The 57671-nt window shown below is 62.7% G+C and carries 50 protein-coding genes and 1 riboswitch (2 of these 51 only partly in view); of the genes, 23 read left to right on the plus strand and 27 right to left on the minus strand.

Annotated elements, in window-relative coordinates:
• The 4 genes from KY495_RS04285 to KY495_RS04300 all read right to left on the minus strand — a co-directional run.
• Positions 1 to 2885 carry the 5' portion of an SIR2 family protein gene (locus KY495_RS04285; protein WP_219882517.1) on the minus strand. It extends 91 nt beyond the left edge of the window, so only the first 2885 of its 2976 coding nucleotides appear in the window; it begins with the start codon at positions 2883 to 2885; its stop codon lies beyond the left edge, outside the window.
• On the minus strand, positions 2875 to 5211 hold the full coding sequence (locus KY495_RS04290; RefSeq protein WP_219882518.1) for a CHAT domain-containing protein: 2337 nt from the start codon (positions 5209 to 5211) through the stop codon (positions 2875 to 2877). The genes KY495_RS04285 and KY495_RS04290 overlap by 11 nt, the downstream gene beginning before the upstream one ends.
• Before the next feature lie 43 nt (positions 5212 to 5254).
• A complete protein-coding gene (locus tag KY495_RS04295; RefSeq protein WP_219882519.1) occupies positions 5255 to 6145 on the minus strand; it encodes a hypothetical protein in 891 nt (296 codons plus the stop codon).
• Positions 6146 to 6397: 252 nt separating this feature from the next.
• On the minus strand, positions 6398 to 8854 hold the full coding sequence (locus KY495_RS04300) for an ATP-binding protein (protein ID WP_219882520.1): 2457 nt from the start codon (positions 8852 to 8854) through the stop codon (positions 6398 to 6400).
• A 278-nt stretch (positions 8855 to 9132) separates the two neighbouring features.
• Between KY495_RS04300 and KY495_RS04305 the strand changes: the two genes are divergently transcribed.
• On the plus strand, positions 9133 to 9339 hold the full coding sequence (locus KY495_RS04305) for a hypothetical protein (RefSeq protein WP_219882521.1): 207 nt from the start codon (positions 9133 to 9135) through the stop codon (positions 9337 to 9339).
• Positions 9340 to 9362: 23 nt separating this feature from the next.
• Here KY495_RS04305 and glcF read toward each other — a convergent pair whose 3' ends face one another.
• The 3 genes from glcF to KY495_RS04320 are packed head-to-tail and all read right to left on the minus strand — an operon-like array spanning position 9363 to position 13114.
• Positions 9363 to 10580, minus strand: a complete 1218-nt coding sequence (gene glcF / locus KY495_RS04310) for a glycolate oxidase subunit GlcF (RefSeq protein WP_219882522.1) — start codon at positions 10578 to 10580, stop codon at positions 9363 to 9365.
• The gene (gene glcE / locus KY495_RS04315) at positions 10570 to 11631 is read right to left on the minus strand and encodes a glycolate oxidase subunit GlcE (RefSeq protein WP_219882523.1); all 1062 of its coding nucleotides are present in this window, start codon (positions 11629 to 11631) and stop codon (positions 10570 to 10572) included. Before glcE ends, glcF begins: the two co-directional genes overlap by 11 nt.
• Before the next feature lies 1 nt (position 11632).
• On the minus strand, positions 11633 to 13114 hold the full coding sequence (locus KY495_RS04320; RefSeq protein ID WP_219882524.1) for an FAD-linked oxidase C-terminal domain-containing protein: 1482 nt from the start codon (positions 13112 to 13114) through the stop codon (positions 11633 to 11635).
• A 71-nt stretch (positions 13115 to 13185) separates the two neighbouring features.
• On the opposite strand from KY495_RS04320, the gene KY495_RS04325 reads away from it, so the two are divergent.
• The 6 genes from KY495_RS04325 (at position 13186) to KY495_RS04350 (ending at position 18992) form a co-directional block, all read left to right on the plus strand.
• The gene (locus tag KY495_RS04325; RefSeq protein WP_219882525.1) at positions 13186 to 13740 is read left to right on the plus strand and encodes a cob(I)yrinic acid a,c-diamide adenosyltransferase; all 555 of its coding nucleotides are present in this window, start codon (positions 13186 to 13188) and stop codon (positions 13738 to 13740) included.
• Between the two features lie 4 nt (positions 13741 to 13744).
• Positions 13745 to 14104 (plus strand): DUF5329 domain-containing protein, encoded by a 360-nt coding sequence (locus KY495_RS04330; protein ID WP_219882526.1) that lies wholly within the window; start codon positions 13745 to 13747, stop codon positions 14102 to 14104.
• Positions 14105 to 14232: 128 nt separating this feature from the next.
• Entirely contained in the window at positions 14233 to 14607 is a 375-nt protein-coding gene (locus KY495_RS04335; RefSeq protein WP_219882527.1) for a hypothetical protein, read from the plus strand.
• A complete protein-coding gene (locus KY495_RS04340) occupies positions 14604 to 15608 on the plus strand; it encodes an amidohydrolase family protein (RefSeq protein ID WP_219882528.1) in 1005 nt (334 codons plus the stop codon). The genes KY495_RS04335 and KY495_RS04340 overlap by 4 nt, the downstream gene beginning before the upstream one ends.
• Positions 15605 to 16858 carry an amidohydrolase family protein gene (locus KY495_RS04345; protein ID WP_219882529.1) on the plus strand — a complete coding sequence of 418 codons (1254 nt, stop codon included), beginning with the start codon at positions 15605 to 15607 and terminating at the stop codon, positions 16856 to 16858. Before KY495_RS04340 ends, KY495_RS04345 begins: the two co-directional genes overlap by 4 nt.
• Positions 16859 to 16922: 64 nt before the next feature.
• Positions 16923 to 18992 (plus strand): S9 family peptidase, encoded by a 2070-nt coding sequence (locus tag KY495_RS04350; RefSeq protein WP_219882530.1) that lies wholly within the window; start codon positions 16923 to 16925, stop codon positions 18990 to 18992.
• An 89-nt stretch (positions 18993 to 19081) separates the two neighbouring features.
• Here KY495_RS04350 and KY495_RS04355 read toward each other — a convergent pair whose 3' ends face one another.
• From KY495_RS04355 to KY495_RS04370, 4 genes are all read right to left on the minus strand, one after another.
• On the minus strand, positions 19082 to 19528 hold the full coding sequence (locus KY495_RS04355) for a nuclear transport factor 2 family protein (protein WP_219882531.1): 447 nt from the start codon (positions 19526 to 19528) through the stop codon (positions 19082 to 19084).
• Between the two features lie 222 nt (positions 19529 to 19750).
• Complete coding sequence (gene dxs / locus KY495_RS04360) at positions 19751 to 21619, minus strand: 1-deoxy-D-xylulose-5-phosphate synthase (protein WP_219882532.1); 1869 nt, start codon at positions 21617 to 21619, stop codon at positions 19751 to 19753.
• Entirely contained in the window at positions 21620 to 22522 is a 903-nt protein-coding gene (locus tag KY495_RS04365; protein WP_219882533.1) for a polyprenyl synthetase family protein, read from the minus strand.
• Positions 22519 to 22770: an exodeoxyribonuclease VII small subunit gene (locus tag KY495_RS04370; protein WP_307728241.1), complete on the minus strand. Its 252-nt coding sequence runs from the start codon at positions 22768 to 22770 to the stop codon at positions 22519 to 22521. The genes KY495_RS04365 and KY495_RS04370 overlap by 4 nt, the downstream gene beginning before the upstream one ends.
• A gap of 336 nt (positions 22771 to 23106) precedes the next feature.
• Here KY495_RS04370 and KY495_RS04375 point away from each other — a divergent pair, with 336 nt between their 5' ends.
• Genes KY495_RS04375 through KY495_RS04385 form a run of 3 tightly spaced genes read left to right on the plus strand, consistent with a single transcriptional unit; the run spans position 23107 to position 26027 of the window.
• Positions 23107 to 24207 (plus strand): aromatic ring-hydroxylating dioxygenase subunit alpha, encoded by a 1101-nt coding sequence (locus KY495_RS04375; protein WP_219882534.1) that lies wholly within the window; start codon positions 23107 to 23109, stop codon positions 24205 to 24207.
• 31 nt (positions 24208 to 24238) lie between these two features.
• Positions 24239 to 25162, plus strand: coding sequence for a DMT family transporter (locus tag KY495_RS04380; protein ID WP_219882535.1), 924 nt, complete (start codon positions 24239 to 24241; stop codon positions 25160 to 25162).
• 13 nt (positions 25163 to 25175) lie between these two features.
• Positions 25176 to 26027 carry a sulfurtransferase gene (locus KY495_RS04385; protein ID WP_219882536.1) on the plus strand — a complete coding sequence of 284 codons (852 nt, stop codon included), beginning with the start codon at positions 25176 to 25178 and terminating at the stop codon, positions 26025 to 26027.
• A 16-nt stretch (positions 26028 to 26043) separates the two neighbouring features.
• On the opposite strand, the gene KY495_RS04390 is transcribed toward KY495_RS04385, so the two are convergent.
• Positions 26044 to 26454: a VOC family protein gene (locus KY495_RS04390; protein ID WP_219882537.1), complete on the minus strand. Its 411-nt coding sequence runs from the start codon at positions 26452 to 26454 to the stop codon at positions 26044 to 26046.
• A gap of 147 nt (positions 26455 to 26601) precedes the next feature.
• On the opposite strand from KY495_RS04390, the gene KY495_RS04395 reads away from it, so the two are divergent.
• The 4 genes from KY495_RS04395 to KY495_RS04410 all read left to right on the plus strand — a co-directional run bounded on the left by KY495_RS04395 (position 26602) and on the right by KY495_RS04410 (position 29231).
• Positions 26602 to 27033 (plus strand): Fur family transcriptional regulator, encoded by a 432-nt coding sequence (locus tag KY495_RS04395; RefSeq protein ID WP_219882538.1) that lies wholly within the window; start codon positions 26602 to 26604, stop codon positions 27031 to 27033.
• A gap of 84 nt (positions 27034 to 27117) precedes the next feature.
• Positions 27118 to 27810, plus strand: a complete 693-nt coding sequence (locus tag KY495_RS04400) for a sulfite exporter TauE/SafE family protein (RefSeq protein WP_219882539.1) — start codon at positions 27118 to 27120, stop codon at positions 27808 to 27810.
• Between the two features lie 302 nt (positions 27811 to 28112).
• Positions 28113 to 28655, plus strand: a complete 543-nt coding sequence (locus tag KY495_RS04405) for a DVUA0089 family protein (protein ID WP_219884088.1) — start codon at positions 28113 to 28115, stop codon at positions 28653 to 28655.
• 195 nt (positions 28656 to 28850) lie between these two features.
• Positions 28851 to 29231 (plus strand): hypothetical protein, encoded by a 381-nt coding sequence (locus KY495_RS04410; RefSeq protein ID WP_219882540.1) that lies wholly within the window; start codon positions 28851 to 28853, stop codon positions 29229 to 29231.
• Positions 29232 to 29262: 31 nt separating this feature from the next.
• Here the strand turns inward: KY495_RS04410 and KY495_RS04415 are convergent, their stop codons facing one another.
• From KY495_RS04415 to polA, 3 genes are all read right to left on the minus strand, one after another.
• Positions 29263 to 30081 (minus strand): ZIP family metal transporter, encoded by an 819-nt coding sequence (locus KY495_RS04415; protein WP_219882541.1) that lies wholly within the window; start codon positions 30079 to 30081, stop codon positions 29263 to 29265.
• Positions 30082 to 30184: 103 nt separating this feature from the next.
• On the minus strand, positions 30185 to 31402 hold the full coding sequence (locus KY495_RS04420; protein WP_219882542.1) for a DUF4382 domain-containing protein: 1218 nt from the start codon (positions 31400 to 31402) through the stop codon (positions 30185 to 30187).
• A gap of 145 nt (positions 31403 to 31547) precedes the next feature.
• Entirely contained in the window at positions 31548 to 34298 is a 2751-nt protein-coding gene (gene polA / locus KY495_RS04425; RefSeq protein ID WP_219882543.1) for a DNA polymerase I, read from the minus strand.
• A gap of 201 nt (positions 34299 to 34499) precedes the next feature.
• Here polA and KY495_RS04430 point away from each other — a divergent pair, with 201 nt between their 5' ends.
• The 4 genes from KY495_RS04430 to KY495_RS04445 all read left to right on the plus strand — a co-directional run bounded on the left by KY495_RS04430 (position 34500) and on the right by KY495_RS04445 (position 37510).
• The gene (locus KY495_RS04430; protein ID WP_219882544.1) at positions 34500 to 34931 is read left to right on the plus strand and encodes a hypothetical protein; all 432 of its coding nucleotides are present in this window, start codon (positions 34500 to 34502) and stop codon (positions 34929 to 34931) included.
• Between the two features lie 68 nt (positions 34932 to 34999).
• Entirely contained in the window at positions 35000 to 35959 is a 960-nt protein-coding gene (locus KY495_RS04435; protein ID WP_219882545.1) for a homoserine kinase, read from the plus strand.
• Positions 35956 to 36750 (plus strand): BPSS1780 family membrane protein, encoded by a 795-nt coding sequence (locus KY495_RS04440; protein ID WP_219882546.1) that lies wholly within the window; start codon positions 35956 to 35958, stop codon positions 36748 to 36750. Before KY495_RS04435 ends, KY495_RS04440 begins: the two co-directional genes overlap by 4 nt.
• A gap of 172 nt (positions 36751 to 36922) precedes the next feature.
• Complete coding sequence (locus KY495_RS04445) at positions 36923 to 37510, plus strand: histidine phosphatase family protein (protein ID WP_219882547.1); 588 nt, start codon at positions 36923 to 36925, stop codon at positions 37508 to 37510.
• Positions 37511 to 37531: 21 nt separating this feature from the next.
• Here KY495_RS04445 and KY495_RS04450 read toward each other — a convergent pair whose 3' ends face one another.
• The 4 genes from KY495_RS04450 to KY495_RS04465 all read right to left on the minus strand — a co-directional run bounded on the left by KY495_RS04450 (position 37532) and on the right by KY495_RS04465 (position 42264).
• Entirely contained in the window at positions 37532 to 37957 is a 426-nt protein-coding gene (locus tag KY495_RS04450; RefSeq protein ID WP_219882548.1) for a DUF4019 domain-containing protein, read from the minus strand.
• A 148-nt stretch (positions 37958 to 38105) separates the two neighbouring features.
• The gene (locus KY495_RS04455) at positions 38106 to 38606 is read right to left on the minus strand and encodes a hypothetical protein (RefSeq protein ID WP_219882549.1); all 501 of its coding nucleotides are present in this window, start codon (positions 38604 to 38606) and stop codon (positions 38106 to 38108) included.
• A 61-nt stretch (positions 38607 to 38667) separates the two neighbouring features.
• Complete coding sequence (locus KY495_RS04460; RefSeq protein WP_219882550.1) at positions 38668 to 40980, minus strand: UvrD-helicase domain-containing protein; 2313 nt, start codon at positions 40978 to 40980, stop codon at positions 38668 to 38670.
• 177 nt (positions 40981 to 41157) lie between these two features.
• Entirely contained in the window at positions 41158 to 42264 is a 1107-nt protein-coding gene (locus KY495_RS04465; RefSeq protein WP_219882551.1) for an S-(hydroxymethyl)glutathione dehydrogenase/class III alcohol dehydrogenase, read from the minus strand.
• Between the two features lie 321 nt (positions 42265 to 42585).
• Between KY495_RS04465 and KY495_RS04470 the strand changes: the two genes are divergently transcribed.
• Positions 42586 to 42960 carry a response regulator gene (locus KY495_RS04470; protein WP_219882552.1) on the plus strand — a complete coding sequence of 125 codons (375 nt, stop codon included), beginning with the start codon at positions 42586 to 42588 and terminating at the stop codon, positions 42958 to 42960.
• A 17-nt stretch (positions 42961 to 42977) separates the two neighbouring features.
• Here KY495_RS04470 and KY495_RS04475 read toward each other — a convergent pair whose 3' ends face one another.
• The 8 genes from KY495_RS04475 to thiC all read right to left on the minus strand — a co-directional run bounded on the left by KY495_RS04475 (position 42978) and on the right by thiC (position 49191).
• Positions 42978 to 43373 carry a response regulator gene (locus tag KY495_RS04475; RefSeq protein ID WP_219882553.1) on the minus strand — a complete coding sequence of 132 codons (396 nt, stop codon included), beginning with the start codon at positions 43371 to 43373 and terminating at the stop codon, positions 42978 to 42980.
• A gap of 1 nt (position 43374) precedes the next feature.
• The gene (locus tag KY495_RS04480; protein ID WP_219882554.1) at positions 43375 to 43926 is read right to left on the minus strand and encodes a hypothetical protein; all 552 of its coding nucleotides are present in this window, start codon (positions 43924 to 43926) and stop codon (positions 43375 to 43377) included.
• Between the two features lie 273 nt (positions 43927 to 44199).
• Positions 44200 to 44844: an ANTAR domain-containing response regulator gene (locus KY495_RS04485; RefSeq protein WP_219882555.1), complete on the minus strand. Its 645-nt coding sequence runs from the start codon at positions 44842 to 44844 to the stop codon at positions 44200 to 44202.
• A 44-nt stretch (positions 44845 to 44888) separates the two neighbouring features.
• Positions 44889 to 45524: a thiamine phosphate synthase gene (gene thiE / locus KY495_RS04490; protein WP_219882556.1), complete on the minus strand. Its 636-nt coding sequence runs from the start codon at positions 45522 to 45524 to the stop codon at positions 44889 to 44891.
• A 3-nt stretch (positions 45525 to 45527) separates the two neighbouring features.
• A complete protein-coding gene (locus tag KY495_RS04495; RefSeq protein WP_219882557.1) occupies positions 45528 to 46274 on the minus strand; it encodes a bifunctional hydroxymethylpyrimidine kinase/phosphomethylpyrimidine kinase in 747 nt (248 codons plus the stop codon).
• The gene (locus KY495_RS04500; protein ID WP_219882558.1) at positions 46271 to 47053 is read right to left on the minus strand and encodes a thiazole synthase; all 783 of its coding nucleotides are present in this window, start codon (positions 47051 to 47053) and stop codon (positions 46271 to 46273) included. The genes KY495_RS04495 and KY495_RS04500 overlap by 4 nt, the downstream gene beginning before the upstream one ends.
• Positions 47054 to 47074: 21 nt before the next feature.
• Positions 47075 to 47278 (minus strand): sulfur carrier protein ThiS, encoded by a 204-nt coding sequence (gene thiS, locus KY495_RS04505; protein WP_219882559.1) that lies wholly within the window; start codon positions 47276 to 47278, stop codon positions 47075 to 47077.
• The gene (thiC, locus tag KY495_RS04510) at positions 47278 to 49191 is read right to left on the minus strand and encodes a phosphomethylpyrimidine synthase ThiC (RefSeq protein WP_219882560.1); all 1914 of its coding nucleotides are present in this window, start codon (positions 49189 to 49191) and stop codon (positions 47278 to 47280) included. Before thiC ends, thiS begins: the two co-directional genes overlap by 1 nt.
• Before the next feature lie 62 nt (positions 49192 to 49253).
• A riboswitch (TPP riboswitch) is annotated at positions 49254 to 49359 on the minus strand.
• Positions 49360 to 49630: 271 nt separating this feature from the next.
• Between thiC and KY495_RS04515 the strand changes: the two genes are divergently transcribed.
• The 4 genes from KY495_RS04515 to KY495_RS04530 form a co-directional block, all read left to right on the plus strand.
• Positions 49631 to 51193, plus strand: coding sequence for a S8 family serine peptidase (locus KY495_RS04515; RefSeq protein ID WP_219882561.1), 1563 nt, complete (start codon positions 49631 to 49633; stop codon positions 51191 to 51193).
• 343 nt (positions 51194 to 51536) lie between these two features.
• Positions 51537 to 53108: a S8 family serine peptidase gene (locus KY495_RS04520; protein ID WP_219882562.1), complete on the plus strand. Its 1572-nt coding sequence runs from the start codon at positions 51537 to 51539 to the stop codon at positions 53106 to 53108.
• 364 nt (positions 53109 to 53472) lie between these two features.
• Positions 53473 to 55047: a S8 family serine peptidase gene (locus tag KY495_RS04525; protein WP_219882563.1), complete on the plus strand. Its 1575-nt coding sequence runs from the start codon at positions 53473 to 53475 to the stop codon at positions 55045 to 55047.
• 116 nt (positions 55048 to 55163) lie between these two features.
• Positions 55164 to 57671 carry the 5' portion of a valine--tRNA ligase gene (locus KY495_RS04530; protein ID WP_219882564.1) on the plus strand. The gene runs 291 nt beyond the window's last position, so the window shows 2508 of its 2799 coding nt (coding positions 1-2508); the start codon lies at positions 55164 to 55166; the stop codon falls past the right edge of the window.

Here is a 57671-nt window from a genome sequence, read left to right on the forward strand (position 1 = left end):
TCCCTGTGGATGGTCCGTAAATGGCGGACCGCTTCCTGCGTGGCCTCCCCGCGCGCCGCAATCAGCGCCAGTCCGTATTCGCCGTACAGGCGCCCTGTGGCGACCGGGGCATTTTCTGCCAGCATGCGGAATAGACGCTCAGCTTCGGCATATTCTCCAAGTTCCAGCAGGGCAAAGCCCATGCGTGGCGCGGTCTGATAACTATTTCCTTCGCCGCCATAACGCTGCATCAGGCTCTCGGCATCCTGGTAATGCTTCCTCGCGCATTGCGCGTTATGCTGCATCATCTGGACATCGCCTGCCATCATCTCAACGCGCATGCTGATCCAGTACTTGGTGTCGACTTTCAGGGCATGTTCACGTGCTGCTCTCAGGCTTTCCATTGCCTCTACCAGGCTATGCGAATCGCCACATTTGAGGCGGGCTGTCCATGCATGGGCCAGCGCGCGCAGATCGTGCGCCGGCTCCGAACCAAGCAGGCGAAGTCCCGTTGCAATTTCCCCTTGTGCTTCCTTGTACAGGCCCTCTTCGAGATAAGTCCAGGCAAGCGCATCGATACGCAGCGTGGCCACCATCAATGGATCTTTATGCTCGAGTTCGGCAAGTGCGTGACCGAGGAATTCGAGCCGCTCCGCATTGAGAAAGCGGCTGTCCATGTAGTGCGCGAGCAGGACGACGAACTGCGCCACGTTACCGTTTTCAACAGCGCGTCTCATGACATGGTTGATAATTGGCCAGTACGGGTCTACCTTGGCCATTTCGGGGCGCACCAGGGTGTTCCAATAACGATCCGTAATTTCCGGCCTGCACAAGACGTTCTCATCGCCGAGGAAGCCGAGCAAGTGATCGGCAAGCCGGCCCTCGGCGGCATCCAGGTTGCCAATCCGGGCGACGCGTCTCCTCATGCAGTCGCGTGGTATCCGCTGCATATCGAATGTGTCGTTCGCCACATCCCGTTCCAGCAGGCCGAACAAACCGGCCATCGTTGCCCCTTGACGAAAAGCTGTATCGTCCAGCCCGGCGGCCTTACGCAACAGCCTGGACGGCACAGCCACCATTGCAGGGAATGCGAGCATGGCGCTCAGGATTGCGCGCGCATCATCGTCGAGGTGTTCCCATGCACGCTCCGCGTAAAAGGCAAACAGTCGTTCAATGTCTTTCATGGCGGTGGGTTGTAGCTCAGGGTTCGATGCGATGCTGGCCGCCTCGGCGTCACCGGTGCCATTAATCAGCCCGACGGCCATCCGGATCGCCTGTGGGTTCCCCCGCGTTTCGCTGGCCAACACCGGCGCGAGGTGGTCAATCCCATCCGGTATCTGGCGGCGCAGCATCATGCCGCTGGCGCATTCGCGCACCATTTCAACCGCGTCTTTCTGGTTTAACCGTTCCACCTCGACCACGAACCCGGTCACCGCTGCATCGCGCGAAGTCACCACCACCCTGCTCTTGGGATTGGCATAGGGCCCGGCATTTTCCAGCCATGCCTTCACTTCCGTGGCATCCGGGTTCAGGTCTTCCAGCACGACGATGACCTTGTGTTCCTGCAGCAGCTGGTTGACCCGGATGCGCTTGTGCTTCAGCCTGCGCTGCGCCGAACCGTGCTCGGCATTGCGCACGACACGGCCCCGTTCGGCCTCACGTCGCTCACCCGTTTCAAGGGGAGGGATGTCGTGTGCATCGGTAATGGCAAACGCATCAAGAGCGATAGCGATGCTGTCGAGTATGCGTTCAAGTACATGATGGTCCGCGCCTTGCTGATCGTCGCAGGCTACCCAGATCACTTGCTCGAACGCGTCCGAGATGGAGATCACACCGGTAGCCTGCATGTAGTCCGAAATGGCTTCTGTGACCAACATGGTCTTGCCGACACCAGCCTCGCCTTTCACTACCAGCACGCGAAAATCCGACTGCAGGCCTGCTTCAATGCGCCTGCGCGCATTGGCGTGAAAAGTCGTGTGAGGAAACTGGGGAACCGGGAAGCGGCAGCGCATTGCATCCATCGCAGGTGGTCCGGACGTTTTGCGCCTGTCGTAACGGATCAAGGCTTTCCTGAAGCAACGCAGCCAATGTTCAATCGCCTCCTCAGCCTCGCTGCTGCCGGGGGCAGCATCGATTGCAATAACATTGACACCGCGTGCGCGTAACGCCTGAACGGCGAGGGGCTTTGGCCGCAACTGTACGCTGTACAGCAAGGGCCGGACTGATCCAGACTGCGCTGCCACTTTACCGAGGATCATGCCAAAGTTCGGGTCGCTGAAGCTGTAGCCGAGGAAAAGTACCGTGTGAGTCTGTAGCTCAACTTTGAGTAGATCGGCCACCGCCGGGTTGCGGCTGAAGTAACTGTAATAATCGCGCGCACTGATGACGAGCGAATCTGCATCCTCGAGGTCACCATGCAGCTTGACGATGGACAGTGTCGATGTATCGGACAGGCCGATGTGCGACGCGTTGACGATCACGTTTCGATTAATCTGGCGCTTGCGCGCAGCCTGTTCCAATAGATTGTCGAAATTGGTCGTATAGATCCGCTGCACCGGCAAGCTGACAATCAGTTCGTGGGTCTGGGTCAGCTGAAACCGGACATCGCCCAGCTTGTCCTTCAAATACTGAATCAGCACGCCTCGGCTGTGTTTGGTCTCGTATAGCTCAGCGATATCCAGATAGCTGGCACCCGCGCCCACTTCATTGCGCAAATCATTGCGCAGTGGATCCATGAGCTTGGCCCAAGAGGGCAAACGCGCTCCCAGAGAAATACCAGCGCCAACAAATACGGTGCCATTGCCGTGAGCAAATCGTTCAATCAGCACTGGATCAATCGGGATGCTGGCAGACTCGCTTTCGGGTGCGCACCCGGGTTTCAAGCCGGGGTTGGCGTCATCTTTCATGGTCCTCTTTCAAAGGGTGCGAAGGACGACCCATGTTGAAACGCTCGATGGTCGACAGTTGTTCCAGCCACGCCGCGTCGCCGGGCTGTGCTCCCTGAGTCGACGCGGCGCGCATATTTAACTGCGTTCTCAAGCCGTCTACCGCACGGAGCGGAGCCAGACCATCAGGAGCACGCAGCGAGCGTTGATACCATTTAATCGCCCTGTCCCCCTGGCCCGCTGCTGCATAGGCAACGGCGAATGCGTCCGCGACCGCTCCCATGTCGCCCCACAGGCCGGAAAACTCCGCTTCCAGATAATCGAGTCGGGGTAGCGCCCACCCTGAGCCAGCATCGCCACACTCGAGCTCGATGGCAAGGGTTTCCAATACGATCAGCAGGGACGCCGGCGACGCAATGGCGCCGAATTCGTCCTCCGGCGGCACGACCGGCGACTTGGCACTTGGCATGCATACCCGTCGCCAGCGCCAGTCGGGGTCACCATAGCATTGATAAGCAGCCCAGGTATTCGATTGCGGATTGGCCTCCCACGCCGCAGTGCGCGCAGCACCCACGGCTTCGATAAACCGCGCTCCGTTAAGGAGGGCAACATAAAACGCGACCGCGAAGTCCTTGGCCGCGCGATCTTCGACTGCCCAGCCAGCCGCCACCACGCAGCGCACGCCGATCCTGATCAGCGCGTCGGCCAGATTGGCGGCAAACTGGGGCCGGTCGTTGAGCCCAAGCACCGATGCGGTGTCGCGCCCGGCCAGGTGGCAGCAGTTGACAAAAACGAGCTCCGGAATGCTGCGCATCGCGCTGACCTCGTTTGCCCCCAGAAATGTATTCGCGCTTGACAACACCACGCCGCCGTTCGCGCCAAATTCGCCGTGACCTGCGATATGAACGATACGATAGGGCTCCTTGAGCAGCGCGATCAGAATTGACTGCGCGTCATTTTGGTTCGCCAACAACGTCACCTGGCGTCGCGACAGGCCGCTGCCAGCCTCCAGCAAGCGTTCGGCAACCGCCATGGCCTCTTCCTTTGCCCCCTCGATTGACCGATAGCGCTCGGACGCACATTTTGGATTGCCAATGATGAGGACATTATCTTCCGTACCCGCATTGCGCTGGGACGCGCGAAAATCCTTGAGCTGTAATTTGCGAACCAGTTTGCAACGAATCGCCCAAGGCCGCTTGTCGCTTGCACTGCGCTCCGGATGGGTGTCGAGCAGCTCCCATGGAATGCCGGCAGTATTGGCGTCGAGCTCCATTACCATTTCGCTGGACCCACTCAAGAACGGCTCCATTTCAACAGGGATCAGAAGGTTGAACAGCGTTCGTCCGATATTTTCCTCAATCTCGGGATTGTTCGACGCTGCCGCAAATTCGCGCAGCAAAGTCGCCTGGGCGCGATGCGCATGGACTTCGGCGCGCGCACGCCTGGTATCGAGCTTATAGGTAATGCCGGGATTTGCTCCGCCCGGCTCCGCATACTGCAACGCGCTGATGAAGTCGTAGCTTGTTCCGCGGTAGCTCGAGTCCAGGGAACGGCGCAATGCACCGCGGCCACTCCGTATCCTCCCGTTCAGCCTCAACAGTTTCCGGTCAGCCTGTTCCTGCATTCTCAACGCATGCCACGCGTCCGTCGCGCGCTCGAGAAAAAGTTCAAGCAGGGTCAGCCTGGAAAGGCGGGGCCAGCCTTCCAGCTGGGCAATCTTGGCATTGGCTTCATGCGCTGCCTGGATCAGCGCCTGCGCTGAGCATCCCGGGGACATGCCGCTCCCGCCACTACCTGCCAGGGTGGCCGCCATTGAAAAGCCAGCAGGCATGGCAATGCCTCGTTCGCACAGGCGCTGCGCGAACGCAAGTATGGCGAGGCGGACGGTATAGACGAGGTCGGCCTGGCGCAGCTCGCCCTCGTCGCCAAGGCCGGCGACAATGACGGCCGCCGGCTGCGCGACCGGCGAAGCGGTGTCGGCCAAAGCGGTCAAGTCCCCGAAAACATGGTGTGCGCCAATCATCGACGGGTACAGGCCAGCGCCCATCGACCGGCTCATGGCGCCACCCATCAGCCCATCGAGTTGGGCTTCCGCTCCGGTCAGGATCGTCGACCGATAGTGACCGACCAGCAAGGCGCAGTGTACGAAGCGCAGGTCTGCATTCATGACGATCACGTCGAGCGGGTCCATACCGCTTGCGTGATTCGCTCCCGCCTGGCCATCGCCGTCGGGAACGTCTTCGCCGGCAGCGCTGGCAACAGCCTGCCCTCCCAGCCCGCCGGGAGCATCCAGTTCAGCCGCAGCTGACCGCGGCACGTCCAGCGTCATCGCATCCACGTGGGTCATCGCGCGTGCCCTTCCTGGCTGAGTTAGCAATCCAGACGCAACGCTAGTGGGCGATCAACGCGCGATAGATGCGCTCTGCCACGACAGCGTCGCTCAGGTAGCCGGTGATTCCATGGCGGTTTGAGGTGTCATTGTCCACGTCGGTCTTGTTCTCGATCGCGGGAACAACTTCGAAATTGCGTGAATCCAATGGAAACAGTGCGACGACGTCACGCTCGTCCATGGCGTTAAACCAGGTATCGACGCACAGCGGATAGACAAGCGGCTTGACGCGCGCTTTGACGACCGCCACGGCCAAGGGCGACCCGAGGGTGATGAACTCCGGCACGCGAACGCCGGGCGCCGGTTCCCCCTTGGCCAGCACGTTATAGGCGACGACCGTGCCCAGGGAGTGACTGACAACGACAGTTTCAGTGCCAGCCTTAAATGCGCTTCGGACGCCATCGTCCATGACCTTGCGGACGGTCGCATGATGAAGGTATTGATAGACGTCGCGGGTGGCGACGGCGACGCTCACGCCACTTGCACCGGGAATTTTTCGATCAATGATCCCGAGAATGGCCTGCACCCAGCCCCAATTCTGGACCCCGCGCGTCTGCCCGGCCCGCAGGGCTTGTTCCACCTCCGCCTCACCGATCCCGGACCGTGCCTGTACCTCGCCAAGCCAGGCTTGGAGAAATTCACCCTCGGAAGGTGGCAGTGGCCGTTCGCCCCGGACGACGACTTTGGCTGCCTCTTCCGGAGATAGTCCGTCCGACATCTGGTCAAGTGTATCGCCGTAGTAGGGGAAGCGAATTTGATCATCGCTGATCGGTCGTCGCAATCCGGACTTTGCCAGGCCCCGCTCCCACGCCCCAATCCACTCCGACTTCAGCGCTGTTGAATCTTTGCCCTGCTGTGAGCGGCCGTGAACGAAAACCAGCTGTCGATTCATTTTCACCTCCGAAGAGTTAAATAATGAGACGGACGGAAAGCGCCCGCAGCGGGAAAGATCCTGAACACAGTCTGCCACATGCTAGGATTTTTACAACAAAAAATTTCGCATGGAGGTCCGGGTTGTCGCGAATTGGGATGTCTCGTGGCGCAGAGCAAGTTTCTGGTGCGCGCTGGCGTGCGGGGAGTCTGCCGAACTGGCAGCAGCCATCGGTAACGTAGCGGCAAGGTAGATTGGCTATGGATTGACCGATCAGCCTTCCACCGGCGCAGCCGCCTTCACGCCGTTGAGGATGGCCGAGAGTTCATCCAGGTCCACTGGTTTGACCAGGTGATGATCGAACCCGGCCTCGCGGGTGCGCTGGCGGTCGGTTTCCTGGCCGTAGCCAGTGACCGCGATCAGTACTGCTGACGCCGTGCGGGGCTGCGCCCGCAGTTGCCGTGCCAGTTCGTTGCCATCCATCTGGGGCAGGCCGATATCGAGCAGGAACACATCCGGAACGGCGCCTGCCTGCTCCCCCAGCGCGCCGTGCGCATCATGCGATATGACGACATCGTGGCCCAGCGCCCTCAGCATCAGGCCCAGCATGTCAGCCGCATCGACATTGTCGTCCACCACCGCGATCCGTAATGCCTGCGCGGCGAGCGGCAAGGTCGGTGCTTGCGATTCGCTCCCTGCCGCACGCGGTACGTCGATGCGTGGCAGGCAAACAGAAAAACTGCTGCCTTTGCCGATGCCCTCACTGCTGCAGGTCACCGTGCCGCCATGCAACGCCATCAGGTTTTTCACAAGCGCCAGGCCCAGGCCCAGGCCGCCGCCGGAGCGGTCTGAACTGCGCTCGGCCTGGGCAAACAAGTCAAAGGCATGCGCGGCCAGGTCAGAAGCCATCCCGATCCCGTTATCGGTCACCTGGATCATCACGTGGGTTTCCCGCACGTCCGTACGAAGCAGAATGTTGCCGCCTTCCAACGTATATTTGGCGGCATTGTTCAGGATATTTGTCAGCACCTGCACCAGCCGCTTCTTATCGCCCAGGACCATGGTGGTCTGTGGCGGCAACTGCAAGGTCAGGTGATGATGCCTGGCCTGGATCAGCGGCGTAACCTGTTCCACCGCGTCGACCACGATGTCCCTGATGTCGAGCGCGCCTTTTTCCAGCTCCACCAGGCCCCTGGTCACCCGCGATACATCGAGCAGATCGTCGATCAGGTGCGTCATGTGTCCCACCTGGCGGCTGATGATGTGGCTCGTGCGGCGCACTCCCGCATCATCCAGTTGACCGATCTGCAGCAGCCGGGCGGCGGCGCCGATTGGCGCCAGCGGATTTCTCAGTTCATGTGCCAGCATGGCCAGGAACTCATCTTTGCGGCGGTCCGCATCTTTCAGCTTTTGGTCGGCAATCTTGCGCTCGGTGATATCGCGGAAAAAAATGGCCAGCTCGTCGCCGCCTGCCGGATAGGCGCGCATTTCGATCCAGGTCGGGGCGCCGGTGTCCGATGGCCGGCAAGACTCCCACGTCTCCGGTTCACGCGTGTGCATGATGCGCCGGTAGCGGTGCTCGTCCTCGGTGCCAAGCATTTCCGGCCAGATGTCCCATAGACGCTTGCCGGCAACCTCCGCGCCCACGCGCCCTGAAATGCGCAATCCTTCTTCGTTCATTTCCAGCAATGTCCAGTTCCGCGCAAACAGGGCAAAGCCCTCGGTCATGCCGTCAAAGACGGAGCGGCTGCGATCGCGCTCGGTGCGCATCTTGGCCTGCGCCCGCACGCTTTCCACGGCGGCCCAGGTCCGGTCCACCATGTCCTGCGCCATGGCCAGTTCCAGCCCGGACCACTGATGAGCCTGCGAACGGTGCACATTCAGTGTCGCCCTCAACCGCCCTTGCTTAATGACAGGAATGGCGACGAACGACCTGACGCCCTTGGCGAGATAGGCACTGGCGCTCTCTGCGCTTTTTTCGTCCAGCGTGACGTCATTGATGGCGAGCGTGCGCCCTGCCTCTACCTCGGCAATAATCAAGGCGCCGAAATCGCTCAACCGCAGGCGCTGCCCCGTCATTGACGGCAATGTTCCGGCCGTCCAGTCCGGTTGCACCATGGCAAACCCGGGCCCGGCCACTTCGCAGTAGAACACGCGCTCGGCACCCAGCTCGGTGCCGAGCAGCTCGCTCGCAGCGGCAATGACGCTGTCGGGATCGGCCAGCGGCCGGATCCGGTCGGCCAGCGCCAGCTGGAAGCGCTGGCGGGCGGCCAGCAGATGGAGTGCTTCCTCGGCCTGGCGCCGGTCATGGATATCGACCGACGCGCCGAACCACTGGACGATCGCACCCGTGTCAGGGTCGCGGTAGGGTTCTGCGCGCACGATGAACCAGCGATATTGCCCGGCAGCGGAACGGATCCGATGTTCGACCTCGAACGAGGTGCCGGAGCGCCGGGCGGCATTGAAGCGCTCCATGGTGATGGCCACGTCATCCGGATGCACCGCGGCAGCTGCAGTCTCCGCTGCCGTGGCAGGATTGAATTGGATGCCCGTGTACTGGCGCCACTGCCGATTGAAAAATTCCGTGCGCCCCTGCGAATCGGTGATCCACACGATCTGCGGAACGGAATCGGCCATCAATCGGAACCGCCGCTCGCCCTGGTACACGGATTGGCCGATGGTGGTCGTGCGGAACTGCTTAGCCAGGTGCTGGAGATGCCGGTATTTCATTATTGGAGCTGACGATATGTATTTGGCACCGATAGTACGGCATTGGGGCAATCCATGCGCACGCAACCAAACCAATCAATGGTCTTTGTCGAGAAATAAAGTGAGCCGCTTGTGCACTCGGCATGTATTCACGTCTTGAATATGGCGTATTCGTGGCGAATGGCAAGTCATTCAGATTATGAATGCCGAGTATCAGAACATGAAATTGGCGTTATATGTTACCGAGATCCATAATGTGCATATACCAAATCACATTCAACATCACAAGAGGGATCGATATGAACATCGCCAAGAACATGGAAGTCGTCTTCATCGCAGCACTGGCCTTTGCCGGTTTCACCACCTTCGCCACGGCTGACGTCACGCCGGCGCCAAAGGCACAAGCCGCAGTGGCAGCACCGTCGGTAGCAGAAGCGAGCATCGCCACCGTCGTCGTGTCGACCAAGCGCCTGACCGCTGAAGAGAAGGCCCGCCTTGGATCGTAACCCTGCAATGGTTTCGCAGGCAGTCAGGCAAGTGCCTGGTCGAGCAGTTCGATCCAGTGCGACACGGGTGTATCAGTACCCGATTGAAGGTGATTGACGCAGCCAACATTGGCCGACACAATCACCTCCGGATTGGTAGCTAGCAGGTTTTCCAGCTTCCGGTCCCGCAGTTCCGTAGCAAGCGCGGGATGCAGCATCGAATAGGTGCCCGCAGAACCGCAGCACAGATGGCTGTCGGCGCAAAGATGTACGTCAATGCCGGCAGCGCGCAGTACCCCTTCCACCTTTCCCCTTATCTGCTGGCCGTGCTGCAAGGTGCATGGCGGGTGATAAGCCACGCGTGCTGCTCGCGGCTTGGCCATGGACGCCAGCTCGCCTTCAAACTGCGGCATGATCTCCGACAGGTCGCGCGTTAGCGCCGCAATGCGGGCCGCCTTGTCGGCGTAGGCCGGATCGTGCGCCAGCAGGTGGCCGTATTCCTTGACCGTGACGCCGCAGCCTGAAGCGGTCATCACGATCGCCTCCACCTGCCCCACCAGCGGCCACCAGGCATCGATATTGCGGCGCATGTCATCCAGGCCCGCTTCCTGGTCATTCATGTGAAAGCGCAGCGCGCCACAGCAACCGGCCTTTTTGGCCGTGATCAGCTGCACGCCAACGGCATCGAGCACCCGCGCGGTGGCGGCATTGATGTTGGGCGCCATGGCCGGCTGCACGCAGCCTTGTAGCACCAGCATCTTGCGCGCATGCTCGCGCTGCGGCCACTTACCGGCGCGCGCCGTCTTGCGCAGCTTGTCCTGCAGGGCCGGCGACAGCAGGGGCCGCACCAGTTGCCCCGCCTTGTACAAGGGCTTGAACACCCACGCCCGGGGCAGCGCTTCCTTGAGCATGGTGCGCTTGATGCGCTCGCCCAGTGGCCGCGCCACCCGCGCCTCCACCACCTTGCGGCCAATGTCGGCCAGCCGCCCGTATTGGACACCGGACGGACACGTGGTTTCGCAATTGCGGCACGTCAGGCAGCGGTCCAGGTGCAGCTGGGTCTTGTGCGTCACCGGCGCGCCTTCCAGCACCTGCTTGATCAGATAGATGCGGCCCCGCGGACCATCGAGCTCATCGCCCAGAATCTGGTAGGTGGGACAGGTGGCTGTGCAAAAGCCGCAATGAACGCAGGCGCGCAGGATCGCCTCGGCCTCGTCGCCGTCGCGCGTGCCCTTGATGAAGTCTGCGAGATTAGTCTGCATACATGCGCCCGATGTTAAATATCCTGGATGGATCGAAGGAGGCCTTGAGCCGTTCATGGATGCGGGCCACGGCCGGCGCCAGCGGATGGAACACGCCACTGCGCTTGTCGCCACCGCGAAACAGCGTCGCGTGGCCGCCGGCCGCCGCCACCGCGCGCCGGATATTGGTCGCCGTGACCGGATCCGACCCGGCCTTGAGCCAGCGCTGCGCGCCGCCCCACTCCACCATCTGCTCGCCGCGCAGAATGATGGCCCCGCAGGCCGATGGCACCGACAGGCGCCACAGGCTGTCGCAGCCGGCAAACCAGGCAAGTTCCTGTTCGCGCAGGGCGCGCCAGAAGGCGTCGGCCTCGCTCACCATCTCGCCACCGAGCGAGCGCACTGCGGCATCGACTGCAGCGCCGGCGCCCGACAGCCGCACTGTCAGCGCGCCCCCATGCCAGCAGCTGGCCGAAATGGGCAGCGGCTGGCCGCCCCACTCGTTCAGTCGCATGAGCGCTTCGATCTCGCTCATCTCAAACCGTAGGCTCGCTTCGCGCACCGGCCGTGGCAAGACCTTGACCGACAGCTGCAACATCAGGCCAAGGGTCCCGAGCGACCCGGCCAGCATGCGCGAGACATCGTAGCCTGCCACGTTCTTCATCACCTGCCCGCCAAAGGTCAGCACCTGGCCACGGCCGTCCAGCAGCACGGCGCCCAGCACGAAATCGCGTGCGGCCCCGCTGGTGGCGCGCCGCGGCCCACACAGGCCGCTGGCGATGGCGCCGCCAAAGGTGGCACCGGCACCGAAATGCGGCGGCTCGAAAGCAAGCATCTGGCCACGCTCGGCCAGCGCTGCCTCGATCTCGGCCAGCGGCGTGCCACAGCGCGCCGTGATCACCAGTTCCGTGGGTTCGTAATCGATGATGCCGGTGTGGGTGCGCGTATCAAGAATCTCCCCTTCGGTGCGCTGTCCATACCAGTCCTTGGTGCCGCCGCCGCGAATGCGCAGCGGCTGCGCGCGCTCCGCAGCGGCAAGCACCTGGTCGCGGAAGGTCTGAGTCTGGTCCATATTAAAAGCGCAGCAGGCCGGCAAAAGGGAGCACGCCACCCGAGACGCGCATCTTGCCAAATTCGGCGCAGCGGTTCAGGGTGGGAATGGCCTTGTCGGGATTGAGCAAAAAGGCTGGATCAAAGGCGCGCTTGACGGCGAAAAACGCTTCCAGCTCTGCGCGCGAAAACTGCAGGCACATGGAGTTGATCTTTTCGATGCCCACGCCGTGCTCGCCCGTGATGGTGCCGCCCACGTCCACGCACAGCGCCAGGATCTCGGCGCCAAACGCCTCGGCCCGGTCAAATTCGCCGGGCTGGTTGGCATCGAACAGGATCAGGGGATGCAGGTTGCCGTCGCCCGCGTGGAACACATTGGCGCAGCGCAGGCCATATTTTGCTTCCATCGCCTCGATCCCGAGCAGCACCCGCGCCAGGTGCTTGCGCGGGATGGTCCCGTCCATGCAGTAGTAATCAGGCGAGATGCGGCCGGCTGCGGGGAACGCGTTCTTGCGCCCCGACCAGAAGCGCAGTCGCTCCGCCTCGTTCTGCGATACGTTCAGAGACGTGGCGCCAGCGGTAGCGAGCACCGCCGACATGTGGGCAATTTCCTCCTCCACCTCGTGCCCGGTGCCGTCCGCCTCGCACAGCAGGATGGCGGCCGCATCCAGGTCGTAGCCGGCCTTGACGAAGGGCTCCACCATGCGCGACGAAGTGCGGTCCATCATTTCCAGCCCGGCCGGGATGATGCCGGCGCCGATCACGCTCGCCACCGCATTCCCGCCGGTGACAACACTGTCGAATGAGGCCATGATCACGCGCGCGCAGGCCGGCTTGGGCACCAGCTTTACCGTGACCTCGGTGACGATGCCCAGCATCCCCTCGGAACCGATGAACACGGCCAGCAGGTCCAGGCCAGGCGAGTCGAGCGACTCGCCCCCCAGTTCGATCAAGTCGCCCTCGATGGTGGCAACCCGCACCCGCAGCACGTTGTGGATCGTGAGACCGTACTTGAGGCAATGCACGCCACCCGAATTCTCCGCCACGTTGCCGCCAATGGTGCAGGCGATCTGCGACGACGGATCTGGCGCGTAATACAGGCCATGCGGCGCCGCGGCGTCGGAAATGGCCAGGTTGCGCACGCCCGGCTGCACCACCGCCAGCCGCGCAAAGGGCTCCATGCGCACGATGCGGTTCATGCGCGCCGTGGAAATGACCACGCCGTCCGCCAGCGGCATGGCCCCGCCGGACAGCCCGGTGCCGGCACCGCGCGGTACGATGGGCACACCAAGCTCGCGGCACACTGCCAGGATGGCCAGCACCTGGGCCTCGTCGCGCGGCAGCGTCACGATCATGGGCAGCTGGCGATAGGCAGTCAGGCCGTCGCACTCATACGGCCGCGTATCCTCGGCATCGGCCAGCACGCAGTCCTCAGGCAGCACCGCGCGCAATGCTGCGGCAACCTGTTGCTGGCGCTGGGGATCGACGGGGAGAGGGGCGGACATGGGTCGATTGTAAGCATAAACCGATTTTTTGTCGTATCCTCGCGCTATTCTTTTCTGGACAGGGACACAAGATGGCAAATCGGCTTTCAAAAATCGCCACCCGCAAGGGCGACGACGGCAGCACCGGGCTTGGCGACGGCAGCCGCACGGCCAAGGACAGCGTACGGATTCACACGCTCGGCGAAGTCGACGAGCTGAACTCTTTTGTCGGCCTGCTGTTGTGCGAAGACATGCCGGCGGACCTGCGCGAAGAACTCATCTCGATCCAGCACGACCTGTTCGACCTGGGCGGCGAACTGTGCATCCCGGGCTACACCATGATCACCCAAGAGCACGTGGCGCGCATCGACACCCTGCTGGAAAAGTACAACGCCACCCTGCCGCCGCTGAAAGACTTCATCCTGCCGGCCGGTTCGCGCGCGGCCTCCGTGGCGCACCTGTGCCGCACTGTGTGCCGGCGCGCGGAACGGAGCATTGTGGCGCTGGGAAAGTCGGAAACCATCAATGAGCATCCACGTCAATACGTCAACCGCCTGTCGGACCTCATGTTCGTGTTGTCGCGGGTATTGAATCGCTTTGCCGGTGGCACCGATGTACTATGGCAGCACGAACGCAAACGGGGGTAATCACATGAAAACGCTGATCCTGGCCACTGCCATGGCGGCCAGTCTCGCCAATGCAGCCACGCCCGACGTCACCCGCGCCGAGGTCGCGCACCTGATGAACGCGGTCGAAAAATCGCAATGCAAATTCAATCGCAACGGCAGCTGGCACGACGCCACGGCAGCGCGCAAACACCTGGCCAAAAAGTTCGATTACATGGCCAAGCGCGACCTGGTCCCGAGCACCGAGGCGTTCATCGAACGCGGTGCCTCCACCAGCAGCACCAGCGGCAAACCGTACCAGATGCAGTGCGGCAGTGGTGCAGCCATCGCCAGCGGCCAATGGCTCATGGCGGAACTCAAGCGCTACCGCGGCGCGAGCAGATAAGCGCAGACGCAGCCACCGCTGTCGCGATGGCGGCGCATGCGACGTCCTGGAAAATATCTGTTCAGCGCTTGTCCACTTGGTAAGAAAACGTCGCATAATCCCTGTTCATCATTTGATCAGGGACTTTCATGTCAAGCTGCCGCACCGCGCCTTTGCTGCCGCGGGTCTTCGTGTTCCTTGCCGCCCTTGCTGCGTTGTGCGCGGCCACTGCGCAAACGGCGCCGGCGCCCTATTCCTCTACTTACACCCCGGCGGCCGCGGCCCCTGTCCTGTTTCGTCATGCGACGATTCTTAATGGAAATGGCGTGCGCCTGGACGATGCCGACCTCCTGATCGAAAACGGCAAGATCGCGGCCGTCGGCCGGGCCCTTGCGGCGCCCGCCAATGCCACCATCGTGGACGCGGCAGGACGCTGGCTTTCGCCGGGCATCATCGATCCCCACTCCCACCTCGGCGGCAATGGCTCCCCGCATGTGTGGGCCACCGGGACATCAACGAAATGACCAGCCCCACCACCCCGCAGGTATGGGTCGAGCATTCGGTATGGCCGCAGGACCCGGGCTTCATGGCCGCGCGCGCGGGCGGGGTGACGTCGCTCCTGATCCTGCCGGGATCGGCCAATCTGATTGGCGGGCGCGGGGTGCTGCTCAAGAACGTCGCCGCCACCACCTACCAGGAGATGAAATTCCCGAACGCGCCCCAGGTACTCAAGATGGCCTGCGGCGAAAACCCCAAGCGGGTCTACGGCGAGCAGAAAAAAATGCCATCGACCCTGATGGGCAATGTAGCCGGCTACCGCGAGGCGTTCACCAAGGCGAACAACTACCGCGCCAAGTTGCGCGCCTGGGAAAAGAAGGGGGACGGCGCCCCGCCCGACCGCGACATCGGCACCGACACCCTGCTGGACGTCATGGATGGCAAAATCCTGGTGCAGTGGCACTGCTACCGCGCCGACCAGATGGCCACGGCGCTGGACCTGGCGCGCGAATTCAACTTCAAGATCCATGCCTTCCACCATGCAGTGGAAGCGTACAAGATCGCGCCCCTGCTCAAGGCAACCGGCACCTGCGCTGCGCTGTGGGCCGACTGGTACGGCTTCAAGCTTGAGTCGCATGACGGCATCCGCGAGAATGTGGCCATTGTCGACGCGGTGGGCGCCTGCGCCATGATGCACTCGGACGACGAAACCGGCATCCAGCACCTGAACCAGGAAGCGGCCAAGGCCATGGCCGCTGGCCGCCGCGCGGGCCTGGACATCTCACCGGAGCGGGCCATGACCTGGCTGACCTCGAACCCGGCGCGCGCACTGGGCGTGGCCGACAAGGTGGGCACGCTGGAAGCGGGCAAGCAGGCCGACGTAGTGCTGTGGAGCCGCGATCCATTTTCCATCTACGCTCAGGCAGACCTGGTCTATATTGACGGCGCACTGGTCCACGACCGCCGCCGGCCGCAGCCCCACAGCGATTTCAGCCTGGGCAGTGGCCAGCGCAGGGAGCAGCCATGATCACCCCACGCAAACTGTTGATGACGGCGCTGCTGGTGTTTGCCCTGCCTGCCACGGCGTCCACCACTGCCTTTATTAACGCCACCATCTACACCGCTGACAAGGCAGGCGTGATCACCAACGGCACGCTGGTAATGCGCGAGAGCCGTATTGTGTCGGTGGGTAGCGGCGCGCCGCCCGCCGGCGCCACCATCATCGATGCCCGCGGCAAGACGCTCACGCCCGGCATGTTTGCGCCACTGAGCAGCCTTGGCGTGAGCGAGATCGACGGCGTCAGGGAGACCAACGACAGCGGCAGTGGCCACGGCCGCTACAGCGCTTCGATCGACATGGCCGATGCCTTTAACCCGCTGTCGCTGCGCATTCCGATTGCGCGCGTGGATGGCGTAACGCGCGCCATGGTGTCGCCGCAGTCGCGTCCCGGCGGCAGCGTGATCGTGGGCCAGGGCGCGGTGGTGTCGCTTGGCACCGATGCCGAATGGATGGTCAAGCCCAGGGCGGCGATGTTCGCGGAGTTTGGCGAGGGCGGCGCAAGCCTGAGCGGCACGCGGGCCACGGCGGCGCAGGCGATCCGCGAAGCGTTCGCGGAAGTGCGCAACGCCCGCGCGAAAGTCACGCGCGAACCAAACCTCGACAGCCTGCTCAGCAGCGCGGACATTGCCGCCCTGCGTCCGGTGCTGGCAGGGCAGACACCACTGGTGGTCCACGCCGACCGCGCATCCGACATCGTTGCCGCGCTCAAGCTGGCAAAGCAAAACAAGCTGCGCCTGGTGATCGCGGGCGGTTCGGAAGCGTGGCTGGTGGCACGCCAGCTGGCCGATGCAAAGGTTGCGGTCATCCTTGACCCGCAACTGCAGCTGCCCAACAGTTTCGAGAGCATGGGTGCGCGCCGCGACAATGCGCGCCTGCTGCACGAAGCCGGCGTAACGGTAGCGTTCAGCTCCGACAAGACCGCTTCGTACAACGCGCGCATCTTGCGCCAGCTCGCCGGCATTGCAATCAATTCCGGCCTCGACCCGCAGGCAGCACTGGCTGCGATCACGCTGCATCCGGCCCGCCTGTATGGCGTGGGCAAGGACCTGGGCAGCCTGGCAGCCGGCAAGCTGGCCGACGTCGTGATGTGGGATGGCGATCCTTTCGAGCTGTCCAGTCATCCGGAAGCGGTATTCATCAGCGGCACCCGCATGGACACCAGCACGCGCCAGAGTGCCCTGCGCGACAAGTACATGCGCATGCACCGATTGAAGTAAACACCCGGGCCGGGTTGCGGCCTGAAGCTGTCCCTTTTGTTCAATCACTTTTTGCGAGGCTTTCATGATTCGACCTGTTCTGTCTCTGTTGTTCGCTGCAAGTGTGGTACCACCTGCCATCGCCGCCACCGCGGCCGAGCCCCAGGTGCCCCTGATCGAACGCGCCAAATTCTTTGGCAACCCGACCAAGGTGGGAGCCCGTATCAGCCCTGATGAAAAATGGCTGACCTGGATCGCACCGCGCGATGGCGTGCTCAATGTCTGGGTGGCGCCGGTCAATGATCCGGACAAGGCACGGCCGCTGACTGCGGAAAAGGGCCGCCCGATTCGCGGCTCTTTCTGGTCGCCGGATTCGAAAATGGTCTTGTTCATCAACGACAAGGGCGGCGACGAAAACTTCCTGCTGTACGGCGTGAACGTGGTGAGCGGCGAGCAGAAGGCGCTCACGCCGTTTGAAAAGACCCGCGTCTCAATCGTGAAAATCAGCCGCACCATCAAGGACCGCATGCTGGTGGGCGTGAACAACCGCGACCCGCGCTGGCACGACGTGCACAGCCTGGACCTGGCCACCGGCAAGCTCACGCTCGTGTACCAGAATGATGGCTTCAGCGGCTTTTTGGCAGACGACAACCTGCGCCTGCGCATGGCCAGCAAGGCGCGCAAGGACGGCGGCGTCGACTACTTCCGGATGAACGATGGGAAAGCCTCGGAAGAACCACTGACGTCGGTAGGCCTGGAGGACGTGCAGACCACGATCCCGCTCGACTTCAGCGCCGACGGCAAGACGCTGTACTGGACCGATGCGCGCGGACGCAATACGGCGGCGCTGGTGGCGCAGGACGTCGAATCGGGCAAGACCAGTATCGTGGCCGAAGACCCGAGGGCCGACATCTTCTCTGCAATGTATGACCGCAAGACCGGCAAGCCGCTGGCATACGCCGTCAATTACCTAAAGCGCGAACACGTCGCGCTTGATCCCAGGATCAAGGCCGATCTTGCGTACCTGACCGCGCAGGCCAAGGGCTCGATCGACATATCCTCGCGCAGCGATGCCGACGACAAGTGGACCGTGACGGTGGATGGCGTGACATCCCCCTCCACCACCTGGCTGTATGACCGCAAGGCAAAGCGCCTGAAGAAGCTGTTTGTCAGCCGCCCGGAACTTGAAGGCGCGCCGCTGGTGCAGATGCATCCGCACGAGATCAAGTCGCGCGACGGCATGACGCTGGTGTCCTACCTCACGCTGCCAAAGGAGGCCGATCCCACGTCCAGCGGCAAGGCCGTCAAGCCGGTGCCGATGGTACTGCTGGTGCATGGCGGTCCGTGGGCGCGCGACACTTATGGCTATGACGGTTATCACCAGTGGCTGGCCAATCGCGGCTATGCGGTACTGGCCGTGAACTTCCGCGGCTCAACCGGCTTCGGCAAAAAATTCATTTCGGCCGGCGACATGCAATGGGGCCGCAAGATGCACGACGACCTGCTCGACGCAGTGAACTGGGCGGTGGCGCAGGGTTACACCACGGCCGACAAGGTGGCCATCATGGGCGCCTCCTACGGCGGCTACGCAACGCTGGCCGGCCTCGCGTTCACGCCCACCAGCTTCGCCTGCGGGGTGGACATTGTCGGTCCGTCAAGCCTGGAGACACTGCTGCAATCGATCCCGCCGTACTGGGAAAGCATCCGCAACCAGTTCTACCGCCGCATGGGCGACCTGAACACGCCCGAGGGCCGTGCGCTGCTCAAGGAGCGCTCGCCGCTGTACGCTGCCGACAAGATCGTGCGTCCGCTGCTGATCGGCCAGGGCGCCAATGACCCGCGCGTGAACATCAAGGAGTCCGACCAGATCGTGGACGCCATGAAGGCCAAGAACATCCCAGTGACCTACGTTGTGTTCCCTGACGAAGGCCATGGTTTTGCCCGGCCGGCCAACAACATTGCGTTCAATGCGGTGACGGAAAACTTCTTGTCCCAGTGCCTGGGCGGCCGCGCCGAGCCGATTGGCGATGTGCTGAAAGCGTCGACGGCGCAAGTCAGGCACGGCGCGCAGTTTGCTCCGGGCCTCCAGGAAGCGCTGGGTGGCACGGTGGGCAACGGCATGACCACGGACGGCAAGCCGGCTGGGACGAAGTAGCCCGTCGATGTACCTGTCCCGAGCTTCCCGGGACCGCGTTGCCATAGCCCGTCCTGGCGGGCTATGGCAGCGACCGCGCTTGTCAAAACCTAGTGGTCAAAGCTCATCACTCGCGCCAGTTTCCAGCCGTCCGACCCTTTTTTCCAGACGTGTACAAACTTGTACACGCTGCAGGCATCCGCTTGGCTCAGATCGCAAAAGCGATGTTTTCCGGTTTGGATTGCGCCATAATCGGGAACGGGATAGACCTCGATTGCGCCGACCAGATCGCGCCGAATTTTACGGCCACTGGCGAAATTTTTCCGGGTCGCTTCCAGGTTCTGCTCATAGTTCGACAGCCCGGCTTTATCGTGATAAAACTCGAGGTCGGTGGCAAACATTGTCTTGAGTTTTTCCAGATTGCGCGTGTTGACCGCATCGAACAGTGCAGCATCCATTGCTGCAATCTCTTTCTGCAGATTTGCATGCCCGGCTTGCGCCCACAACTGCGGTGCGAGACTTGACAGCAATGCCAGGATCAGAAGCTTGGTTTTCATGGACCTCTCCGCTAATGTGGACGCTGCGTGTACGTGGATGTGAATCGCCGTCACTATAAAAAAGATCTCCGGGCGTTACAAAGCGATTCCGACAAGGTGCCGGTTGGGTCGATGAATGGTTGATTGGAACGGATAAGCGGCTGCACCGTCCGGTAACCGGAATGCAAAACGCCCCCGGTCAGGGGGGCGTTTGCTTGACTACCTGCGGTCCAAGCCTGATCGCTACACGTTGTTGACCACCAGGCGCGGCTCGGCGTTGTCGAAACGCTTGCGAATGGATGCGGCGATGCCCTTCGCATCGAGGCCGACGCCGGCCAGCAGCGCGCCAGGGTCGCCGTGGTCGATGAATTTGTCCGGCAGTCCCAGCATGAGCAGCGGCTTGCTGATGCCCAGCTCCGCCAGCGCTTCGGCCACGGCAGCTCCGGCGCCGCCCATGATGCAGCCCTCTTCCACCGTCACCAGGTAATCGTGTTCCTCGGCCAGCTGCTTGACCAGCGCCGTGTCAAGCGGCTTGATGAAGCGCATGTTGGCAACCGTGGCACCGAGTTCGGTACCGGCCGCCACGCTTGGCGCCACCATGGAACCGAAAGCCAGGATCGCCACGCCCTTGCCGCGCTGCTTGACGATGCCCTTGCCCCATTCGATCGAGGTCAGTTCCTTTTCGATGACCGCGCCAATGCCCGCGCCACGCGGGTAGCGTACGGCGGCCGGACCGTCGTAGTGGAACGCCGTGGTGAGCATCTGGCGGCATTCATTCTCGTCGGACGCTGCCAGCAGCGCCATATTGGGAATGCAGCGCACAAAGGCGATGTCGTAGTTGCCCGCATGGGTTGCACCGTCGGCGCCCACCAGGCCTGCACGATCGAGCGCAAACGTCACGTCCAGGTTTTGCAGCGCCACGTCGTGGATCAGCTGGTCGTAGGCACGCTGCAGGAAGGTGGAGTAGATCGCCACCACCGGCTTGAGACCTTCGGTTGCCAGGCCACCGGCAAAGGTGACCGAGTGCTGCTCGGCGATGCCGACGTCAAAGTACCGGTCCGGGAACTTTTCTTCAAATTTGACCATTCCCGAGCCCTCGCGCATGGCCGGCGTAATGCCGACCAGGCGCTTGTCGGCGGCGGCCATGTCGCACAGCCAGTTGCCGAATACTTCGGTGTAAGTGGTCTTGCCGGCCGCGCCGGGGATGATGCCTTCGTTCGGGTTGAATTTGCCCGTGCCGTGGTACAGGATCGGCTGCGCCTCGGCCAGCTTGTAGCCCTGGCCCTTCTTGGTCACCACGTGCAGGAACTGCGGCCCCTTGAGCTTTTTGATGTTCTCCAGGGTCGGAATGAGCGACTCCAGATCATGCCCGTCGATGGGTCCAATGTAATTGAAGCCGAATTCCTCGAACATGGTGGCCGGGACCACCATGCCCTTGGCGTGTTCTTCCAGCCGCTTGGCCAGCTCCAGCACGGGCCCCGGCAAAACGGTCTTGCCGACATTGCGGGCAGCTGCGTAGAACTGGCCGGACATCAGGCGCGCCAGGTAGCGATTGAGTGCGCCCACCGGCGGCGAGATCGACATGTCGTTGTCGTTCAGGACCACCAGCAGGTTCAGGTCTTCCTGCACGCCGGCGTTGTTGAGCGCCTCGAATGCCATACCCGCCGTCATGGAACCGTCGCCGATGACGGCGATGGCGTGGCGCTGCTCGCCCTTGATCTTGGCTGCCTGCGCCATGCCCAGGGCCGCCGAAATGGAGGTCGACGAGTGGGCGGTGCCGAATGTGTCGTATTCGCTCTCCACGCGGCGCGGAAAGCCGGAAATGCCATCCTGCTGGCGCAGCGTGTGGAAGCGGTCGCGCCGGCCGGTGAGGATCTTGTGCGAATAGGTCTGGTGGCCCACGTCCCACACGATGCGGTCGTACGGCGTATTGAACACGTAGTGCAGCGCGATCGTCAGCTCCACCGTGCCCAGGTTGGACGAGAGGTGGCCGCCGGTCTTGGAGACCGAATCGAGCAGGAAGTTGCGCAGTTCGTGCGCCAGCGGCGTGAGTTGGGAGCGTGCCAGCTTGCGCAGCTCGGCCGGTTCGTTGATGGTTTCCAGTACGTTCATTTACGCCTTCCGCTGCACGATCAGGTCCGCCAACTGGCGAAGCCGCTCTGCTTTTTCTCCAAACGGGACCAGCGCGGCATGCGCTTCGACCCGCAGTTTTTCTGCCAATACCCTGGATGGCTCCAGGCCCAGAATCGACACGTAGGTCGGCTTGTTGGCCGCCGCGTCCTTGCCCGCCGTCTTGCCCAGCGTGGCCGAATCGGCCGTCGCATCGAGCACGTCGTCAACCACCTGAAATGCCAGGCCAATGGCGCGCGCATACACATTGAGCGCGGCCAGCTGGTGGTCATCGAGGTCGCCGCCGGCCAGCGCGCCCAGCACCACCGAGGCGCGCAGCAGCGCACCGGTTTTCAGCTGGTGCATCTGTTCGAGCTGTTCGAGCGTGAGCGGCAGGCCCACGCTGTCGAGGTCGATGGCCTGGCCGCCGCACATGCCGGCCGAGCCGGATGCGTGGGCCAGCAGGCGCAGCATGGCGACCTGGCGCTGTGGCGGCACGGTGGCGCCGTCGGCCAGCACCATGAACGCCTGCGACTGCAGGGCGTCGCCCACCAGCAGGGCGGTCGCTTCATCGTAGGCCACGTGGACGGTGGGTTTGCCGCGCCGCAGGGCGTCGTCATCCATGCACGGCATGTCGTCGTGCACCAGTGAGTAGGCGTGGATCATTTCGACGGCGGCGGCGGCGCGCTCCAGCGCCAGCGGATCGGCGCCGGACAGCTCGCCGGCGGCAAATACCAGCAGCGGGCGCACCCGCTTGCCGCCACCGAGGACGGTATAGCGCATCGCTTCGTGCAGCTTGGTGGGCACGGTGCCGGCGGCGGGCAAAAAGGCGCCCAGCGCTTCTTCCACGTGCGCCTGCACGGCCGTCATCCAGCCGGCAAAGCTGCCGGCAGCACTGGCCGTCATTGCACGCCCTCGCCTTCGGCCGCGAACGGCTTGAGCATGTCGCCTTCGAGCACCTTGACCTGAGACTCGACTTTTTCCAGTTGCGCGGCGCAGTACTTGACCAGTTCGGAGCCGCGCGCATAGGCCGCCACCGACGCTTCCAGCGGCAACTGGCCCGATTCCATCTGGGTGACCAGCTGGGCCAGCTCGGCCATGGCCTGCTCGAACGATTCCGGCGGCATCGCCTGCTCAGTTAGATTCTTTGACATAGACACTTAGTTAGTAACAACGCACGCAACTTGTGGGCAGCGGCGCAGTCTAATCGGATATTTTAGAACAGTCCATCCCATACGCTAATAACAAGCAAACCAGGCGGATGGCTACCCACCATTTTATCCCATGCAGGCGGGGTTCATGAAACCGATGCTTTTAGGGCAAGAACTGCACAGTTTACGGCCTTTTCCGCGCGCCGGACCGCGACTGCACAGCCCGTTCACGGTATAATCGCCGGTTCTGTCCGAAATACCGTATTGCGCTCACTCAAAATACTGGTCTTTGGATTCTTTCTCTTCTTTGGGTTAATGCTCTTGTAAAGGGGGGTTGGGATGTCCGATATGGCTACCCACGCCAAGCTGGCTCGCTCCTGCGCACAGCTTCCGGTAGATGTTTACTTTGACGAGGCGCTCCTGCAGCGCGAAATGGCCCAGCTGTTCAAGGCCGGGCCGCGCTATGTCGGACACGAACTCATGGTGCCCGAAAAGGGCGACTTCGCCACGCTGGCGGCCGAAAACGAGGGCCGCATGCTGGTTCGTAACGGCAACGGCATCGAAGTGCTGTCCAATGTCTGTCGCCATCGCCAGGCACTGATGTTTAACGGCCGTGGCAATGCAAATAACATAATTTGCCCCCTGCACCGCTGGACCTATGACCTCAAGGGCGAGCTGATCGGCGCACCGCACTTTCCGGAAACGCCCTGTCTGAACCTGGCCAAGACCTCCCTGCAGAACTGGCACGGCATGCTGTTCGAGCAGAATGGCTACAACGTCATGGAAAAGCTGTCCCAGCTCTCCGTGGCCAAGGATTTCGACTTTTCCGGCTACATGTTCGACCATGTCGAGGTGCAGACCTGTAATTACAACTGGAAGACTTTTATTGAAGTCTATCTGGAGGATTACCACGTCGAGCCCTTCCATGCGGGTCTGGGCGGTTTTGTCAGCTGCGAAGACCTCAAATGGGAATTTGGGCGCGACTACAGCGTGCAGACCGTGGGCGTGAACCGTGCGCTGGCCAAGGCCGGTTCGCCCATTTACAAGCGGTGGCAGGAACAAGTCCTCAAGTTCAACAATGGCATGCCGCCCGAAAAAGGCGCCATCTGGTTCACCCTCTACCCCAATATCATGGTGGAGTGGTACCCGCATGTGCTGATTGTCTCCACGCTGCACCCTGACGGCCCGCAGCGCACGCGCAACGTGGTGGAGTTCTACTATCCCGAAGAAATCGTACTGTTCGAGCGCGAGTTCATCGAAGCCGAACGCGCCGCCTACTTCGAGACCTGCATCGAGGACGACGAGATCGCCCTGCGCATGGACGCCGGCCGGCGGATCCTGATGGCCCGCGGCGTGAGCGAGGTGGGCCCGTACCAGTCTCCCATGGAGGATGGCATGCAGCACTTCCACGAATGGTATCGAAGCAACCTCGATCTCTGACCTGACGTTTGACCTCACGCGCAAGGCCCTGATGTCGTCTCTGTGGATGTTGTTCGCCAGTTTCATGTTTTCGGCCATGGGCGCGGGGGTCAAGCTGGCCTCCACGCTCTACTCCACGTCCGAAATCGTGATGTACCGTGGCCTGGTTGGTACCATAGGCTTGCTGATCCTGGTGCGCCTGCAGCGCGGCAGCCTGCGCACCGCTTTCGCCGGCGCCCACCTGTGGCGCGCCTTTGTCGGCGTGGTGTCGCTGTGGCTGTGGTTTTATGCCATCGCCAAGCTGCCACTGGCCACTGCCGTCACCCTCAATTACATGGCCCCGATCTGGATGGCCTTTTTCCTGTTCTGCGCCGGCTGGTGGCGCGCCAAGGACCATGTCGAATGGCCGCTGCTGGCCGCCATTGCCCTCAGCTTTGTGGGCGTGATCCTGGTGCTGCAGCCGGCGGCGGCCGCAGATCAGTGGCTGGGCGGCCTGGTTGGCCTGCTCTCGAGCATCCTGTCCGCGCTGGCCTATATGCAGGTGCGAAAACTCGGCCAGCTGGGCGAGCCGGAGTACCGCGTCGTGTTCTACTTTTCGCTCATGACCGTGGTTGCGGGGGCTTTTGGCACCATGCTGGAGTCGCGCGCGCCCGGTGCACCCGTATTCACCCCGCACACCGGCTACGGCCTGTGGCTGCTGCTGGCCATTGGGGTATCGGCCACCGCGGCCCAAATGGCCATGACGCGCGCCTACCGCGTGGGCCGCGTACTGGTGGTAGCCAACCTGCAGTACACCGGCATCATTTTCTCCAGCCTGTGGGGCATGTTCCTGTGGAGCGACCGCTTCAACTGGTACGTGTGGCTCGGCATGGGCGTGATCCTCATTTCCGGCATCGCCGCCACGTTCTACAATACGCGCAGTAGCCCGCGCGGTGCGGCCGTGACCAGCACCGATCCGATTGCAAGCGAAGCATAAGAACGAGGAGCCCATGTACACTACATTGATCTCTGCGGCCGACCTGGCCGCGCATGTCACCGACCCGCGCTGGGTCATCCTGGACTGCCGCCACGACCTCATGAACCCCGCCGCCGGCCGCGACGCCTACACGGCAGGCCACATCCCGGGTGCACAGTTTGCGGACATGGACCACCAGCTGTCAGGACCCAAGAAGGGTGACGACGGCGCCTTCCGCGGCCGCCATCCGCTGCCCGAACGAGACGCGTTTATCGCCACGCTGCGCAGCTGGGGCGTCAACGACGACAGCCAGGTCGTAGCGTATGACGCCCATGGCGGTATGTTCGCGGCGCGCCTGTGGTGGATGCTGCGCTGGGTGGGCCATCAAGCGGTGGCGGTGCTCGACGGCGGCATCGGCGCCTGGCAAGGCCAGGGAATGGCCATGTCGACCGAGACTTCGCCCGCTCGGCAGGGCAGCATTTCCGGCAAAGCGCCACTGGTTGGCACGGTGTCGGCACAGGATGTCCTCGATAATCTTGAAGCGGGCGACAGGACCGTGATCGATGCCCGCGCGCCAGACCGCTTCCGCGGCGAAAATGAAACCATGGACCCGGTGGGCGGCCATATTCCCGGCGCCAAAAACCGCTTTTTCAAGGACAACCTGCAGGCGGACGGACGCTTCAAGAGCGCAGCGCAATTGCGCAGCGATTTTGCTCCCTTGGTCAGCGACCCGGCCAAGGCCATCATGCAGTGCGGTTCCGGCGTGACCGCCTGCCACAACCTGCTGGCACTGGAAGTGGCCGGCCTCGAAGGCGCGGCGCTCTATCCCGGTTCATGGAGCGAGTGGTGCGCCGATCCCGCGCGCCCCGTATCGAAAGATTCATAGGCGCCCGATTGGCCGCTCAGTCGAAGAACTGCATGCCTGAGTAGGGCGCACTGCGGCACTGTTCGAGCCGGGACTGCAAAGTCCCGGCATGCACTTCCAGACGATGGCCATCGGGATCAAGGAAGTAAATGGAGTCGCCTTCGCTGGTATCGGCCTTCCATTCGATCACGCCGGCCGCCCGCAGCTGCGCGGCAAAATCTGCAAACTGGTGCGCCTCGACCGACAGGGCGTAATGCGTGTAATCGCCCTCGCCGGCGGAGGGGCGTGCGCCACCAGTGGCCAGGCATAGCCAAAGCTGGCCAAGCGACAGATATGCTCCCCGGTCCCACCTTGCGCAGCGCCTGAATCCAAGCACATCGCCATAAAACGCCATGCTGCGATCAAGATCGGTGCAGGATAAGGTCAGGTGATTCAATCCGGTGAGCATGGGGTGGTCGGCGCGCTGATAAAAGCCGATTCTAGCAGCCTTCCCATTGGCTTCACTTCATGAGAATTTGACAGCCCTACGCCCCGCCGGCGCCGGAATAATGCAACCGAGTTGCACTTAAAGCGCATTGGACCTACAATCCATGCAATGAACTCCCCATCTTTCCTTGCCCGTGCAGAAGTCTTGATCACGGAAACCGGCTCCCGGCTCACGGGGGCGCGCGTGCGCGTGCTGGGCTTTCTGCTGGCGCAGCAAGCCGCGGTGACCCATCACGACATTGAAGGCGCACTGGGCGGCGCGGAGAAAATTGACCGGGTCACCTTGTATCGGACCCTGGACTGGCTGGTGGCGCAGGGCCTGGCGCACAAGATGATGAGCGAAGACCGGGTCTGGCGTTTCCGCGCCAACGAAAGCGCCGCCGCGCACCGCCAGCACGCCCATTTCAAATGCGAGCGCTGCGCCACCATGATCTGTTTGGGGGGCATGGCGGCGGCAGCCAAATCGCTGGCACTGCCGCCGGGCTATCGCGCGCTGGAAGTGGAGATGACGGTCAAGGGACTGTGCCCTGCCTGTGCCTGAAGCGCGTTCGGCAGGCCAATGAATGCAACCGAGTTGCAGGCAATTTACCGATAGATGCAACTCAGTTGCGAAACAAGGAAACCAATGATGGAAATTCAAGCGGCAGCGCCGAGCATGGCGCTCATGTTCGTACTTGGACTACGGCACGGCCTCGCCCCCGACCACATAGCCTTTATCGATGGTATGGCCATGCAGGGCGTGCACGAGCGCTCGTCCTCTGCGCGCTGGGTGGGCGCCCTGTTTGCGCTGGGCCACGGCCTTGCCATCACGTTCATGGCCGTGCTGTTCGGCGCCCTTGGCGTGGCGCTGGCCCTACCCTCGCCTGTCCAGCGGCTTCTGGAATGGATGCCGGTGCTGCTGCTGATTGTCCTGGGCACGGTCAATTTGCGCCAGTTGCTGCGCCAGGCCAGCTTCGCCCCGCCGGCGTGGAAAGACCGCATCCTGCCCGGCCGGCTGCGTCACAGCGCGCATCCCGTGGCCATTTTCAGCGTTGGCATTATCTTTGCGCTGGTGTTCGAGAGCGTGGCCCAGGCCGCAAGCTGGGGCTACGCCGCCAGTGCGCATGGCGGCGCCATGGCCGCCCTCGTTGCGGGCCTTGCGTTCACAGCCGGCATGCTCATTACCGATACGGCAGACGGCTTGCTGATGGCCCGCGTCTTTTCGCGCCCGGCCGGCCAGGGACGCGACTACCGGCGCGTGGTGGGGTGGTGCATGGTCGTGCTGTCATACGGGGTGGCGCTCTACACCATCGCTGACCTGGCAGCGGGCACGCCGTAATAAGCGCTGGCATCTCCGTTACGTCCCTGGAAGCGCGTGAAGTAACGACAAAACCGGCAGTCCTCAGCGCACCCGCGACAGCACCGCGACCGCGGGAGCCGCGGACCAGCCGGCGCAGGAGTTATCCACAATTTATCAGGAATTTCTGTCGGAAAACTTTACAGGGCACTACAGCAAGTTTTCTTTCTGATTTTTAAGTTACTGAAAGTAAAGACATTTTCCCGACTGGCACAGGAATTGCTATCGTTATCGCAGCATTACCTGATTCAAACCAATATCCAAAATCTAAAACTAGGGAAAACATGAAAACAATTATCGCCGCATGCGTCGCCTCACTGGCGCTGGTCAGCACCGCAGCAAGCGCTGGCCCATTTATTGAGAAAGGCGACGCTGGCTACAGCATCCTGACCGCGATGGACGTCACCCATGCCACGACCACGATCCGTGGTTCCCTGCGTGGGGCCGATTCGGTCGATATGTACGCATTCAACTGGAAGGGCGGCGCATTCACGGCCCAAACGAGCAGCAACTTCGATCCAATGCTGTTCCTGTTCACCAGCACCGGCAACAAGGTCGCCTTTAACGACGACCATATCAGCCTGCAATCGTACATTGGCCTGGATCTGGCGGCCGGCAAGTACCTGATGGCGATCAATCAATATTCGTTCAACTACGGCGGTTCAGTGACGGGATTCGCGAACGCACCAGCGTTCCGCGGCAATAACGGCAACTACTCTATCAACTTCAACAGCGCAATCAACGCCGTACCAGAGCCAGCTTCGCTGGGTCTGCTGGGTGTAGCTGTACTGGGCCTGGCTCTCGCACGCCGCCGCAAGCACGGCTAATCACCGTCTGTCGTCGGACAGGACAACCCGCGCTCGCCTGACGGCCGCGCGGGTTTTTTTCCGCCTTTCGGAGTGGAAGGCTGAGCGCCCCTGGCAGGGAAGCTGAGCATTATTCGCCGCCGGCGAGGGGTGGTACACTGCAGGATCAATCCCTGTCCGGATTTCGAGGGCCTCGCCAGCAGGCAAGGAGCAAGCATGACCGCACTGGCTGCACTGCTATTCACCGTTCTCGCGGCCGCCGTGGTCCTGTTCCAGCTTGCCTTGGTGTGGGGTGCACCGTATGGCGCGCTGACGCTGGGCGGCACCTACAAGGGAGCCCTGCCGCTGCCCGTGCGGGTGGTGCCGGCACTGTCGGCCATTCTTCTGGCGGCCTTTGCGATGGTGGTACTGATCCGGGCGGACCTTGTCCTTCCCCAGTGGGCACTGCAAGCGCGTTCGCTGATCTGGCTTGTGATTGCGTACTGCGCAGTCGGCGTGGCCGCCAATTTCTTCACCCCCAGCCGCAGGGAGCGCACGCTGTGGCTGCCTGTGGTGTCCTTGATGCTGGTCTCAAGCGCCATCACGGCCTTTGCCTGAGCGACGCAGCGCCCGCGCACCCGCTTCTTCCTCAACGCACGTGCGACAGTACCACCACAATTGCCACGCCCAGCGCAATGAGCACCACCTGCGGCACGGTTTCGCGCAGCGTGGCGCGGCGCTGCATCTGCGGCATCAGGTCGCTCACGGCAATGTAGATGAAACCTGAGGCGGCGAAGACCAGCACATAGGGAATGAATTCGCTGGCCCGGTCGAGCGTGTAATAGCCCAGCAAGCCGCCGGCAATGGCCATCATGCTGCACAAGAGATTGAACACGTAGGCGCGCAGGCGCGAGAATCCGGCGTTGAGCAGCACAATGAAGTCGCCGATTTCCTGCGGAATTTCATGGGCAATGATGGCCAGGCCGGTGACGATGCCCAGCTCGGGATTAGCCAGGAACGCTGCGGCGATCAAAATCCCATCCGTGAAATTGTGCAGACCGTCGCCCACCAGGATCATCCAGCCGGACTTGCCGGCCTCGCGCTTGTCGTGACCATGCGAATGATGATGCCCGTCCCCTTCATGATGGTGCGAGTGGCGCAGGATGGCAAATTTTTCAAGCAGGAAGAAGGTCAGCAGGCCGCCCAGCAGCGTGGCAAACAGGCTGCGCGCATCGGCGCTGGACTCGAAGGCTTCCGGCAGTGCATGCAGGAACGAGGTCGACAGCATGATGCCCACCGACAGGCTGACCAGGCGCTCGACCATCTTCGACAAAAAGGCGAACGAAAACACCGCGGCGGCGGTAATGCTGGCCAGGCCTCCGATAGTGGTGGCAAGCAGGATGGAAACGAGAATCGGGTCGATGGTGAAACCTTTTGTACGAACTTGCAATTGGCGCAAGCCGGGCATTGTACCGCCCCTGCCCGGCTTACAGCTCAGTTCTGTACAAAATTCCCCGCGCCGGCACCAGGACCGGTGATAGGCCCTGGTGCCCCTGCCCTGGTGCCCCTGCTTAAGGCGTCAGCGTGAAATTGACGTTGATGGCATTGGCCGTCGCAATGACAACCGGCGTTGGCAGCGTCTGGGCAGTGTAGCCGGCAGCGCTGGCCTCGACGTTATAGGTCGCCGCGCCCGGCGCTGCTGCATTGCTGGCAAACGTCAGCGGCAGCGTGCTGCTGTAGACGGCATAGTTTGGATTGGTCAGCGGCAGGCCGGTGATGCTGTAGGCGCCGATATTGACGTCTGCACCCGCATACTTGACGGTCACGGTCGGGCCGGAAGCGAGGGTCTGCTTGGCCGCCACATAGGCGCCGGTGGTGGTCGAGACGGGCGACAGCACAACCGTGCCGGAGATGGACCCGGTAGGGCTCGCGGCAAGGGTGATCGGCGCAGCCGTGGTGCTCACGGCGGTGGTCGTGGTCGCGGCAACCGGCACGGCGCCAATGACGCTGGCGGCGGCATTGTCGGCCGTGATGACCACATCGTACGTACCGGCCGGCAGGCGCGCGAGCCGGAATTCGCCGGTGGCGCTTGGCACGGTGGCGCTCACGATCACACCATTTTGCTGGGCGCTGACCATCGGCTTGGCTGCCAGCTGGGCAGTGCTGATGTAACCGGAAATGCCGTTCAGTATCGCGGGAATGAGCTTGACCACCGGCTTGAGCGCGTAGTTGCCGTTGCCCTTGGTGAGCACCGACTTGCAGGCGTCAAAGTCGATCACGATGTCGGTCTTGGCGCCGGCCACCACCTCAAAGTTGCCCACCAGCTTGAGCCCGCTTTGCACGGCGCTTGGGGTATCAAGCGGCTTTTCGGTGCCGCCGGTCGGTACCACACTGTTGGTCAAGCCATTGCCGGTATTCGGGTCGAGCACCAGGCGCACCTGGTTGTAGGTGCCGGTGGCAAGTTCCGTCTCGCCGAGCAGGTCCACCGCGCCATTGGTCAGTGTGAGCAGGTTGATCTTGCGCGGGCTGGCCGGGGTAATGTCGGTCCAGCTGCCGTCGGTCTCGGCAGCCGTGGCGCTCTTGTGCACACGGACCTTGGAAACCGTCACGTTGACGGCGTCAAACCCGCACGCCGGGGCATCCGTCAGGAATGCCGCTACCCTGCCCGTGGTCGCGCCGGGCGTGCCGCCGGTGCCGGAATCGCCGCCTCCGCCCCCGCAGGCAACCAGGGTGGCTGCCGCGATCAGCGATGTGGTCGCCAGGCTAAAACGTTTGAATGTGGTGGTCATTGAATGCCTCTTGGAATGTGGTGACTCGAATTGAACCGGCAGCCTGGTGCGCAGTTATCAACGTACTATACATTCTGATAAGCAACAATTTGGTGCGCCAGCCCACATTGAAACACGTGCTTACACTTTAACCGTGGTTATGTTGCTAATGCGCCTCGTCCCAGTTTTTGCCGATGCCGACTTCCGCCAACAGCGGCACCTTCAGCGACGCCACCCCCGCCATGAGCGCCGGCAGCGTCTCCTTGACCAGGCCCAGTTCGCTCTCCGGGACTTCCAGCACCAGTTCGTCATGCACCTGCATGATCATACGCGTTGCCATGCCGGTCTGTTCCAGCCAGTCCTGCACCGCGATCATGGCCAGCTTGATCAGGTCGGCCGCGGTGCCCTGCATGGGCGCGTTGATCGCAGCGCGTTCGGCACCCTGGCGCCGCGGCCCGTTGGGCGAATTGATTTCCGGCAGCCACAGGCGGCGGCCAAATACGGTTTCCACGTAGCCGCGTGCCTTGGCCTGCAGGCGCGTGTCTTCCATGTACTGGCGCACGCCGGCAAAGCGCAGGAAGTATTTGTCGATGTAGCTTTGCGCCGCCGCGCGTTCCACGCCCAGGTTGGCGGCCAGGCCAAAGGCGCTCATGCCGTAGATCAGGCCGAAGTTGATCACCTTGGCGTAGCGGCGCTGTTCGCTGTCGACTTGCGCCGGTGGCACGCCAAAGATTTCGGCGGCGGTGGCACGGTGAATGTCTTCGCCTTCCGAGAACGCGCGCAGCATGGCTTCGTCACCGGAAATGTGCGCCATGATGCGCAATTCAATCTGCGAATAGTCGGCCGAGACGATCACATTGCCTGGCCCCGCAATGAAGGCTTCGCGGATGCGGCGCCCCTCGGCGGTGCGGATCGGGATGTTCTGCAGGTTGGGATCGTTGGATGAGAGCCGTCCCGTGACCGCCACCGCCTGCGCGTAGTTGGTATGCACGCGGCCCGTCTCGCGGTTGACCATGCGGGGCAGCTTGTCGGTATAGGTCGACTTGAGCTTGGACATGCTGCGGTATTCGAGCAGGATCTTGGGCAGCGGGAAGTCTTCCGCCAGTTTCTGCAACACTTCCTCGTCGGTCGACGGTGCGCCGGACGGCGTCTTCTTGATCACCGGCAGCTGCAGCTTGCCAAAGAAGATCTCGCCAATCTGCTTGGGCGAGCCCAGGTTGAATGGACCGCCGGCCAGCTCATACGCTTTCTGTTCCAGCTCCATGATGCGCGCGCCGAGCTGGTGCGATTGCGCCTCCAGCAGCGCCGCGTCCACCAGCACGCCGTTACGCTCGATCTTTTGCAGCACCACGGACGTGGGCAATTCGATGGTGTTGTAAATGTATTCGAGCCTGGCGTCGCCCAGCACATGGCCTTTCATCGCGTGGTGCAGGCGCAGGGTGATGTCGGAGTCTTCCCCGGCATATTCCGTGGCGCGCGCCAGGTCGACCTGGTCAAAGCAGATCTGGCCTGCGCCCTTGCCGCACACTTCGGTAAACGGGATGGTGCGGTAGCCCAGGTGGCGCATCGCCATGCTGTCCATGTCGTGCGGCTTGTGCGACTCGAACACATACGATTGCAGCAGCGTGTCGTGGACCACGCCGCGCAGCGTCACGCCATGGTTGGCCAGGATATGGCTGTCGTACTTGAGGTTCTGGCCCACCTTGGGCTTGGCCGGGTCTTCCAGCCAGGCCTTCATCTTTTCCAGCACCAGCTCACGCGGCAGCTGGGCCGGCACGCCCGCGTAGCGGTGCGCCACCGGGATGTAGGCGCCCTTGCCTGCTTCGATTGCCAGCGATATGCCGACCAGCTGCGCCGTCATCGGGTCGAGCGAAGTGGTCTCGGTATCGACCGAGGTCAGTTCTGCCGCGTCGATGCGCGCCAGCCAGGCGTCGAGCTGCTCTTGCGTGACCACGGTATCGTACTCGCCGCGCACGATGGGAATGTCGTCGGCACTGGAGAACAGGTTGCCTTCGGGGGAGTTGTACATGGCCGCTGGGCCGGTCGCGCTGTCCATATGCGTCGTCAGCTCGCGCAGCAGCGTCTTGAAGCCATAGCGCTGGAAAAAGTCGCGCAGTGCTTCCCGGTTTTCCTGCTGCGCCACCAGCGTCTCGGAAATCGACACCATGTGGGCCGACAGGTCGCAGTCGCACTTGACGGTGATCAGCTCGCGCCCGCGCGGCAGCCATGCCAGCGCCTGGCGCAGGTTTTCGCCCACCGCGCCGGTGATGCTGTGCGCGTTTTCCATCACCTTGTCCAGGCTGTCGTGGGCGGCCAGCCACTTGAGGGCCGTCTTGGGACCGCACTTGCTCACGCCCGGGATATTGTCGACCGAGTCGCCGATGAGGGTGAGGTAATCAACGATGCGGTTGGGCGGCACCCCGAACTTGGCCAGCACCCCGGCTTCGTCCAGCTTTTCATTGGTCATGGTGTTGATCAGGGTGACCTTGTCGTTGACCAGCTGCGCCAGGTCCTTGTCGCCAGTGGAGACAATCGTGTTCATGCCGAGCTTTGACGCCTGTACCGACAGCGTGCCGATCACGTCGTCCGCCTCGACTCCGTCCACCATCAGGATCGGCCAGCCCATGTAGCGCACCGCTTCGTGGATCGGCTCGACCTGCACCCGCAGGTCGTCCGGCATGGCCGCGCGCGTGGCCTTGTATTCCGGGTACATATCGTCGCGGAAGGTCTTGCCCTTGGCGTCGAACACGCAGGCGATGTAGGCTGCCGGATAATCCTGGCGCAGGCGGCGCAGCATGTTGACCATGCCGTGCATGGCACCGGTGGGATGGCCGTCCGGGCTGCGCAGGTCAGGCAGGGCGTGAAAGGCGCGATAAAGGTAGCTGGAACCGTCAACGAGAAGCAGGGTATTTTGCATGGTGCCTGTGCAGTAGCTGGGTGAATACGAAGGGCGCGGCAAGCAGGCCCGGCGTGGCGGATGTCATTATCGCAGAATCCTTGCCTGGCCCGCAGCGCGCAAGACGGCGGCAGCGTGGAGAATTCACCGTCCGGCAGCACGGGGCCGCGCCCAATCCCCGTGCATTTGTTACAATGATCCAAACGTTCGGAAAGGCACATCATGCTGCGCACATCGACTATGTGGAAACTGTTATCACTTTGCCTGCTCGCCCCTGCCGGCGTGGCGGTGGCGCAGCAACAGCCATCGCCCACCCCGCCCAAGCTGGAAGTGCTGGAAGACGCGCCCAATACCAAGGATGGCCGCATCACCGTGACCCCGCCGCCCAAGCAGCCAGCGACCCGCATCACCGAGAAAAAAGAAGGTGGCCGCGTGACCGAAGTGACTGTCAAGAGCGGCAAGAGCGAGTACACCATGAAGCCGAATATTCCGGCGGGCAACGCGCAGCCGGGCGACGCCCAGAGCAGCGCCATCCGCGCGCCGCAGTGGACAATACTGGAGTTCGACCTCAACAAGCGCAAGAAAGCCGAGGCAGAAGCGACCGTTGACGCGCCGCCGCCCGAAACGACCACGCCCGCCAAAGCCAAAAAATAAGCCAGGACGTCCGCACAGCAAGCCCGGCCCGCGTGCCGGTTGACCCCTCTCCTCTCACACGCTTTCACATGGCAGTATTTACCGCGGTCAGTCTGGACGAACTCGGTCCCTGGCTTGAGCAATTTCCCCTGGGCCAGGCGCGGTCCATTCGCGGCATCGCCTCCGGCATCGAAAACAGCAATTTTTTCATCGACACCGATGCCGGCGAGTACGTGCTCACCGTGTTCGAGGTGCTGCAGTTTGCGCAGCTACCCTTCTACCTGCAGCTGATGCGCCACCTGGCCGAGCGCGGCGTCAAGGTGCCGGCGCCGGTTGCCACCGTAACAGGGGAACTGGTGGTGGCGCTGCACGGCAAGCCGGCCGCCATTGTCAGTAAGCTCGAAGGCAGTTCGCAGATGGATCCCGCGCCCGTGCATTGCGCGGAAGTGGGCGCCATGCTGGCGCGCATGCACCTGGCCGCGGTGGACTTTCCGCTGCAGCAACCCAATCTGCGCGGCCTGGACTGGTGGCAGGCCACCACGCCGCGCGTATTGCCGCACCTGGACGCCGGCAATGCGGCCTTACTGAAGGCAGAAATGGCGTTCCAGCAAGCGTTCGCGGACAGCCCCGATTACCAGGCATTGCCGCGCGGCCCCATCCACGCCGACCTGTTTCGCAACAATGTGATGTTCGTCGGCGAACAGCTGTCGGGCTTTTTTGATTTTTATTTCGCCGGCTGCGACAGCTGGCTGTTCGACGTGGCCGTGACGGTCAATGACTGGTGCATCGACCTGGCCAGCGGTCGGCTGGACCCGGCCCGCGTGCGCGCCCTGCTCGGCGCCTACCACGCGGTGCGGCCGTTCACCGCGGCCGAACACGCCTCGTGGCACGCCATGCTGCGCGGGGCCGCGCTGCGCTTCTGGCTCTCGCGCCTGTACGACTTTTATCAGCCGCGCGCGGCAGAAATGCTCACGCCGCATGATCCCGCCCACTTTGAACGAATTTTGCGCGCACGTATCAATACGCCCGCGCCGGAGCTTTACCCATGAGCAGCCTTCCCGCGCGCACCGGCCTGGAGTGGCTCAAACAAGGCTTCGGCCTGTTCCGCCAACAGCCCGGCATTCTCACCATGCTGCTGTTTGCCAACTTCCTGGGCAGCGTACTGCTGTCGGCGGTGCCCGTGATCGGCACGCTGGCCACCATCGTGCTGATACCCGTGTTTTCCATTGCGATCATGCAGGCATGCAATTTGATTGCCCAAGGCCAGCGCGTGATGCCGGACGTCCTGCTCACGGGCTTCCGCAAGCCGGCCGTGACCCACCTGCTCAAGCTGGGCATGGTGTACGTGGGCGTGGCGCTGATCATGTTTATTGCCATGCGCCTGTCGGTCGATGAAAGCGCCGTGCAGCAAATGCAGGCCAGCGCCGAAGCGGCCAAGGCGGCCAGCCAGGCCGGCACCCCGGTGACGCCGCCCCAGTATCCGGGCACGCTGCTGTTCCTGGTACTGCTGTGGAGTATCGTGATGCTGCTGATGTCGTTTGCCACGCCCCTGACCTACTGGAAGGAAATGCCGCTGTTGAAGGCAATTTTCTACAGCGTGTTTGGCGTTGTGGGCGCGTTCAAGCCGATTCTCGTCATGCTGCTCTCGGCCATGGGCATGTTCATGGTCCTGATTCTGTTCCTGCGCCTGCTCTTTGGCGGCAGCGCCCTCGTGTTCCAGGCCGTGATTGCATGGTCGTCGCTCATGTTCACGCTGGTGCTGCAATGCGCCATGTTTGCCAGCTACCGCCAGATTTTTGGCGATCCCGCGCCGGGAATCAAGCCGCCGGTGGTGTGGTAAGCCGGTCGTAGTGCATTGTGCGGCGCCTTGCCCGCGATGTGCGAGGCTGGTAACGTGGAGATGGCGCCCGCCCGGCGCTCGAGAAGCGTGACCATTTCTTCAGCCTGCGTCAGGCGACAGGGACGCCCGATGGGCGCGTACCATGTGCATTTGCCGTTTCCAGGGAGATTGAATGCGCCGCCGCCTTTTTCTTGCCACCGCACTGCTGGTCACACGACCCTTGCTTGCGTCTGATCGCGGCGCTGCCGCCTTGTGGCAACGCCTGAAAGGCGGTGGCCTCGTGGTGCTGATGCGGCATGCCGCCACGGTGCCCGGCATTGGCGATCCGCCGGGTTTTCAGCTGGCGCGCTGCAGCACGCAGCGCAACCTGTCCGATGCAGGGCGCGCAAGCGCGCGCGAGATTGGCGCCACGTTCCGGCGCCATGGCGTGCCCGTCGAGCGGGTGCTGGCAAGCCGCTGGTGCCGCTGCCTCGATACCGCGCAGCTGGCCTTCGGCCGGGCCGAACCTGCGCCCATGATCGATTCGATGTTCCGCGACGATGATGACGCCAGCCGGCGCAAGCTCGCTGCGCTGCGCGCCTATCTGCGCGCCTTCACGGGCCCGGGAAACCTCATCCTGGTGACGCATGACGTCAATATCCGCGCCCTTGCCGGCGAAATAGTGGCACAAGGGGAGATGGTGGTCGCCTCAATCGTCGCCGACGGGAGCCTGCAGGTGCTGGGCACGATTGCGCCGCCGGTGCTGAACCAGGCGCCTTAACCGCCGGGCCTGCCAGGCACATTACTGCATGACGAACGCGTTTGAATGAACGTGATAACCGTAGAGAATAGCGTTGTCGCCGTCGAGTTTATAGACGAACTGTTCAACAGCTTCGCCCTTGGCATACTGGGTCGAATACACCAAAGTAACGAAGGTGCCCGCCGGCTGATAATTGACGCTCTTGCTGTGGGGCTTGCTCGATACCGTCACGCCCAGCTTGCGATGCACGCCATCGAGGAAGGCGGTGAAATCCTTCTTGCTGGCCGACTCTTTCAGCGCTTCGCCGGACGCATCATAAATCGACGCAAAGTTCTTTTCGTTGAACATGATATGAAATCCCGGGATTTCGCCTTCCGCCACGGAAGTATCGGCCGACATGGAGCAAGCCGCCAACGCCATGAGCAGCGCCAACAACACAAGGAATTTACAGCGCAGAAGGCAGGTCATGATTTTTCAGCCGGGTGAGTGGGAACCATTGTTCAGTATGACGGCAGCCCACGCTTAATGCAACATGGCAATAAGCGATCTGGCAAAATCATCAGCATGCACAAACAGGATGGCACAGCAGGCCCGTTATCGCCCGGCGCGCGGATCATCACTGCGGCTGCCACTGCCCCCACTTGTCGCCGCGCGGATGCGACATCACGCCCTTGATGAGGTCGGCACGGTCCCAGTCCAGCACGTGGCGCGCGACGTCGCCCACATGGATGATCAGGTCGGGCGTGCCGATCATGTACAGTGCTGCCCCATCATCGCGGCCAAACTTCTGGATCACCGAGGCCGGCACGTCCATCTTGTCAATCCACACCGTCACCACCAGCACATCGTGGCCCTTGCCGCCGGACTGGTAGACGCCTTCACGCGCAAAGCCCCAGCGCTCGGCCGAGTCGCGGTAGTCGTCCAGGCTGGCCTGGCCGCGTGCCACCGCTTCTTCCTGGGTGCCGGCCTCGAACTCCACCACCTGGCGCTCGCCCTCTTCCTCGATGATCGCGAACGGGCACACCAGTTCGCCCTTGCGATTGCCGTCGGCCAGGTTGGCACAGTGCATCAGGACATAGCCAGCAAACTCCACTGCGCGTTTCGGTACTGTTGCCATTGCACTCCCCCCTTGCCGTTAGATTGCCGCCCCGGAATTGTCCACCAGATAGTACAGGGTACTAACGGCCCACGCGCTCCAGTTTGGCCACCGACAAGTCCAGCATCTTCATGCCGTTGCGGCCAAAGTTGATTTGGGCGCGCGCATTGCTGCCGCCGCCTTCGATGTTGACGATCACGCCCTCGCCAAATTTGCCGTGCACCACGGACTCGCCAATGCGCCAGCCGGGGCCACTGGCAGCGGCCTTCTGGATGATCTGCTGGGCGATCTTGTTGTCGGAACCGCCGCCGGAAAACGGGGTTTCGTCCCAGGCCGACTTCTTGTTGCCGAACCAGTGCGCCTGCACCCGCGGCGTGATCCACTTGAGCGACTGTTCCGGCAATTCGTCCAGAAAGCGCGACTTGCGCCGGTACTGGGTCTGCCCGTGCAGCATGCGCGCCTGGGTAAAGCTCATGTACAGGCGCTTCCGGGCGCGCGTGATGGCCACGTACATCAGGCGCCGTTCTTCATCGACGCCATCCAATTCGCGCGAGCTGTTTTCGTTGGGGAACAAGCCTTCTTCCAGGCCCGTGATGAATACGGCGTCAAATTCCAGGCCCTTGGCCGAGTGCACCGTCATGAGCTGCAGCGCATCCTGTCCGGCCTGGGCCTGGGCGTCGCCCGCTTCCAGCGAGGCGTGCGACAGGAAGGCCGACAGCGGGGACATCACGGCCGGCAGCGGCGCGTCGGCGTCGAGGATCTCGATGCCGTCCTGGTTGACGATGGGGGCGCCGGCCTGGGCATCGGCGCGCGGGCCCATGTGCGCGGGTGCGGCCTGGCCAAAGCCTTCTTCCTGCACGAACTGGGTGGCCGCGTTGACCATCTGCTCCAGGTTTTCAATGCGGTCGGCGCCTTCCTTTTCGCTCGCGTAATGGGTCAGCAGGCCGCTCGCTTCGAGCACCACGCGCACCATTTCGGGCAGCGCCAGCTGCTGGGTCTCGAAGCGCGCCCCTTCGATCAGGCGCACGAAGGCACCGAGCGAGGAGCCGGACTTGCCCATCACGTAAGGCACGGCCGCGTACAGCGAGATGCCATGCTGTTCGGCCGCCATCTGCAGCGATTCGATGGAGCGCATGCCGATGCCCCGCGTCGGGAAATTGACCACGCGCAGGAATGCCGAATCATTGTGCGGGTTATCCATCAGCTGCAGGTAGGCGATGGCATGCTTGACCTCGGCGCGCTGGAAGTAGCGCTGGCCGCCATACACGGTGTACGGCAGGCCGGCTGCAAACAGGGCATGCTCGATCACGCGCGACTGGGCATTGGAGCGGTACAGGATGGCGATGTCGCCGCGCGCGGCGCCGTCGGCAATCAGGCTCTTGGCTTCCTCGATGATCCACTGCGCCTCTTCCAGGTCGGAGGAAGCTTCGTAGATGCGCACCGGCTCGCCATGGCCTGCATCGGTGCGCAGGTTCTTGCCCAGGCGCTTGGCATTGTTGGCGATCAGGTAGTTGGCACTGTCGAGGATGTGGCCGTGCGAGCGGTAGTTCTGTTCCAGCTTGATCAGGTTCTCGACCCGGAATTCGCGCTCGAAGGCGGACATGTTGCCCACGTTGGCGCCGCGGAAGGCATAAATGCTCTGGTCATCGTCGCCCACGGCAAACAGGGCGCCGCCGTGCTGCTCGCCCTGTCCGGCCAGCAGCTTGAGCAGGTTGTACTGCAGGTCATTGGTATCCTGGAACTCATCGACCAGAATGTGCTTGAAGCGCTCCTGGTAATGCGCGCGCAGCGGCTGGTTGCGCGACAGCAGCTCGTATGCCCGCAGCAGCAATTCGGCAAAGTCGACGACGCCCTCGCGCTGGCATTGCTGGTCATATAGCTCGTACAGTTCCACCAGCTTGCGCTCGATGGGGTCGTGCGCTTCCACCTGATGGGCGCGCTGGCCCTGGTCCTTGGCACTATTGATGAAATACATCAGCGTCTTGGGCGGATATTTTTCATCATCGATATTATTGGCCTTGAGCAGGCGCTTGATCATGGACAGCTGGTCTTGCGAGTCGAGGATCTGGAAGGTCGGCGGCAGCGCGGCATCGCGGTGATGCGTGCGCAGCAGGCGGTTGCACAGGCCGTGAAAGGTGCCGATCCACATGGCGCGCGTGCTCACCGGCAGCATGCTGGCCAGGCGCGTGCACATTTCCTTGGCGGCCTTGTTGGTAAACGTCACCGCCATAATCCCGGCCGGCGAGACCTGGCCGGTCTGGATCAGCCAGGCGATCCGCGTTGTCAATACGCGCGTCTTGCCGGAGCCGGCGCCGGCCAGGATCAGGGCGCTTTGCGGAGGCAGCGTGACCGCTGCCAGTTGTTCGGGATTGAGGTTATGGAGGAGATTTTGCATCCCGTGATTATACCGGGGGTACCGGCGCGCGGCGCCAGCGACCAGACACCGCGCGCTGTCATCACGCCTGCGCGGCGGGCGGCGTGACGGTGGTGGTCAGTCAGCAGCGCTGACCGATCTTTCACGACAGGCAAGCGTCACCGGCGGCGGCCGGCGCCGCCGGGACGGTCAAGCGGATCAGTACATCACGACCGAGCGGATGGACTCGCCGCTCTTCATCAGGTCAAAGCCTTCATTGATGCGGTCGAGCGGCAGGCGGTGGGTGATCAGGTCGTCGATGTTGATCTTGCCATCCATGTACCAGTCCACGATTTTCGGCACGTCGGTGCGCCCGCGCGCGCCGCCAAAGGCGGAGCCCTTCCACACGCGGCCGGTCACCAGCTGGAACGGGCGGGTCGATATCTCCTGACCTGCCGCGGCCACGCCGATGATGATCGACTGGCCCCAGCCCTTGTGGCAGCACTCAAGCGACTGGCGCATGGTGGTGACGTTGCCGATGCACTCAAAGCTGTAGTCGGCGCCGCCGTCGGTCAGGCCAATGATGGCGTCGACCACGTTTTCCACGTCGGACGGATTGATAAAGTGGGTCATGCCGAACTTGCGTGCCATTTCCTGGCGCGCCGGATTGATGTCGACCCCGATGATCTTGTCGGCGCCCACCATGCGCGCTGCCTGGATCACGTTCAGGCCGATGCCGCCCAGGCCAAACACGACCACGTTGGCGCCCGCCTCCACCTTGGCCGTAAACAGCACCGCGCCCACGCCGGTGGTGACGCCGCAGCCGATATAGCAAATCTTGTCGAACGGCGCGTCCGAGCGCACCTTGGCCAGGGCGATTTCCGGCACCACGATGTAGTTCGAAAAGGTGGACGTGCCCATGTAGTGGTAAATCGGCTGGCCGTCCATCGAGAAGCGGCTGGTCGCGTCGGGCATCAGGCCGCGGCCCTGGGTCGAACGGATCGACTGGCACAGGTTGGTCTTTTGCGACAGGCAGAATTTACACTGGCGGCACTCGGGGGTGTAGAGCGGGATGACATGGTCATCCTTGCGCAGGCTGGTCACGCCAGGCCCCACGTCCACCACCACGCCGGCGCCCTCATGGCCCAGGATCGACGGGAAAATTCCTTCCGGATCGGCGCCAGAGAGGGTGTAGTAATCGGTGTGGCAGATGCCGGTGGCCTTGATCTCCACCAGCACTTCGCCGGCCCTGGGACCTTCCAGGTCCACCTCTTCAATCGTCAGCGGTTGGCCCGCCTTCCATGCAATCGCAGCCTTGGTTTTCATTGGTGATGTGCCTGATAAATGTGGGACTGCCATCATACCAAGGACCGCGGGTCCGCGAAGCATCGCCCTGTGGCCGGCACAGCGGGGCAGGCGTGAAGCTTGCGGACAGGCGTGCGTTCGCGCACCGACGGATTTCTCTCCGGAAGCGAAAATTGAATTGAGTTAAATGATTGCGAGCCGACCCAGCTGGCTCTTTTCCTATGTATCAATCCCGGGCGGCTTGGACGCTCCGGCCAAAGTTTTATTTCGTCGCAATTTCCGTGACAGGCGAAACCATTCATCGAGTTATCGCACCTATCACCTATTGGGATTGGAAATAAAATGCACAAGCGCTTGATCTTGATCGTCGATGACGAAGCCGACTTGCGAGCCATGATGCAGGAGATCTTTGAACTGTCGGGCTATCTGGTAGTGACCACTTGCCATGGGCGGGAGGCGCTCGACTACCTGATGGGCGCGCCGCGACCGCACCTGATCCTGCTGGACTTGACCATGCCGGTCATGGGCGGCCTGGCTTTCCTTGAAGAGCTGCACTGCGGCGACTATCCCCACCTCACCAGTATTCCCGTTGTCGTCATATCGGCCGTGGAGCAATTCGTCGACCTGGAGCGCTTTGGCTGCGCCGGCACGCTCATCAAACCTGCCAGCCTGGATGACATCCTGTCCACGGCCTGGCGCGCCATGGAACGGGCCTGACGCCAGTGGCCGCCACCTCAGTTGATGCCGGTAATGTGGCGCGACCACAGGCTGTGCAGCTGGCCGGTCAGACGCAGCGGCAGCAGTGGCTTGGCAATGACGCCGATGGCACCTGCTTCGATGTAGCGCGCAATATCCTGCTCGGCCGTCAGGCCAGTGATGAACAGGGCTGGAACATCGGCCAGGTGCGGCATGCGGCGCAGCATGGCCAGGGTGCTCACGCCATCGAGTTCGGGCATCATCACGTCGAGCAAAATCAGGTCGGGATGGAAGTCGCGCGCCGCGTGCAGCGCTTCGCGCCCTGAACTGCATTCGCGCACTTCAAACTTACCCAGGACTTCCATCACCAGCTTGGCGGTGGTGCGCACGTGCAGGTCGTCTTCCACGTACAGGATTGACTTGAGAGCCGGCATGTCAGTCTCCCGCAACCAATGATGAGGAAACGCCCAGCAGGCCGGCAATGGCGACCCACAACTGGCGTGCCGAGGTCCAGGGCTTGGCAAGGTAGGCCGGGCTGACATCGCGCCAGTGGGGCTCGACGGCAGCGTACACCAGCAAGGGGGTGCCATTGAGCAGCGGCAGCAGGCTGCGTCCATCGCCGTCCGGCAAGGCCGGATCGAGCACCACCAGGGAAAACACGTCCGTGGCCAGCAGCTGGCGTGCCTGTTCCAGCGTAGCGGCATGGGTCACTGTTGCTTCGGGCGCCACCAGGGCAGCGAGCAGCCTGACGGCGGCTGCGTCGGCATCAATATGCAGCACGCGCGGACAGCCGCTACCGTGCGCGTCATGGCCAGGCCCGTTAGCGGGGGCTTCGAAATACATCGGCTCATGCGGCCCGCCTGCCCTCTGGCGCACGGCGCCCACCTGGTGCCTGGCCGGGGAATGCGATGGTCGCTGGCCATGGCCGGCACGCGTGCCGGTGGCGGTACTGAAGGCGCAGCGCTGCGCGTGTGTGGTCGACTTCATGCGACCTCCTTTTCGTGATCCGTATCGATTGGGAACCTGACGGTGCCGTCGCAATGGCGCGGCGATCAATCAGGGAACAAGCGGCGGAGCTGGGCCGAAATGTGCAATCGGCCGCGGGGAAAAGGCGGCGCTGGAACGGGTGACGGAAAGTCACCGCATGCTTTGCTTACTGTGGGGCAAAATTGTTCCGTGAAGGGATCTTACCCTACGCCGGGCACGTGTGCCTGACCCCGTGTAATTTTATTTAACGATGACATCCATAGCAAAAGACAATTACGACTTGCCTTTACTTATGCGGCTGGCAAAGCCGGCGTGCAAGCCATTGAGGGTTTCCTCGGCCGCCAGCAACTGTTCGGCAACTTCATTGATCTTGCGGCGGCTGGAGCGCGCGTGGTCGCGCAGGACTTCGAACGCGGTGTTGCGGTCGGTCTGGAATTTACCCATCAGCAGCCCGATGGCCAGGCTGGTTTCGCGGCCCGCGGCCAGGGCGGCATTCAGATTGGCTTCGGTGCGGCGCAGCTGGCGAATATCGTCGGCGCGGGCCAGCCCGGCCTCGAAGGCGGGCATCAGGCGCGCCGCATCCACCGGCTTGACCAGATAGCCGACGGCGCCATGGGCGGCGGCCTGCCTGGCCGATTCCGCATCTTCGACGGCGGACAGGAACATGAACGGCACGCTCGTTTCTGCCTTGAGCCGCGCTGCCAGTTCCAGCCCCGTCATGCCGGGCATAGTGATGTCGAGCAGGGCCAGGTCCGGCTCGCCCGCCGCCACTACCTGCAGTGCCTCGTCGCCGGAGGCGGCGGCCACCGTATCGTAGCCGGCGTGCTGCAAGACTTCGGTCAGGAATTCGCACAGCTGTGCGTCGTCGTCGACAATCAAAATCCGGCGCTTGGCGGCGGTGGCAGTGGCGATAGGCATGGGTCGAGGTAGCGGTGGCTGATGGTGAAAAGATTATACGGCCACTATGCATTCCCTGCACGTTCAGCCAGCTCGGCAAACAGGGCGCCAAAGGCACGCACCACGGCGCCCGGGTCGTGGGCCTGGTACACGCTGGTGATGGCAGCGACCATGTCGGCCCCGCGCGCCACCAGTGGGGCCGCGTTGTGCGGCGTCATGCCGCCGATGACCACCAGCGGTATTGACAGCGCCGCGCGCGCCTGGGTGAGAATATCGGGCGAGGTGGTAAAACTGTAGCGCTTGACGGGCGAGGGATAGAAGCCGCCAAAGGCGGCGTAGCTGGCGCCGTCGCGCTCGGCAGCGGCCGCCAGCGCCAAGTCGCCATAGCAGGAGGCCCCCACAATCTTGTCAGGCCCAAGCACTGCACGCGCCTCGCGCACCGAGACGTCGGTGCCGCCCACATGGACCCCGTCGGCGCCCAGCGTCATGCACAGCTCAATGTGGTCGTTGATGATCAGGGGCCGCGCGTATTGACGGCACAGGGCAAGCAGGGCCGTGGCCTGTTCGCACCGCAGTGGCGCGCCCGCTTCCTTGTGGCGGTACTGGACCATGGCGGCCCCGGCCTCGAGCCCGGCGCGCGTGTAGTCGATCAGGTTGGCGGTGTCGTCCCAGTTGGGCGTTACCAGATACAAGCCTTGCATATGCTACCTCGTGAAAGTGGACAGGAACCGGCGCGGAATGGATTGCCCGGGCCCGATGGAAAACGCGGTCGCGAGGCTCTGGTGGACGTACTCCTGCGCCGTGCCGAGCGCCGCTTCGAGCGTATCGCCGCGTGCCAGGCAGGCGGCAATGGCGGCGGCCAGGGTGCAGCCGCTGCCGTGAAACGCGCCCGGCAGGCGCGGCCAGCGCCAGGACCAGTGGCCGCAGCGGTTGATCACGTCCGCGCCCTCGCCATGCCCGCCCGTGACCAGCACGTGGCGGCAGGCGGCAAGATCAAGCGCGGCCGCCTCGCCCAGGTTGGGCGTGGCCACGCTGGCCAGCGCCAGCAAGGGTGCAAGCGCGGCGCGGGCATCGCCGCGTGCGAGCGCGTCGCCATGGCCACTGGCCAGCACCGGGTCCAGCACCACCGGCAACTGCGGCTGCCGCGCGCGCAGCATGGTGATGATGGCGGCAATGGCCTCGGCATTGGCGCGGTTGCCGGGGATGCCGATCTTGACCGCGTCAATGCGGGTGACCGCCATCAGTGCCTGCGCCTGGCGCGCGAGCAGGACCGCATCCACCGGTTCGACCGCATGCACGCGCTCGTGGTCCTGCACCGTCAGGGCGGTGACGATGGGCAGCGCATGCGCCCCCAGCGCCGCAATGGCCGTGATATCGGCCGCAATGCCGGCGCCGCCCGAGGGATCGAGCCCCGCGAACACCAGCACCGTGGCCGCGCCCTGCCCTGTCATGTGAAGCGCCCCGCCATGGGCGAGGAAGGCGATGCCGCAAAGCGGCGCGGCATGCGACCGGCCAGGTAAGCTTCGCGCCCGGCCTGCACCGCCAGCTTCATGGCGCCAGCCATGCGCACCGGGTCGCGCGCCAGGGCAATGGCGCTGTTCATCAAGACCCCGTCGCAACCCAGTTCCATGGCAATGGCGGCATCGGAAGCGGTGCCCACGCCGGCGTCCACCAGCACCGGCACTTCGCTTTGCTCGATGATGAGCGACAGGTTCCATGGATTGAGAATGCCCATGCCGGAGCCGATCAGGGACGCCAGCGGCATGATGGCCACGCAGCCGATCTGCTCCAGGATGCGGGCCTGGATCGGGTCGTCGCTGCAGTAGACCATGACGTCAAAGCCGTCCTTGACCAGCTGCTCGGCTGCGACCAGGGTTTCGGGCATGTGCGGGAACAGGGTCTTTTCGTCGCCCAGCACTTCGAGCTTGACCAGCTTGCGCCCGCCCAGCAGCTCGCGCGCCATCTGCAGGGTGTACACCGCGTCTTTCGCCGTGTAGCAGCCGGCGGTATTGGGCAGGATGGTGTAGCGCTCCGGCGGCAGCACGTCGAGCAGGCTGGGAGCGTCCTTGTCCTGGCCAATGTTCACCCGGCGGATGGCCACGGTCACAATCTGCGCTTCGGCGGCGTCGGTTGCCTCGCGCGTCTGCGCCAGGTCGCGGTACTTGCCGCTGCCAACGAGCAGGCGCGAGCGGTACTGCCTGCCGGCGATGGTGAGGAAATCGTCTTGCATTGTCAGTTCTCCCAATAGGTGTCAGCCGCCGCCGATGGCGCGCACGATGTCGATCTTGTCCTGGGCCAGCAGCACGCGCTGGGGCCACATCTGGCGTGGCACCACCTGGCGGTTGACGGCCAGCGCCACCGCCTGGGTGGGCACGTCCAGCTGGTCCACCAGTTCGCGCAGCGTGGTCCAGGTTTGCACGCTGCGCTTTTCGCCATTGACTTCAATGTCGATCATCAGGCCCTCCGATACAGCTCGGCGCCATGCTTGACGAATTCGATGGCCTTCACTTCCATCCCCTGCTTGAGTGCATCGGCCTCGGCAATGCCCAGGCCCGATGCATACTCGCGCACTTCCTGCGTGATCTTCATGGAGCAGAAGTGGGGACCGCACATGGAGCAGAAATGGGCCACCTTGGCCGAATCCTTGGGCAGCGTCTCGTCGTGGAATTCGCGCGCCTTGTCCGGGTCCAGGCCCAGGTTGAACTGGTCTTCCCAGCGAAATTCAAAGCGCGCCTTGGACAGGGCGTTGTCGCGGATCTGGGCACCCGGATGGCCCTTGGCCAGGTCGGCCGCGTGGGCCGCGATCTTGTAGGTGATGATGCCATCCTTGACATCGTCCTTGTTGGGCAGGCCCAGGTGCTCCTTGGGCGTGACATAGCACAGCATGGCGGTGCCATACCAGCCGATCTGCGCCGCGCCAATGCCGGAGGTGATGTGATCGTAGCCAGGTGCGATATCCGTGGTCAGGGGCCCGAGCGTGTAGAACGGCGCTTCGCCGCACTGTTCAAGCTGCAGGTCCATGTTCTCCTTGATGAGCTGCATCGGCACGTGGCCCGGGCCTTCGATCATGACCTGCACGTCGTGCTTCCAGGCGATCTGGGTCAGTTCGCCCAGGGTCTTCAGTTCCGACAGCTGGGCTTCATCGTTGGCGTCGTAGATGGAGCCGGGACGCAGGCCATCGCCAAGCGAGAACGACACGTCATACGCCTTCATGATCTCGCAGATCTCTTCGAAGTGCGTGTACAGGAACGATTCCTTGTGATGGGCCAGGCACCACTTGGCCATGATCGAGCCGCCGCGCGAGACAATGCCGGTCAGGCGCTTGGCCGTCATGGGTACATAGCGCAGCAGCACGCCGGCGTGGATGGTGAAGTAATCGACGCCCTGCTCGGCCTGCTCAATCAAGGTATCGCGGTAGATTTCCCAGGTCAGGTCTTCCGCCTTGCCATTGACCTTTTCCAGCGCCTGGTAAATGGGCACGGTGCCGATCGGAACCGGGCTGTTGCGGATGATCCATTCGCGCGTTTCATGGATGTGCTTGCCGGTTGACAGGTCCATCACATTATCGGCGCCCCAGCGGATGGCCCAGGTCATTTTTTCCACTTCCTCGCCGATCGAGGATGTCACGGCCGAGTTGCCGATATTGGCGTTGATCTTGACCAGGAAATTGCGGCCAATGATCATCGGCTCGATTTCCGGATGGTTGATGTTGGCGGGGATGATGGCGCGGCCGCGCGCAATTTCATCGCGCACGAATTCGGCCGTGATGGTATCGGGAATGCTGGCGCCAAAGGACTGGCCCGGATGCTGGCGCCCGATCAGGGCGGCGGTCCGCTGGCCCATGGGACCGGACGCGGCCAGCTGGGCCAGGTATTCCTGGCGCCGCAGGTTTTCGCGGATGGCGACAAATTCCATTTCCGGGGTGATGATGCCGCGCCGCGCATAGTGCATCTGGGTCACGTTGGCGCCCTTGACGGCCCGGCGCGGGGTGCGGTGCAGCTGGAAACGCAGGGCATCGAGCGCCTTGTCGGCCAGGCGTTCGCGGCCGTAGGCGGAGCTGGGACCGTCCAGTTCTTCGGTGTCGCCGCGCTCGATGATCCAGGGCAGGCGCGGGGTCGCCAGGCCAGAGCGGATGTCGATCACGGCCTGCGGGTCGGAATACGGGCCCGAGGTGTCATAGAGATACACGGGGGGATTGGGTTCGGCGCCAAACGAGGCCGGGGTATCGGCCTGGCTCACTTCGCGCATCGGCACGCGCATGTCGGGGCGGCTGCCCTGCACGTAGTATTTGCGCGAATTGGGAAACGGGGCGATCGCGGCCTGGTCGACGGTGGCCGTGGCGGAATCGAATTTTAACGGGGCATTCATGTGGCTCCTTTGGGTGCAGGAGCCAGCAAAGGAGACAGGAGTGTGGACGAGCGGGTGACGCGAACCATTCTCACAAGCTTCCCTTCGCTGGCATTATCCAGATCAGGTTCAGAGGGTGTTTCTCACCCGCGCCTCGCTGTGCGATTTGCAGGACCCCTAGCGTGTGCTGCCTTGTAGCAGCGGACGGATTATACCTGCCTTGGGCGCAAGGCAACATGGTTAGATGCTTAAAATTGATCAATGCTGCGCACGGAACCGTTTCGTTCTTAAAAAGTTCCGCAAAAATCTACTATATATATTCACGTCCGCTATAAAAAACCCAACAGTGGCTGAATTTGAACGCGCTTAGGATAAGGCCTCGTCCACCCGGCGACCCAACCTCGCGCCGGGCGCAGCCACTACCTGCGTCCGGGTTCGCGACCTATTCGGAGACTGATCCATGAAGCACCTCACCACCGGCCTCACGGCCCTGTCCCGTGCCGCGCAACTGTGCCTGCTGGCGGCCGCCTTCGGCACCAGCGCCGGCGTGGCGGCAGCCGATACCACCCGCGTCATCGTCGCATTCAAGCCGGGCGTGACGGCCCAGGCGCGCGCCGCCATCGAAGCGGCGCGCGGTGCAGTCCGGCTGGAACTGCCGGCCCAACACGCCGTGGCGGTTGAACTGCCGGCCGCTGCCGTCGCCGCACTCAGGCGCCAAGCGCACTTTGCCTACGTGGAAGAAGACGTCAGGCGCTATCCGCTGGCGCTCACTTCTCCTTCCAAAACACCCTATCTGCACGGCCAGCGGGTGCCATACGGCATTGCCATGGTGCAGGCTGACCAGCTGCCGGACACGCAGGCGGCCAACCGCAAACTGTGCATCATCGATTCCGGCATCGACCGCGCCCATGAAGACTTGCGCACGGTGCCTGCCGACGGCATCCATGACACGGGAACCGGCTGGTGGAATACCGATGAAAACGCGCACGGCACCCACGTGGCCGGCACCATTGCGGCGCTCAACAACGCGGGCACGGGCGTGGTGGGCGTGGCGCCCAACGGCCGCCTCAAGCTGCACATCGTCAAGGTGTTCAGCGCCGACGGCTGGGCCTATTCATCCACGCTGGCCAAGGCGGCGCAGCAGTGCGGCGATGCCGGTGCCCACGTCATCAGCATGTCGCTCGGCGGCGGCCTGCCGAGCCAGACCGAGATCCGCACCTTCCAGGCGCTCGCGCTCAAGGGCGTGCTGTCGGTGGCGGCAGCCGGCAACAATGGCAATTCCGCCGTGTCCTATCCGGCCGGCTACCCCAGTGTGATGATGGTGGGGGCGGTGGACGAACATCGGCAGTGGGCCGGATTTTCCCAGTTCAACCACCAGATGGAACTGGCGGCGCCGGGGGTGGAAGTACTGTCCACCGTCCCCATGCGCTCCGGCTCGGAACCGGCACTGACCGTGGCGCGCGTCACTTACAGCCCGGGCAGCATGAGCGGCTCGCCGCAGCGCAGCGCCAGCGGCGCCCTGGCCGACTTTGGCCTGGGCGACAAGGTGAACCCGGCTGTCGCGGGAAAGGTATGCCTGATTGCGCGCGGCAATATCGACTTTGCGACCAAGGTCGGCAACTGCCAGAACAGCGGCGGGGTGGGGGCAGTGGTGTATAACAATGTCGCAGGCGGTTTTGGCGGCACGCTGGGCGCGGCAGTGACGGTCATTCCATCAGTGACCGCCTCCGATACCGAGGGCGCGCGCCTGAAAACCCAGCTGGGCCAGGCCGCCACGGTCACGGTCACGCCGGTCCACTATGCCTACTTTGACGGCACCTCCATGGCCACGCCCCACGTGGCGGCGGTGGCGGCACTGGTATGGAGCTATTTCCCAAGGTGCAGCGCGAGCCAGATTCGCGCCTCGCTCAATAAAAGCGCGCTGGACCTGGGCAGCGCCGGATGGGATGACAAATTCGGCCATGGCCTGGTGCAGGCCAAGGCGGCCCACGACCGGATTGCCGCGAAAGGATGTGGCATCTAGCCGCCACGCTGACGAAGAAAGGACGCTGCGGCGTCCTTTTTTGCTCTAGCCCGCGCTGCACCGTGCCGTGCCGTACGGCAACTAAATGGTATTATTTTAACAATACAGCTGCAGGGGAGCGAAATAATATCACCAAATCTCACGCCGGCAATCGTGAAAACTACATTTCGAGACAATTGACGAACTAAACAACACATATTGCTTTGCAATAAATAAGTTGATTGATTGATCCAGGAATCCCCTCATACACTGCTTCGATTGCAGGCCCAGAAGGCTTCGCAAACACCGGCACGCGGGCCTACAGAGCCTGCGGCAACATATGACACAATTCTTGGAGAAATACATGAGGAAAAATCAGCCAGGCATGTCCACGATCGCTGCAGCAGTCAAGGTACTTGCCGCAACAGTCGCATTCGGCGTCATCGGCAACGCTGCTGCAGCCGCCGACACCACCCGCGTCATCGTGGCATTCAAACCTGGCAGCGCGGCCAGCGTGAAGTCGGCAGTGCATGCTGCCAAGGGCAATATCAAGCACGACATATTCGGCATGGACGCAATGGCCATCGAAGTGCCCTTGACGGCACTGAAGGGTTTGCAGCACAACCCCAATGTGGCCTACGTGGAAGAAGACGTGATTCGCCGCCCCTTCGCCAGCACCACCCCCTCGACCGGCACACCCTACCTGCTGGGCCAGAAAGTCCCTTACGGCATCAAGCAAGTACAGGCTGACCTGCTGCCCGATACCTACGTGGCCAACCGCAAGGTGTGCATCATCGATTCCGGCATCGACCGCGCCCATGAAGACTTCGTCGGTTCCACCACCAATATGACCGGTGAATACGATGCCGGTACCGGCAACTGGTACACCGACGAGAACAGCCACGGCACCCACGTGGCCGGCACCATTGCCGCCGTCAACAATGGCGTGGGCGTGGTCGGCGTCAATGCCAACAAGCGCATCAAGCTGCACATCGTCAAGGTATTCGGCAAGGATGGCTGGGCTTACTCGTCCTCGCTGGCCTCGGCTGCCAACAAGTGCGCCGCTGCCGGCGCCAACGTCATCAGCATGTCGCTCGGCGGCGGTGCGTCCAACCTGACCGAGCAAAATACTTTTGCCAACCTGCAGAGCAAAGGCATCCTGAACATCGCCGCGGCCGGCAATGACGGCAATACCGTCGTATCCTACCCTGCCGGTTACAGCAGCGTGATGATGGTCGGTGCCATTGACGAAAATCGCCAGTGGGCCACCTTCTCCCAGTACAACAGCCAGATGGAACTGGCCGGTCCCGGCGTTGCCGTGGTGTCCACCATTCCGACCAATACCGGTACCGAGCCAGCCCTCAAGGTCGGCACCAGCACCTATGCCCCAGGCGCCATCACCGGCTCCCCGGTCAAGACTGCCACCGCGCCCCTGGCCAATTTTGGCCTGGGCGACGTGGTGACCACGACCATGACGGGCAAGGTATGCCTGATCCAGCGCGGCACCGTGGACTTTGCGACCAAGGTGGGCAACTGCCAGAAGAGCGGCGGCGTGGGTGCGGTGATCTACAACAATGTCGCCGGCGGCTTTGGCGCCACCCTGGGCACGACCGTGACCACCATTCCATCGGTCACCGCCAGCGATACCGAAGGCGCTGCCATGAAGAATCAGCTGGGCCAGAGCACGACGGTGGCACTGAAAACGAGCAGCTACGCTGCCCTTGATGGCACTTCGATGGCAACACCGGCCGTGTCGGGCGTGGCCGCCCTGGTGTGGAGCTACTTCCCTACCTGCACCGGTTCGCAGATCCGCACCTCGCTGATCAAGTCGGCAATGGACCTGGGCACGGCAGGCCGTGACGTCAAGTATGGCTATGGCCTGGTCCAGGCGCGGGCCGCGTATGACCGCATCCGTACCTATGGCTGCGGCGTGTGATGAGCCCCTGATGGAAAAAAGGACGCCGAGGCGTCCTTTTTTTTCTACCTTGCACTGAAAGAAACATTATTTATCTAGCACCAACGATGTTTCCTGCGACAGCATAATATCACCAAATCTCACAGGCGCAAGGGGGCGCGCTACAAATTGATGACATTTGGCAGACAATACAACACTTGTTGAGTTCGCTAGAGAACTCGATTGATTCCTCTAAATAGTTCGGATTACAGTGGATTCATTGCTGGTTTACCAGACCGGCAAGAAAATGCGACCAAGGTCACCGACCGCGGTTGTCAAGCTGATTGCACGCCGGCCTACAGAGCTGAGCGGCACATAAATAGACTATCTTTCTCGGAGAAACACCATGATGCAAAGCAAGAACGGCATGTCCTCGATCGCTGTAGCGGTGAAAATGTTGGTTGCCACCGTGGCAGTAGGTGTTATCGGCACTGCATCGGCCGCTGACACCACCCGCGTAATTGTCGCGTTCAAACCAGGCGCCGCTGCCAATATGAAAGCGGCGGTCAAGGCTGCCAAAGGCAACGTCAAGCACGAAATTTTCGGCATGAACGCCATGGCCATCGAAGTGCCGGCCGTTGCCCTCAAGGGTTTGCAACACAATCCAAACGTGGAATATGTGGAAGAAGACGTGATCCGCCGTCCATTCGCCCTGACCTCGCCGTCGACCGGCACCCCTTATGCCACCGGCCAGCTGGTTCCTTATGGCATCGTGCAAGTCCAGGCTGATCAGCTGAGCGACATTAACGCCGGCAATCGCAAGGTGTGCATCATCGATTCCGGCATCGACCGCGCCCACGAAGACTTCGCCGGCTCCACCGCCAATATGAGCGGCCAGTACAACTCGGGCACCGGCAACTGGTACACCGATGAAAACAGCCATGGTACCCACGTGGCCGGCACCATCGCTGCCATCAACAACGCCGGCAAGGGCGTGGTGGGCGTCAACGCCAACGGCAAACTGAAGCTGCATATCGTCAAAGTGTTCGGCGCCAACGGCTGGGCATATTCGTCGACCCTGGCCAGCGCCGCCAACCAGTGCGGCACTGCCGGCGCCAATGTGATCAGCATGTCGCTGGGCGGTGGCCGTTCGAGCAAGACCGAGCAGCGTGCCTTCGATTCCCTGCAGAGCAAGGGCATCCTGAATATTGCAGCTGCCGGCAATGACGGCAACACCGTGATTTCGTATCCAGCAGGTTACAACAGCGTGATGATGGTCGGTGCCGTGGACGAGAACAAGGCCTGGGCTGACTTCTCGCAGTACAACGCACAGGTGGAAATTGCCGGTCCTGGCGTGGGCGTGCTCTCGACGGTGCCGACCAATTCCGGTTCCGAGCCAGCCCTGAGCGTGGGTGCAACGACCTACGCACCGGGCGCGATGGATGGTTCGCCAATCAAGCTGGCCAGTGGTCCCCTGGCGGACTTCGGCACGGGCGAAACCTCGTCTGCCGGTTCGATGAGCGGCAAGGTCTGCCTGATCGCACGCGGCAATGTCGATTTCGCCACCAAGGTTGTCAACTGCCAGAACAGCGGCGGCGTGGGCGCCGTGGTCTACAACAACACGGCCGGCGCGTTCGGCGGCACGCTGGGCGAGGTCGCAACGAGCATCCCATCGGTCACCGCTACCGATACCGATGGTGCTGCCATGAAGGGCCAGCTGGACCAGAGCGCCACGGTCGGCGTCAAGCCAACCAGCTACGCTTACTTTGACGGCACCTCGATGGCGACCCCGCACGTGTCGGCTGTTGCCGCCCTGGTATGGAGCTACTTCCCGACCTGTACCGGTGCGCAGATCCGCGCCTCGCTCACCAAGAGCGCGCTGGACCTGGGCCCTGCCGGCCGCGACACCAAGTACGGCTTCGGCCTGGTGCAGGCAAAAGCTGCCCACTCGCGTATCGCGTCGCTGGGCTGCGGTAACTAAGCATTCCCTGTCGGGATCAAAAAAGGACGCTGCGGCGTCCTTTTTTTTGCGCTGCAGCGTTACCCGGCAGCAGTCCTACTATAATGGTTCTTTTCGCAAAAATTACACGACAAACCATGGAATTAGCCAAGTCTTTCGAGCCCGCCGACATTGAACAGTTTTGGCGCACGGAGTGGGAAAAACGCGGATACTTTACCGCCACCCTGGACGCCGACAAGCCCTCGTTCAGCATCCAGCTGCCGCCGCCGAATGTGACCGGCACCTTGCACATGGGTCACGCCTTCAATCAGACCATCATGGATGGCCTGACACGTTACTACCGCATGCGCGGCTACAACACGGCATGGGTGCCCGGCACCGACCACGCCGGCATCGCCACCCAGATCGTGGTGGAACGCCAGCTCGACGCACAAAAAATTTCCCGCCATGACCTGGGGCGCGAAAAGTTTGTCGAGAAGGTATGGGAGTGGAAAGAAAAATCCGGCAACATCATTACCGGCCAGATGCGCCGCATGGGTACCTCGCCCGACTGGCAGCGTGAATACTTCACCATGGACGAGCCACGCTCGAAGTCGGTCACCGAAGTATTCGTGCGCCTGTTCGAGCAGGGCTTGATCTACCGCGGCAAGCGCCTGGTCAACTGGGATCCCAAGCTCGGCACCGCCGTGTCCGACCTGGAAGTGGTGTCGGAAGAAGAAGATGGCTCGATGTGGCACATCAAGTACCCGTTTGCCGACGGCAGCGGTTCCATCACGGTCGCCACGACGCGTCCTGAAACCTTGCTGGGCGACGTGGCCGTGGCGGTGGATCCGACTGACGAGCGCTACAGCGCGATGATCGGCAAGATGCTGCAACTGCCCCTGACCGGCCGCGAAATCCCCCTGATCGCCGACGAATACGCCGACAAGGCGTTTGGCACCGGCTGCGTCAAGATTACGCCTGCGCACGACTTCAATGACTACCAGGTGGGCCAGCGCAACAAGCTGCCGATGATCTGCGTGCTCACGCTGGACGCGAAAATCAGCGACGAAGCGCCAGCAGCCTACCGCGGCATGGACCGCTTTGCCGCCCGCAAGCAGATCGTGGCCGACCTCGATGCCCAGGGTTTGCTGGTGGAAGTCAAGCCGCACAAGCTGATGGTGCCGCGCGGCGACCGCACCGGCGTGGTGATCGAGCCGATGCTGACCGACCAGTGGTTTGTGGCCATGAGCAAGCCGGCGCCGGAAGGCACCTTCTTCCCGGGCCAGTCGATTGCCGAAGTGGCCCTGGAAAAAGTGGCCAATGGCGAGATCAAGTTTGTACCGGAAAACTGGAACACGACCTACAACCAGTGGCTCAACAACATCCAGGACTGGTGCATTTCCCGCCAGCTGTGGTGGGGCCATCAAATTCCTGCCTGGTATGACGACGCGGGCCATGTCTTCGTGGCGCGCACGGCCGAGGAAGCCAAGGCCAAGGCGGCCGCAGCCGGCATCACGGCCGAACTGCGTCGCGATGACGACGTGCTCGACACCTGGTTCTCGTCCGCCCTCGTCCCGTTCTCGACCATGGGCTGGCCCGAGGACACGGTCGACATGCGCACCTTCCTGCCCTCTTCCGTGCTGGTCACGGGCTTTGACATCATCTTCTTCTGGGTCGCGCGCATGGTCATGATGACGGCGCACTTCACGGGCAAGGTGCCGTTCAAGACCGTGTACGTGCATGGCCTGGTGCGCGATTCGAGCGGCCAGAAGATGTCCAAGTCCAAGGGCAATACGCTGGACCCGATCGACCTGATCGACGGCATCGACGTGGAAGCGCTGGTGGCCAAGCGCACGACCGGCCTCATGAATCCGAAAGATGCCGAGAAAATCGCCAAGGCCACGCGCAAGGAATTCCCCAACGGTATCGCCGCCTATGGCAGCGACGCCGTGCGTTTCACCATGGCCAGCTACGCTTCGCTGGGCCGCAACATCAATTTCGACCTGGGCCGCTGCGAAGGCTACCGCAACTTTTCCAACAAGATGTGGAACGCCACCCGTTTCGTGTTGATGAACACGGAAGGCCACGACTGCAGCGCCAATCCGGCCGCGCTGTCACAGGCCGACCGCTGGATCATTTCGCTCATGCAGCGCGCGGAACTGGAAGTGGCCAAGGGTTTCGAAGATTACCGCTTCGACAACATCGCCGCCGCCATTTACAAGTTTGTATGGGATGAGTACTGCGACTGGTACCTGGAAGTGGCCAAGGTGCAGGTGCAGCAAGGCACGCCGGGCCAGCAGCAAGCCACCCGCCACACCCTGCTGAGGGTGCTGGAAGTGATCCTGCGCATGGCCCACCCGATCATCCCCTTCGTTACCGAAGCGCTGTGGCAAACCGTGGCCCCGCTGGCTGGAAAGCAACTTGATACAGCTGGAGACTCGATCATGCTCCAGCCGTATCCAATTGCCGACGAGACGCTGATCGATACCAGCGCCGAAGCGTGGATGGCCCAGCTCAAGGCACTGACCGACGCCACCCGCAACCTGCGCGGCGAAATGCAGCTCTCGCCATCGGTGCGCGTGCCCTTGATCGTGGAAGCGCAGGACGATGCCGACCAGCAGCGCCTGCAAGCCTTCGCGCCTTACATCCAGTCGCTGGGCAAG

Source organism: Massilia sp. PAMC28688 (assembly GCF_019443445.1).
In the GTDB taxonomy this organism is placed as follows: Bacteria; Pseudomonadota; Gammaproteobacteria; order Burkholderiales; family Burkholderiaceae_D; genus Telluria_A.

Coding starts and splice junctions, on each gene's coding strand:
- KY495_RS04290 (WP_219882518.1), bottom strand. CDS start 5,211: ATGACCCACGTGGATGCGATGACGCTGGACGTGCCGCGGTCAGCTGCG.
- KY495_RS04295 (WP_219882519.1), bottom strand. CDS start 6,145: ATGAATCGACAGCTGGTTTTCGTTCACGGCCGCTCACAGCAGGGCAAA.
- KY495_RS04300 (WP_219882520.1), bottom strand. CDS start 8,854: ATGAAATACCGGCATCTCCAGCACCTGGCTAAGCAGTTCCGCACGACC.
- KY495_RS04305 (WP_219882521.1), top strand. CDS start 9,133: ATGAACATCGCCAAGAACATGGAAGTCGTCTTCATCGCAGCACTGGCC.
- glcF (WP_219882522.1), bottom strand. CDS start 10,580: ATGCAGACTAATCTCGCAGACTTCATCAAGGGCACGCGCGACGGCGAC.
- glcE (WP_219882523.1), bottom strand. CDS start 11,631: ATGGACCAGACTCAGACCTTCCGCGACCAGGTGCTTGCCGCTGCGGAG.
- KY495_RS04320 (WP_219882524.1), bottom strand. CDS start 13,114: ATGTCCGCCCCTCTCCCCGTCGATCCCCAGCGCCAGCAACAGGTTGCC.
- KY495_RS04325 (WP_219882525.1), top strand. CDS start 13,186: ATGGCAAATCGGCTTTCAAAAATCGCCACCCGCAAGGGCGACGACGGC.
- KY495_RS04330 (WP_219882526.1), top strand. CDS start 13,745: ATGAAAACGCTGATCCTGGCCACTGCCATGGCGGCCAGTCTCGCCAAT.
- KY495_RS04335 (WP_219882527.1), top strand. CDS start 14,233: ATGTCAAGCTGCCGCACCGCGCCTTTGCTGCCGCGGGTCTTCGTGTTC.
- KY495_RS04340 (WP_219882528.1), top strand. CDS start 14,604: ATGACCAGCCCCACCACCCCGCAGGTATGGGTCGAGCATTCGGTATGG.
- KY495_RS04345 (WP_219882529.1), top strand. CDS start 15,605: ATGATCACCCCACGCAAACTGTTGATGACGGCGCTGCTGGTGTTTGCC.
- KY495_RS04350 (WP_219882530.1), top strand. CDS start 16,923: ATGATTCGACCTGTTCTGTCTCTGTTGTTCGCTGCAAGTGTGGTACCA.
- KY495_RS04355 (WP_219882531.1), bottom strand. CDS start 19,528: ATGAAAACCAAGCTTCTGATCCTGGCATTGCTGTCAAGTCTCGCACCG.
- dxs (WP_219882532.1), bottom strand. CDS start 21,619: ATGAACGTACTGGAAACCATCAACGAACCGGCCGAGCTGCGCAAGCTG.
- KY495_RS04365 (WP_219882533.1), bottom strand. CDS start 22,522: ATGACGGCCAGTGCTGCCGGCAGCTTTGCCGGCTGGATGACGGCCGTG.
- KY495_RS04370 (WP_307728241.1), bottom strand. CDS start 22,770: ATGTCAAAGAATCTAACTGAGCAGGCGATGCCGCCGGAATCGTTCGAG.
- KY495_RS04375 (WP_219882534.1), top strand. CDS start 23,107: ATGTCCGATATGGCTACCCACGCCAAGCTGGCTCGCTCCTGCGCACAG.
- KY495_RS04380 (WP_219882535.1), top strand. CDS start 24,239: ATGTCGTCTCTGTGGATGTTGTTCGCCAGTTTCATGTTTTCGGCCATG.
- KY495_RS04385 (WP_219882536.1), top strand. CDS start 25,176: ATGTACACTACATTGATCTCTGCGGCCGACCTGGCCGCGCATGTCACC.
- KY495_RS04390 (WP_219882537.1), bottom strand. CDS start 26,454: ATGCTCACCGGATTGAATCACCTGACCTTATCCTGCACCGATCTTGAT.
- KY495_RS04395 (WP_219882538.1), top strand. CDS start 26,602: ATGAACTCCCCATCTTTCCTTGCCCGTGCAGAAGTCTTGATCACGGAA.
- KY495_RS04400 (WP_219882539.1), top strand. CDS start 27,118: ATGATGGAAATTCAAGCGGCAGCGCCGAGCATGGCGCTCATGTTCGTA.
- KY495_RS04405 (WP_219884088.1), top strand. CDS start 28,113: ATGAAAACAATTATCGCCGCATGCGTCGCCTCACTGGCGCTGGTCAGC.
- KY495_RS04410 (WP_219882540.1), top strand. CDS start 28,851: ATGACCGCACTGGCTGCACTGCTATTCACCGTTCTCGCGGCCGCCGTG.
- KY495_RS04415 (WP_219882541.1), bottom strand. CDS start 30,081: ATGCCCGGCTTGCGCCAATTGCAAGTTCGTACAAAAGGTTTCACCATC.
- KY495_RS04420 (WP_219882542.1), bottom strand. CDS start 31,402: ATGACCACCACATTCAAACGTTTTAGCCTGGCGACCACATCGCTGATC.
- polA (WP_219882543.1), bottom strand. CDS start 34,298: ATGCAAAATACCCTGCTTCTCGTTGACGGTTCCAGCTACCTTTATCGC.
- KY495_RS04430 (WP_219882544.1), top strand. CDS start 34,500: ATGCTGCGCACATCGACTATGTGGAAACTGTTATCACTTTGCCTGCTC.
- KY495_RS04435 (WP_219882545.1), top strand. CDS start 35,000: ATGGCAGTATTTACCGCGGTCAGTCTGGACGAACTCGGTCCCTGGCTT.
- KY495_RS04440 (WP_219882546.1), top strand. CDS start 35,956: ATGAGCAGCCTTCCCGCGCGCACCGGCCTGGAGTGGCTCAAACAAGGC.
- KY495_RS04445 (WP_219882547.1), top strand. CDS start 36,923: ATGCGCCGCCGCCTTTTTCTTGCCACCGCACTGCTGGTCACACGACCC.
- KY495_RS04450 (WP_219882548.1), bottom strand. CDS start 37,957: ATGACCTGCCTTCTGCGCTGTAAATTCCTTGTGTTGTTGGCGCTGCTC.
- KY495_RS04455 (WP_219882549.1), bottom strand. CDS start 38,606: ATGGCAACAGTACCGAAACGCGCAGTGGAGTTTGCTGGCTATGTCCTG.
- KY495_RS04460 (WP_219882550.1), bottom strand. CDS start 40,980: ATGCAAAATCTCCTCCATAACCTCAATCCCGAACAACTGGCAGCGGTC.
- KY495_RS04465 (WP_219882551.1), bottom strand. CDS start 42,264: ATGAAAACCAAGGCTGCGATTGCATGGAAGGCGGGCCAACCGCTGACG.
- KY495_RS04470 (WP_219882552.1), top strand. CDS start 42,586: ATGCACAAGCGCTTGATCTTGATCGTCGATGACGAAGCCGACTTGCGA.
- KY495_RS04475 (WP_219882553.1), bottom strand. CDS start 43,373: ATGCCGGCTCTCAAGTCAATCCTGTACGTGGAAGACGACCTGCACGTG.
- KY495_RS04480 (WP_219882554.1), bottom strand. CDS start 43,926: ATGAAGTCGACCACACACGCGCAGCGCTGCGCCTTCAGTACCGCCACC.
- KY495_RS04485 (WP_219882555.1), bottom strand. CDS start 44,844: ATGCCTATCGCCACTGCCACCGCCGCCAAGCGCCGGATTTTGATTGTC.
- thiE (WP_219882556.1), bottom strand. CDS start 45,524: ATGCAAGGCTTGTATCTGGTAACGCCCAACTGGGACGACACCGCCAAC.
- KY495_RS04495 (WP_219882557.1), bottom strand. CDS start 46,274: ATGACAGGGCAGGGCGCGGCCACGGTGCTGGTGTTCGCGGGGCTCGAT.
- KY495_RS04500 (WP_219882558.1), bottom strand. CDS start 47,053: ATGCAAGACGATTTCCTCACCATCGCCGGCAGGCAGTACCGCTCGCGC.
- thiS (WP_219882559.1), bottom strand. CDS start 47,278: ATGATCGACATTGAAGTCAATGGCGAAAAGCGCAGCGTGCAAACCTGG.
- thiC (WP_219882560.1), bottom strand. CDS start 49,191: ATGAATGCCCCGTTAAAATTCGATTCCGCCACGGCCACCGTCGACCAG.
- KY495_RS04515 (WP_219882561.1), top strand. CDS start 49,631: ATGAAGCACCTCACCACCGGCCTCACGGCCCTGTCCCGTGCCGCGCAA.
- KY495_RS04520 (WP_219882562.1), top strand. CDS start 51,537: ATGAGGAAAAATCAGCCAGGCATGTCCACGATCGCTGCAGCAGTCAAG.
- KY495_RS04525 (WP_219882563.1), top strand. CDS start 53,473: ATGATGCAAAGCAAGAACGGCATGTCCTCGATCGCTGTAGCGGTGAAA.